At 69.0% G+C, this 57,671-nt stretch carries 42 protein-coding genes (2 of these 42 running past the window's edge); 20 read left to right on the top strand and 22 right to left on the bottom strand.

Annotation, left to right across the window (positions count from 1 at the left end; translation table 11 throughout):
* Positions 1-466: the 3' portion of a methyltransferase domain-containing protein gene (locus tag ABSH63_RS01835; RefSeq protein WP_352886883.1), read on the top strand. Its footprint begins 359 nt before the window's first position; the window shows 466 of its 825 coding nt (coding positions 360-825); its start codon lies off the left edge, out of view; it ends in the stop codon at positions 464-466.
* A 3-nt stretch (positions 467-469) separates the two neighbouring features.
* On the opposite strand, the gene ABSH63_RS01830 is transcribed toward ABSH63_RS01835, so the two are convergent.
* Both ABSH63_RS01830 and ABSH63_RS01825 read right to left on the bottom strand, forming a co-directional pair.
* Positions 470-1,609, bottom strand: coding sequence for a HupE/UreJ family protein (locus ABSH63_RS01830; protein WP_352886882.1), 1,140 nt, complete (start codon positions 1,607-1,609; stop codon positions 470-472).
* Complete coding sequence (locus ABSH63_RS01825) at positions 1,599-2,429, bottom strand: SurA N-terminal domain-containing protein (RefSeq protein WP_352886880.1); 831 nt, start codon at positions 2,427-2,429, stop codon at positions 1,599-1,601. Before ABSH63_RS01825 ends, ABSH63_RS01830 begins: the two co-directional genes overlap by 11 nt.
* A 65-nt stretch (positions 2,430-2,494) precedes the next feature.
* On the opposite strand from ABSH63_RS01825, the gene ABSH63_RS01820 reads away from it, so the two are divergent.
* On the top strand, positions 2,495-4,732 hold the full coding sequence (locus ABSH63_RS01820) for a DUF3604 domain-containing protein (RefSeq protein ID WP_352886879.1): 2,238 nt from the start codon (positions 2,495-2,497) through the stop codon (positions 4,730-4,732).
* Positions 4,733-4,750: 18 nt separating this feature from the next.
* On the opposite strand, the gene ABSH63_RS01815 is transcribed toward ABSH63_RS01820, so the two are convergent.
* From ABSH63_RS01815 to ABSH63_RS01800, 4 genes are all read right to left on the bottom strand, one after another.
* Positions 4,751-6,196, bottom strand: coding sequence for an alanine/glycine:cation symporter family protein (locus ABSH63_RS01815; RefSeq protein WP_352886877.1), 1,446 nt, complete (start codon positions 6,194-6,196; stop codon positions 4,751-4,753).
* A 200-nt stretch (positions 6,197-6,396) separates the two neighbouring features.
* Positions 6,397-8,556, bottom strand: a complete 2,160-nt coding sequence (locus tag ABSH63_RS01810) for a TonB-dependent receptor (protein ID WP_352886876.1) — start codon at positions 8,554-8,556, stop codon at positions 6,397-6,399.
* Between the two features lie 75 nt (positions 8,557-8,631).
* Positions 8,632-8,910 (bottom strand): hypothetical protein, encoded by a 279-nt coding sequence (locus ABSH63_RS01805; RefSeq protein WP_352886874.1) that lies wholly within the window; start codon positions 8,908-8,910, stop codon positions 8,632-8,634.
* Between the two features lie 22 nt (positions 8,911-8,932).
* A complete protein-coding gene (locus ABSH63_RS01800) occupies positions 8,933-9,472 on the bottom strand; it encodes a hypothetical protein (protein WP_434223235.1) in 540 nt (179 codons plus the stop codon).
* A gap of 24 nt (positions 9,473-9,496) precedes the next feature.
* Here ABSH63_RS01800 and ABSH63_RS01795 point away from each other — a divergent pair, with 24 nt between their 5' ends.
* On the top strand, positions 9,497-12,787 hold the full coding sequence (locus ABSH63_RS01795) for a penicillin acylase family protein (protein ID WP_352886873.1): 3,291 nt from the start codon (positions 9,497-9,499) through the stop codon (positions 12,785-12,787).
* Between the two features lie 6 nt (positions 12,788-12,793).
* Here ABSH63_RS01795 and ABSH63_RS01790 read toward each other — a convergent pair whose 3' ends face one another.
* A complete protein-coding gene (locus tag ABSH63_RS01790) occupies positions 12,794-13,816 on the bottom strand; it encodes a helix-turn-helix transcriptional regulator (RefSeq protein ID WP_352886872.1) in 1,023 nt (340 codons plus the stop codon).
* Positions 13,813-14,712, bottom strand: a complete 900-nt coding sequence (locus tag ABSH63_RS01785) for a GGDEF domain-containing protein (protein WP_352886871.1) — start codon at positions 14,710-14,712, stop codon at positions 13,813-13,815. Before ABSH63_RS01785 ends, ABSH63_RS01790 begins: the two co-directional genes overlap by 4 nt.
* Before the next feature lie 212 nt (positions 14,713-14,924).
* On the opposite strand from ABSH63_RS01785, the gene ABSH63_RS01780 reads away from it, so the two are divergent.
* The 3 genes from ABSH63_RS01780 to ABSH63_RS01770 are packed head-to-tail and all read left to right on the top strand — an operon-like array spanning position 14,925 to position 19,565.
* Positions 14,925-17,114, top strand: a complete 2,190-nt coding sequence (locus ABSH63_RS01780; protein WP_352886870.1) for a TonB-dependent receptor plug domain-containing protein — start codon at positions 14,925-14,927, stop codon at positions 17,112-17,114.
* A gap of 17 nt (positions 17,115-17,131) precedes the next feature.
* Positions 17,132-18,208 (top strand): phytase, encoded by a 1,077-nt coding sequence (locus ABSH63_RS01775; protein ID WP_352886869.1) that lies wholly within the window; start codon positions 17,132-17,134, stop codon positions 18,206-18,208.
* Between the two features lie 16 nt (positions 18,209-18,224).
* Positions 18,225-19,565 carry an alkaline phosphatase PhoX gene (locus ABSH63_RS01770; protein WP_352886867.1) on the top strand — a complete coding sequence of 447 codons (1,341 nt, stop codon included), beginning with the start codon at positions 18,225-18,227 and terminating at the stop codon, positions 19,563-19,565.
* A gap of 43 nt (positions 19,566-19,608) precedes the next feature.
* Here ABSH63_RS01770 and ABSH63_RS01765 read toward each other — a convergent pair whose 3' ends face one another.
* From ABSH63_RS01765 to ABSH63_RS01755, 3 genes are all read right to left on the bottom strand, one after another.
* The gene (locus ABSH63_RS01765; RefSeq protein WP_434223234.1) at positions 19,609-20,748 is read right to left on the bottom strand and encodes an aminotransferase class V-fold PLP-dependent enzyme; all 1,140 of its coding nucleotides are present in this window, start codon (positions 20,746-20,748) and stop codon (positions 19,609-19,611) included.
* Between the two features lie 67 nt (positions 20,749-20,815).
* A complete protein-coding gene (locus ABSH63_RS01760) occupies positions 20,816-22,087 on the bottom strand; it encodes a DsbA family protein (RefSeq protein ID WP_352886864.1) in 1,272 nt (423 codons plus the stop codon).
* A gap of 25 nt (positions 22,088-22,112) precedes the next feature.
* Entirely contained in the window at positions 22,113-23,276 is a 1,164-nt protein-coding gene (locus ABSH63_RS01755; protein WP_352886862.1) for a glutathione S-transferase family protein, read from the bottom strand.
* Positions 23,277-23,364: 88 nt separating this feature from the next.
* On the opposite strand from ABSH63_RS01755, the gene ABSH63_RS01750 reads away from it, so the two are divergent.
* The 5 genes from ABSH63_RS01750 to ABSH63_RS01730 all read left to right on the top strand — a co-directional run bounded on the left by ABSH63_RS01750 (position 23,365) and on the right by ABSH63_RS01730 (position 27,003).
* Positions 23,365-24,363 carry an NADP-dependent oxidoreductase gene (locus tag ABSH63_RS01750; RefSeq protein WP_352886861.1) on the top strand — a complete coding sequence of 333 codons (999 nt, stop codon included), beginning with the start codon at positions 23,365-23,367 and terminating at the stop codon, positions 24,361-24,363.
* A gap of 15 nt (positions 24,364-24,378) precedes the next feature.
* Positions 24,379-25,476, top strand: a complete 1,098-nt coding sequence (locus tag ABSH63_RS01745) for a DUF2855 family protein (RefSeq protein WP_352886860.1) — start codon at positions 24,379-24,381, stop codon at positions 25,474-25,476.
* Positions 25,477-25,481: 5 nt separating this feature from the next.
* Positions 25,482-26,387: a haloalkane dehalogenase gene (locus tag ABSH63_RS01740; protein ID WP_352886859.1), complete on the top strand. Its 906-nt coding sequence runs from the start codon at positions 25,482-25,484 to the stop codon at positions 26,385-26,387.
* Positions 26,388-26,477: 90 nt separating this feature from the next.
* A complete protein-coding gene (locus ABSH63_RS01735; RefSeq protein WP_352886858.1) occupies positions 26,478-26,744 on the top strand; it encodes a DUF4160 domain-containing protein in 267 nt (88 codons plus the stop codon).
* A complete protein-coding gene (locus tag ABSH63_RS01730; protein ID WP_352886857.1) occupies positions 26,737-27,003 on the top strand; it encodes a DUF2442 domain-containing protein in 267 nt (88 codons plus the stop codon). The genes ABSH63_RS01735 and ABSH63_RS01730 overlap by 8 nt, the downstream gene beginning before the upstream one ends.
* A gap of 10 nt (positions 27,004-27,013) precedes the next feature.
* Here the strand turns inward: ABSH63_RS01730 and ABSH63_RS01725 are convergent, their stop codons facing one another.
* Positions 27,014-29,602 carry a TonB-dependent receptor gene (locus tag ABSH63_RS01725; protein WP_352886855.1) on the bottom strand — a complete coding sequence of 863 codons (2,589 nt, stop codon included), beginning with the start codon at positions 29,600-29,602 and terminating at the stop codon, positions 27,014-27,016.
* A gap of 221 nt (positions 29,603-29,823) precedes the next feature.
* On the opposite strand from ABSH63_RS01725, the gene ABSH63_RS01720 reads away from it, so the two are divergent.
* The 9 genes from ABSH63_RS01720 to ABSH63_RS01680 all read left to right on the top strand — a co-directional run bounded on the left by ABSH63_RS01720 (position 29,824) and on the right by ABSH63_RS01680 (position 38,296).
* The gene (locus tag ABSH63_RS01720; protein WP_352886853.1) at positions 29,824-30,465 is read left to right on the top strand and encodes a hypothetical protein; all 642 of its coding nucleotides are present in this window, start codon (positions 29,824-29,826) and stop codon (positions 30,463-30,465) included.
* Positions 30,462-31,535 (top strand): MBL fold metallo-hydrolase, encoded by a 1,074-nt coding sequence (locus ABSH63_RS01715; RefSeq protein WP_352886851.1) that lies wholly within the window; start codon positions 30,462-30,464, stop codon positions 31,533-31,535. The genes ABSH63_RS01720 and ABSH63_RS01715 overlap by 4 nt, the downstream gene beginning before the upstream one ends.
* Positions 31,536-31,577: 42 nt before the next feature.
* Entirely contained in the window at positions 31,578-31,901 is a 324-nt protein-coding gene (locus tag ABSH63_RS01710) for a hypothetical protein (protein WP_352886849.1), read from the top strand.
* Positions 31,902-31,925: 24 nt separating this feature from the next.
* A complete protein-coding gene (locus ABSH63_RS01705) occupies positions 31,926-32,609 on the top strand; it encodes a glutathione S-transferase family protein (RefSeq protein ID WP_352886846.1) in 684 nt (227 codons plus the stop codon).
* Positions 32,610-32,625: 16 nt separating this feature from the next.
* On the top strand, positions 32,626-33,729 hold the full coding sequence (locus ABSH63_RS01700; protein ID WP_352886844.1) for a glutathione S-transferase family protein: 1,104 nt from the start codon (positions 32,626-32,628) through the stop codon (positions 33,727-33,729).
* Between the two features lie 378 nt (positions 33,730-34,107).
* Entirely contained in the window at positions 34,108-35,136 is a 1,029-nt protein-coding gene (locus ABSH63_RS01695; protein ID WP_352886841.1) for a glutathione S-transferase N-terminal domain-containing protein, read from the top strand.
* Positions 35,133-35,954, top strand: a complete 822-nt coding sequence (locus tag ABSH63_RS01690; protein WP_352886839.1) for a formylglycine-generating enzyme family protein — start codon at positions 35,133-35,135, stop codon at positions 35,952-35,954. Before ABSH63_RS01695 ends, ABSH63_RS01690 begins: the two co-directional genes overlap by 4 nt.
* Positions 35,955-35,972: 18 nt before the next feature.
* Positions 35,973-36,647: a hypothetical protein gene (locus ABSH63_RS01685; protein ID WP_352886837.1), complete on the top strand. Its 675-nt coding sequence runs from the start codon at positions 35,973-35,975 to the stop codon at positions 36,645-36,647.
* A complete protein-coding gene (locus ABSH63_RS01680; protein WP_352886834.1) occupies positions 36,644-38,296 on the top strand; it encodes a sulfatase-like hydrolase/transferase in 1,653 nt (550 codons plus the stop codon). The genes ABSH63_RS01685 and ABSH63_RS01680 overlap by 4 nt, the downstream gene beginning before the upstream one ends.
* Before the next feature lie 10 nt (positions 38,297-38,306).
* On the opposite strand, the gene ABSH63_RS01675 is transcribed toward ABSH63_RS01680, so the two are convergent.
* The 10 genes from ABSH63_RS01675 to ABSH63_RS01630 form a co-directional block, all read right to left on the bottom strand.
* Positions 38,307-38,924: a glutathione S-transferase family protein gene (locus ABSH63_RS01675; RefSeq protein WP_352886832.1), complete on the bottom strand. Its 618-nt coding sequence runs from the start codon at positions 38,922-38,924 to the stop codon at positions 38,307-38,309.
* Between the two features lie 30 nt (positions 38,925-38,954).
* Positions 38,955-39,548: a ribosome biogenesis factor YjgA gene (gene yjgA / locus ABSH63_RS01670; protein WP_352886829.1), complete on the bottom strand. Its 594-nt coding sequence runs from the start codon at positions 39,546-39,548 to the stop codon at positions 38,955-38,957.
* 46 nt (positions 39,549-39,594) lie between these two features.
* Positions 39,595-40,215, bottom strand: coding sequence for a TetR/AcrR family transcriptional regulator (locus ABSH63_RS01665; RefSeq protein WP_352886827.1), 621 nt, complete (start codon positions 40,213-40,215; stop codon positions 39,595-39,597).
* Positions 40,216-40,303: 88 nt separating this feature from the next.
* Positions 40,304-40,501 carry a phosphopantetheine-binding protein gene (locus tag ABSH63_RS01660; RefSeq protein WP_352886825.1) on the bottom strand — a complete coding sequence of 66 codons (198 nt, stop codon included), beginning with the start codon at positions 40,499-40,501 and terminating at the stop codon, positions 40,304-40,306.
* Positions 40,501-41,385 (bottom strand): CatB-related O-acetyltransferase, encoded by an 885-nt coding sequence (locus tag ABSH63_RS01655; protein ID WP_352886823.1) that lies wholly within the window; start codon positions 41,383-41,385, stop codon positions 40,501-40,503. The genes ABSH63_RS01660 and ABSH63_RS01655 overlap by 1 nt, the downstream gene beginning before the upstream one ends.
* Before the next feature lie 172 nt (positions 41,386-41,557).
* Complete coding sequence (locus ABSH63_RS01650; protein WP_352886821.1) at positions 41,558-43,189, bottom strand: alkaline phosphatase family protein; 1,632 nt, start codon at positions 43,187-43,189, stop codon at positions 41,558-41,560.
* Positions 43,190-43,233: 44 nt separating this feature from the next.
* Entirely contained in the window at positions 43,234-48,015 is a 4,782-nt protein-coding gene (locus ABSH63_RS01645) for a beta-ketoacyl synthase N-terminal-like domain-containing protein (protein WP_352886819.1), read from the bottom strand.
* A gap of 3 nt (positions 48,016-48,018) precedes the next feature.
* Positions 48,019-56,397, bottom strand: a complete 8,379-nt coding sequence (locus tag ABSH63_RS01640; RefSeq protein WP_352886816.1) for an SDR family NAD(P)-dependent oxidoreductase — start codon at positions 56,395-56,397, stop codon at positions 48,019-48,021.
* A 67-nt stretch (positions 56,398-56,464) separates the two neighbouring features.
* Positions 56,465-57,280: a sulfatase-like hydrolase/transferase gene (locus ABSH63_RS01635; protein WP_352886813.1), complete on the bottom strand. Its 816-nt coding sequence runs from the start codon at positions 57,278-57,280 to the stop codon at positions 56,465-56,467.
* 223 nt (positions 57,281-57,503) lie between these two features.
* On the bottom strand, positions 57,504-57,671 hold the 3' portion of the coding sequence (locus ABSH63_RS01630; RefSeq protein ID WP_352886811.1) for a symmetrical bis(5'-nucleosyl)-tetraphosphatase. Its footprint extends 645 nt past the window's final position; only the last 168 of its 813 coding nucleotides appear in the window; its start codon lies beyond the right edge, outside the window; the stop codon is at positions 57,504-57,506.

Below are 57,671 nucleotides of genomic sequence, written 5' to 3'. Positions count from 1 at the left end.
CGCGACCAGACTCGATTTCCCTGCCGCGCAGTTCGACAAGCTGATCGCCGTCGAATGCGCGTTCCACTTCGACACGCGGCGTGATTTTCTGCGCGAGGCCGGGCGCGTGCTCAGGCCCGGCGGCACCCTGGTGCTGACCGACCTGATTCCGAAGCGCGGCACGGATGTTGCGCGCTACGTCGAGCTCGAGAACAAGCTCGCCGCCGACATCCAGATGTACAACCCGAAGAACGCCTACGACGCCGACACCTATGCCGGCTATCTGCGTGAGGCGGGCTTTGCCGAGGTGCGCATCGACTCGATCCTGCCGTGGACGCTGGCGCGCTTCATCCCGGCGTGCCGCGAGTATGCACAGCGGCCGACGACCGTCGACGGCGACAAGATCCGCGCGCATGCGGACAAGCTGCAGGCCGTGGTCGATGCCGGTGAGGACTACGTGCTCGTCGTGGCGCGCAAGGCCGACTGAGCTTCACGCGATCCGCTCGAAGAACCAGCCGCAGCCGAGCGCGAGCATCAGTGCCGGCAGCCACGGCCGCTGCATCGCCGGCGAGCGTCGCGCCAGCCACCACAGCGGCAACACGAACAGCAACTGACCGATCTCGACGCCGAGGTTGAAGCCGGCCAGCGGCAGCGCCGGCACATCCTGTCCGGCGTTGAGTTCGCCGAGCACGCCGGCGAAGCCGAAGCCGTGGAACAGCCCGAACAACGCCGTGCGCAGGCTGTCGAGGCGCGCGTCGATGCTGCCGCCCAGGCTCAGCAGCACCGCGGCGGCCGCCAGCGGCAGGGGCAGGGCCCCGGCGATCCACCCGACCAGCGCGAGCACGGCGGTCAGGGCGCCCACGTGCCACAGCGCGCGTGCATGCCCCGCCAACACGCGTTCGGCGGCGAAGCAGGCAATCGTCAGCGCGATGAAGCTTTCGACCATCAGCGCCGGCGGGCGTACGGCGCCGAGCGTCGCCAGCGCCAGCGTCAGGCTGTGACCGACGGTGAAGCCGGTGATGCGCCAGGCCAGTTGCCTCAGGCTCGCCGCGCCGAGCAGCAGCACGACGAGAAAGGCGAGGTGATCCCAGCCGATGAGGATGTGCTCGACGCCGAGCCACAGATAACGTCCGAAGTCCGGGGGCGGCACCTCGGCGGTATCGCCGCCGAGCCGGACCTGCGGACGCGCGGCGCTGAGTGCGAAGGGGCCGTGCAGGCCGTGATCGCTGCGCAGCTGCAACAGGTGCAGATGTCCGGGAATCGCGTCGAGCAGGAAGCGGGTGCTCAGCCATTGCGGCGCGCCGCTGCATCGCCAGCGCGCGTCGACGATAAAGTCCACGCCGTTGCGTCGCGCGCTCGCCGCCTCCGCCGCGCAGGCCGCATTCCCGTCGTGCACCGTGAAGCCACTGCGGACCCGCGCGGCCAGATCGTCCAGAATCTGCGGGTCCTGCGGATGCAGGCCGGCACGGTTGAGTTCGACGCCCGGGATGCGCACCTCGGCCTGCAAAGACGTGCCGTCGACGGTCCAGGTCGAGTACGACACCGAGCGGTTGTGCGCCGCGGCCGGCAGCGCCAGCGCGCACAGCAGCACGGCCCCCGCAAGGCGCAGGTGCGGCGCGTCAGCGCGCATCGTCGGCGTAGCGGATCGCGGCGCCGTCGCGCAGGCCGGCGAGCAGGGCCGCGAGCGCTGCCTCGGCATTGCGGCGCTGCCACTCGCTGCGCACGGCCTCGGCCACGTCCTCGTAGCGCACGCTGTCGGCATAGCGGCTGCGCAGCAGCGCGTACATCACGGCATCGCGCTGCGCGATCGGGCCGATCAGCGCGCCGGTTTCGGCGCGGTGCAGCGCCGCCGCCGCGCTGCCGCCGAGCCGTTGCGCGAGCTGCGCCAGCGGCAGCGGTTCATCCGGCAGAACCACACGCGCGCAGGCCGGCGGCAGCGCTGCGTCCCCGAGAAGTGCCTGCCGCAGCGCCCCGGCGTCGACATCGAGGTCATCCGCGGTGCAGCGCAGCGCCGCGACCTGCAGCCGCGGCTGTGCCGCGAAATAGCCAGGATCGCGCGCGAACAGTGCCTGCGCGGCGCGCTCGTCGACCGCGCCGCCGGCCGTGGTCGCGTCGATCAATGCGGCGATCACGGTCTTGCGCAGGCCGGGATCGTCGCGCACCAGACCGCTGCCGAGCGCGTGCTGGAACAGCAATTCCTCGTCGATCAGCCGGTCGAGCACGGCGCGGCGCTCGTCGCGGTCGAGCGCGCGGCCGCGATCGTTCTCCACCGACTGCACCGCGCGCTGCCACTGCGCGCGCAAGATCGCGTGATTGCCCACCGTCGCGACGACGCCGGCGGGCAGGGGCTTGCCGCGACTCTCGTACAGCAGCGACAGCGCCGCCAGAAGGCCACCGCCGACGATGGCGAGCCAGGCGATCTTGATGCGGCCGGAATGGGATTCGTTCAACATATTGACGCAGTGTAAAGTAGATTCCGTGCGAGATACTGCGCCGGTGGCCGGGGGGCGGTTCGATGAATTCGCTGTTCAGAATCGTGGTCGCGTTGGGGGGGCTGCTGGCGGCCATGGTCGTTTTGGTCTGGTGGGACCGGCAGGTGCAGCCGGAACGCGCCGGCACGGTCACGACGCAGCGCGTCGATGCGCAGAGCCTGCGCGCACGCGCGCAGCGCCACGCCGCCACGGACGCACCGGCCGAGCAGATCCTCTACGGCGATCTGCACGTCCACACCACGTTCTCGATGGACGCCTTCGCCTGGGCGCTGCCGCTGATGCATGGCCCCGGTGCTCGTCCGCCGGCCGACGCCTGCGACTACGCGCGCTTTTGCTCGGCACTGGATTACTACGCGCATACCGATCACGCCGAGAGCCTGACGCCGCGGCATTGGTCGATGATCAAGGACACCGTGCGTGCCTGCAACGACGCGGCCGGTCCTGCCGACAGCCCGGACGTCGTCGCCTTCCTCGGCTGGGAATGGACGCAGATGGGCAACACGCCCGAGACCCATTACGGCCACAAGAACGTGATCCTCTACGAGACCGCCGAGGATCGCGTGCCCAAGCGCCCGATCATCGCCGGCGGCATCGCCTACAACGCGATGCGCGTAAACCCTTTGCCGTTCATTGATCGCTTCATCGGTCCTTATCTCACCGACTTTCCCAACCGCGACCTGCAGTTCCTGCAGGACGACAAGCGCGTCGAACTGGCGTCGGTTGCGACCTGTGCCGACGGCGTGCACACGCGTGAGCTGCCGGACGATTGCATCGAAGTCGCCACCGAGCCGGCCGACCTGTTCCGCAAGCTCGACGAGTGGGGCGGTGAGGCCCTGGTGATCCCGCACGGCACCACCTGGGGCTACTACACGCCGCCGGGATCGTCGTGGAAGAAGCAGCTCACGCGTGCGCAGCACGATCCCAAGCGGCAGACCCTGATCGAGATCTTCTCCGGCCACGGCAACGCCGAGGAGTACCGCGACTGGCGCGCGGTGGCCTACGACGCCGATGGGCACATGGTCTGTCCCGAGGCGACGGACGACTATCTGCCCTGCTGCAAGCGCGCCGGTCAGATCATCCGCTCGCGCTGTGACGAGCCGGATTCGGCCGAGTGCGCCGCGCGCGTCGCCGAGGTCGAGCGCAACTACCTCGAAGCCGGTCGCGCCGGGCATCTGGTCGTTGCCGACGTGCGGCCCGAGGACTGGCTCGCCTGCGGCCAGTGCACGGACTGCTTCCTGCCGCCGCTGAATCATCGTCCGGCGAGTTCGGTGCAGGCGATCATGGCGTACAGCAATCCCAACGAGACCGACGATGACGGCGGGCCGCTGCGCTTTCGCTTCGGCTTCATCGGGTCGAGCGACAACCACGCCGCCGAGGCCGGCACCGGCTTCAAGCAGGTCAACCGCCACAGCAGCACCGAGGCGCGCGGCGCCGCCAACGCCTTGGTGCAGCAGCGCTTCGTGGACGCCGCCAAACCCAAGGGCGATCCAGCGCGTCCGCGCCGCTTCGAACTCGACGACACGCGGTACAACTTCCTGCAGATCGCCGAGACCGAGCGCCAGGCCTCGTACTTCTACACCGGCGGCCTGGTCGCCGTGCACGCGCCGGCGCGCACGCGCGAGGCGATCTGGGACGCGCTGCGGCGCAAGGAGGTGTTCGGCACCTCGGGTCCACGCATGCAGTTGTGGTTCGACCTGATCGGCGCCGACGGCCGCCGTCATCCGATGGGCTCGGAACTGCGCAGCAACGACGTGCCACGCTTTCGCGTGCGTGCGCAGGGCGCCTTCGAGCAGCAGCCGGGTTGCCCGACATGGACCGTGGCGGCGATCGGCCGTGAACGCATCGAGCAGCTCTGTGGCGGCGAGTGCTACAACCCCGGCGACGTGCGCACGCCGATCGAACGCATCGAGATCGTGCGCATCCGCCGCCAGCAGACGCTTGACGAGCCGGTCGCGCCGCTGATCGAGGACCCGTGGAAGATCCTGCAGTGCGCCGACGACGGCGATGGTTGTGCGGTCGAGTTCACCGATCCCGAGTATCCAGCGATCGGCCGCGAGGTGTTGTACTACGCGCGTGCGATCCAGCGCGCCGAGCCCACGATCAACGGTGCGCAACTGCGCTGCGAGTACGACGAGCAGGGGCGCTGCATCGCGGTCAAGCCCTGCCACGGCGACGGTGCGCGCACGCCGCTCGATGATCTGTGCCTCGCCGAGGTGCAGCACCGCGCCTGGTCGAGCCCGATCTTCATCCGGCCGCGGTGATCGCTGCGATCCTTGCCCTCAGGGCGGCGATGGCGAGCGCTTCTCCCAGTAGTCCGCGTTGCGAATGCCCAGCGCCTGCGGATCGAACACCGGCTCGGTGCCAGCCTTGTTCTGCCGTTCGTAGTCGCGTAGGGCGGCGAGCGCCGGCTTCTGCAGAATCAGGATGGCGACGATGTTGAGCCAGGCCATCAGGCCGACGCCGATGTCGCCCAACGCCCAGGCGAGGTTGGCGCTGCGCACGGTGCCGTAGGTTACCGCAGCGAGGATGCCGATGCGCAGCGCCAGCACCATCCACGGCCGCTGCGCCCGGCGGTTGATGTAGCTGATGTTGGTCTCCGCCATGTAGTAGTACGCGACGATGGTCGTGAACGCGAAGAACAGCAGCGCCAGCGCAACGAAGGCGGCGCCGGTGCCGGGCAGCACCGATTCCACCGCAGCCTGCGCATAGCCGGGTCCGGCCTCGACGCCGGGCAGGTTGTCGACGATCGTGGCGCCTGCGGCGTTCATCACGTTGTACATGCCGGTCGACAGAATCATGAACGCCGTCGCCGAACACACCAGCAGCGTGTCCACGTACACCGAGAACGCCTGCACATAGCCCTGCTTGGCCGGGTGCGACACCTCGGCCGCCGCCGCCGGATGCGCTCCGGTGCCCTGGCCGGCCTCGTTGGAGTAGATGCCGCGCTTCACGCCCCATTCGACGGCGAGGCCGAGCACCGCGCCGAACGCCGCCTCGGCGCCGAAGGCGCTGCGCAGAATCAGCGAGACCACCTCGGGCACCTGATGGATGTTGAGAAACATGATCGTCAGCGCGACGAGGATGTAGGCCAGTGCCATGAACGGCACGACGAGCTGCGCGAAGTGCGCAATGCGCTTGACGCCGCCGAAGATGATGAAGCCGAGCGCGACGACGATGCCGGCCGCGGTCACGCTCGGCGCCACGCCCCAGGCCGTGTTCAGGCCGAGCGCGATGCTGTTCGCCTGCACGCCCGGCAGCAGCAGGCCGGTCGCCAGCACCGTCGACAGCGCGAACAGCCACGCATACCAGCGCTGGCCCATCGCCTTCTCGATGTAGTACGCCGGACCGCCGCGATACTGGCCCTTCTCGTCCTTCTCCTTGTAGATCTGCGCGAGCGTCGATTCGACATAGGCCGTCGATGCGCCGAAAAAGGCGACGACCCACATCCAGAACACTGCACCCGGTCCGCCGAAGGTGATCGCGGTGGCGACGCCGGCGATGTTGCCGGTGCCGACGCGCCCGGACAGCGACATCGCCAGCGCCTGGAATGCCGATACGCCCGCAGCGGACGCCTTGCCGCTGCCCATCAGCCGCAACATCTCGCCGATGCCGCGCACCTGCATGAAGCGTGTGCGGATCGAGAAATACAGCCCCGCACCCAGACACAGCGCGATCAGCGCCTTACTCCAGATCAGCCCGTTCACCGCATTGACGAAAGATTCCACTGCGCCTGCTCCCGATCGTCGTTGTCGCTGCGTCCCGCCGCGAGGCACAACCCTGAACGATTCGCCGTCACGGTGCCAGCCGCGATCCCGGCCGAGGTGACCGCGCCGGCATGACATGGACCGCGCCGCAGGCGGCGTGCGGCGTCTGGGCGCGGCCCTTACCTGCATCCGGGCCGCGCCCGCAGACCGCGCAAGGCCGGTCAGAACCGGTAACACAAACCGGCGTAGAGCGAGCGCCCCGGCGCCGGCACCAGGTCTTTGACGAAGGAGGTCGCGCGCCGCACGTCCTCGTCCAGCAGGTTGTCGGCACGCAGATAGGCGTCGACACGGGGCCCGCGATCGGCGGCGCCGAAAACGCGTGCGCTTACGTAGGCATTGAGCAGGTCATGGCCCGCGGTCGGGGTTTCCAGGGCCGCCACGCGATCCTGACGCGCGACGTGCGTATAGCGCAGGCTGGCGCCCACGCGCTCGCCGGTGGCCGCGATCATGAGCCCGTAGCGCCGCGGCGTGATGCGCGGCAGATCGCCGCCGTCGTCGAGGCGGGCGCGTACCGAATCGGTGAACGCGCCGATGTCCACCTGCAGCGGCCCCTGGACCAGGGCGTAAGCGAGCTCGATCTCATAGCCGTGCAGACGCGCGTCGGCCTGGCGGTAGTCGACCAGCAGCAGCTCGCCGTCGGCGGCGAAGACGCCTTCTTCATCGACGCGGTCCGCCACGCCGTCAGGGACGCCGGTCCCCGAGCCGTCGGCGTTGAGGTTGCGGTCGACCTCGGCGAGGAAGATGTAGTCGGAAACACGGTTGAAGTAGACGCTGGCATCGAGCCGCAAGCGCGCCGCGTGCCAGTCGAAGCCCAGCTCGGCGTTGTGGAAACGCTCGATGTCGAGGTCCGCGCTGCCGCGCTCGAAGGTCGCGGTCGCAAGGTGCGGGCCAAAAGCGTAGAGCTCCTCCTGCACCGGCGAACGCTCGGCCTGGGTCAGGTACAGCTTGACGTGGCCGTGTTCGCCGACGTCGACGATCGCGCCGGCAGCCAGCGACAGCGGCGTGAAGCTGCGCACACGGCCCTGATCCGGCTCGGTGCGGTTGCGATCGACGCGTGCGCCGAACTCCAAGCGCCCGAAGCCGAGCGCGCGTTCCTCGAGCACGAACAGGCCGATCGAGCGGCTGCGCACCGGCGGCACGTAGGCCTCCTCGCCGATCGCTTCGAAGTCGCGGTCGTTGAGCTGCACACCGACGGTGCCGCGCAGGCCGGCGACGGCCACGTGCGTGGCCTCGATACGAGCCTGCACCTGCTCGTTCTCGAACACCGTGCCGGGCTCGCCGGGCGCCTCGAACTCGGTGTGCGTGTAGTCGGAGTAGCCGGCGCGGATGCGCAGCGACTCGAGCCCGCGCAGCGGCCGGTCGAGCAGGATGCGCGTGTCGAAGCGATTCTGCTCGAGATCGATGAAGCCCACCGGCGCCTCATCGGTGTGCGCTTCGTCGGTGTGCGCCTCGCCGTCCTCCTCATGATGCTCGTGATGCCCGTGCGCGAACGGCAGGCCATAGCGACTGTCAAAGCGGCTGTACGAGAGGCCGAAGACATCGCCGCGACGGCCGAACCAGTTGTAGGACAGCGCGCCGTTGCGGGACTCGACGGCGCTGTTCGGCAGCACGCCGCGCACGCCCTCGCCGTCGACGTCGCCAGTGCCGGGAATCTCGTAGTCCTCGATGTCGCGCCAGGCGTAATCGGCGTGCAGCAAGTGCGGGCCGCTGCCGTAGTCGAACTCGGTATGCGTGCGCCGGGCATTGCCGTTGTCGCCGTACTCGAGGTCGATTCCGCCACCAAAGCCCGGTTCGGCGGCGTCTGGCAGGCGGTCGTCGACGACGTTGACGACGCCGGACGCGGCGTTGCCGTAGAGCAGGGTCGACGGGCCCTTGAGGATCTCGATGCGCCGCGCATGCGCGGGGTCGATGGACACCGCGTGGTCCGGGGACAGGTCGGACACGTCCATGGTCGACAGCCCGTTGTCGAGGATCTCGACGCGCGGGCCGGCGAGACCGCGGATCACCGGCCGTCCGGCGCCGCGGCCGAAGTCGGTGGCGGCCACACCGGGCTCGTGCTCCAGGGTCTCCCCGAGATTGTTGGCGCGCCGGCGGTCGAGCTCGGCACTGCCGATGACCGTCACCGGCTGGATCAGCTCGTCGGCGGTGCGGCCGAGCGGGCTTGCTGTGACGATGACGTCGTCCAGACGCGTCGCATCCTGGTCCTGGGCCAGCGTCGGCGCGGTGGCCATGGCCAAGGTGGATGCGAGCAGGCTCCGCTGCAATGCGGGAATGGCCAATGCTGGACGCGCGCGCAACGCGCGAAAAATCGAAACGTTCATGGCAGTCCTCAAAAAAGGGAAAAGGGGGCGCGCAGGCGCCGCCCCGGGGTCGTGAAGCGGAATGCGGGTTAGGCTTCAGCGGACCGGAGGACCGCGGATACGGGGCGTGTGGGCGTGAACGCTCGGGGGCGCGCACGGCGCCGCGTCCCTGGGAACCTCGTTGCGTGGCGCGAGCGGCAACGCCGCCGGCTTGCCGCCGAGTGCGCCGGTGGCGATGCCCGGTGCGTGCAGACAGATCTGGCAGATCTGCTCGATGGCCTGCGGCGCGTGATCGTGGGCGTGCGCCAGCACCAGCCACTGGCCGAAGACCACGGCCAGCAGCAACAGCAGGTGCTTGGGGGCAAGGCGAGGCATGCGGCCGATTGTAGCGGGGCCGTCAAGCCCTGCGTCGCCCGATCGGGCGCTGCTGGTCGTCGATCAGGCCATGCCGCTGCAGCCAGGCTCGCGCATCCTCGGCGTCGCGCTCGAACCAGGCCTGCGCGCCGCCGAGGCGGAAGTGATAGCCCCAGGCGTCTATGTCCGCGAACAGTTGCGCACGTGAATAGCCGGGCAGGTGGTCGGCGAAAAGGCTTTGCAGATAGCAGACGCCGGCTTCCTCGATGTCTTCGCCGCCGGCGTCGGTGTGCAACGCGGCGCGGCGGGCCTGGTCCATGCACAGCCAGTGACACAGCTCGTGCAGGGCCGAGTGCACCGGCGTGTCGGCGCGCACGAACAGCGCATCGCCGACGAGGCCCGCCTCGGATTCGCCCCAGTAACTGCCCGGGATCGGATCGCCGTCGGCGACCCAGCGCAGCTGCATGCCGCACGCGCCGACGAAGCCTTCGAGCACGCCGTCGGCGAGTGCGGCGCAGCGCACGACCTCGTCGGCCGGGCCAGCGGCGGTGTCGCAGACGCGTTGCGCTAAAGTGATGGACATCCGAACGACATCGAGGAGAGCACCATGTGGCAGTCTAAGGCCTGGGTCGGGGCAGTTGCGTTGGCGGCGGCGGCGATCGCCGGCTGCGGCAGCAGCGATCCGGTGGGTGGCGGCACGAACGCGCCGGACACCGGATCCGGTGGCGGCGATGCCGGTGGTCCGCCGCGCGCGGGCCGCACGCCCAATGACGGCGACAGCCTCTACCTCAACGTGCTGCCGCCGGGGGCCAACGGCAACTCGGCCGGCGGCGTCGGCGTGCCGGTCGAAGGAGCGCAGCTCGTCTATCCAAACAACTTCCGCGACCAGCTCGATCTGTACGGCAACCTGGCGTACTCGCCGCCCAACCTCAAAGCCACGCCGTGCACGCCGCCGACGTCCATCGACGCCCATCAGCCGGTGTCCGACCTCGCTTGCAACTACTTCAAACGCGAGGGCTTGGAGCCGGACACCGTCGTCTCGGAGATCACGCTGCAAGCGCACAACGGCAAGTCGGTGATCATCCGCCGCGACGCTTGGGGCGTGCCCTTCGTCGAGGGTGAGGACCGCGAAGCCGCGGGCTTTGGTTTCGGCTATGCCGCGGCGCAGGACCGGTTGTGGCTCTACGACGTGCTGCGTCAGGTCGGCCGCGGGCGTTTCTCCGAGTATCTGGGGCCGGCGCCCGACACCTATGGTTTCGATGCCGACATCGCCAACGTCGCCGGCTACAGCGAGGCCGAGTACACGGCGATGATCGAGGCGACGGCAGCCAAATTCGGCGACCTCGGCGGCGTTATCCTCAAGGATCTCGATGCCGTCGTCGCCGGCATGAACGCTTATCTCGCCCACGTGAGTTCGCCGCAGGGTCTCGGCGAGGCGCCGCCGGAGTACGCCTCGCTCGCGGTCCAGCCCGGCGGCGAGCCGCTTCGCTTCCCGCCGGCGCCGTTCACGCGCGGCGACATCGTCGCCTCGGCGGTGCTGATCCAGGCGATTTTCGCCGCCGGCGGCGGCGGCGAAGCCAGCGCGGTGCAGTTGCTGCAGAAGCTCGATCCCAGCTTTGGCCCGAACAGCACCTCGGTGCCGCGCGCGGCCTGCGAGTTCTGGCGTGACGTGCGCCACGCCGAGGACGCGGACACGCCGCTGACCATCGACTTGGAGTTTGCGACCCAGGTGCCCGGCCGCGTCAGTGAAGTCTGTCCACAGCCGCTGCCGCCTGGCGTTGCGATCTGGGATCCTGGCAGCCTCGAAGGGCGCGTGACCCTCTACCGCGAACCGGCGGGCGGTGTGCCGCTGCCGCTGCCGACGGCGGACACGGTGCGCGAACTGCTCGACCTCGAAGATCTTTTGCCCAGTCTGCTGCCGCTCGCCGGGCTCGTGCCGCAGCCGCTGCAGTTTCCGTTCGACCTATTGGGCAAGGCCGACGAGGTCCAGATCCCGCTGCGGCCGAGGCTCGATCCCGAGCGCAGTGTCGTCGCCTCGCTCGATCCGGCGCAGGGCGCGCACCGGCACCTCGCCGCGACCGGTCTGCATATTCCGTTGCGCATGTCCAACTTCCTCGCGGTCAACGCCGACCAGACTGCGAGCGGGCATCCGATCGCGGTGATGGGGCCGCAGTCGGCTTACTTCGTGCCGCAACTGCTGTGGGAGGTCGCGATCAAGTCCAATGGCGGCACTGATCTGGACTTCAACGGCCGCGGCGTGGTCTTCGGCAACCTGCCGTACATCAACATCGGCCGCGGACTCGACTTCGCCTTTAGCGCCACCTCGGGCGGTTCCGACCTGGTCGACATCCGCGTCTCGCGCATGTGTAATCTCGACGGCTCGCCGGCGTCGCGCGATGACGCCAACGGCGACGGTTTTCCCGATGCCGACGGCTATCTCGTCGACGTCGGCGACGGCGAGGGCCTGCGCTGCCGCGCCTTCTACAAGCGCACCGACGAATGGGTCGCGCAGCCGACGGTCGCGAGCGTCGCCCTCGGCGGGCCCACCGGCGCCGAGACCGTGCGCCGCTTCGTGCTGCGCACGCACTACGGCCCAGTGTTCGCGACCGCCACCGTCAACGGCGAGCCGGTGGCCATTTCGCGTCAACGCACGACCTTCTTCGGCGAACTCGACACCGCGTTGCCGTTTGCGCTGGTGACCACGCCGACGATCAAGAACGCCGCCGATTTCCAGCGCGTGTTCAACAGCATGACCGGCACCTTCAACTGGATCTACGTCGATCACCGCGACGTCGGCTACATCCACAGCGGTCTTTATCCGCGGCGCGCGGCGACGGCGCATCCGGAGCTGCCGGTCTGGGGCGATGGTCGCCACGAATGGGCGTCCGATGCTGCCGTGCTCGATCGACTGTTCTTCGCCAATTTCGGCGGCTCGCGACCCTTCCCCGGGCGCGCGGTGCCGGTCGCGCAGGGCGATCCGCGGCGCGGTTACTTCGAGTGGCCAGGTTATCTGTCGCTCACCGAGCATCCGCGCGCGATCAACCCGGACAAGGGCTGGATCACGAGCTGGAACAACCGCCCGGCGAAAGGCTGGTGGGCGGCCGACTTCAACGGCACCTATGGTCCCACCCATCGCGCCGATATGCTCGAAGACCGGCTCGAAGCCTTCGCGGCCACGGGGCGCAAGCACGACATCGCCAGCATGATCGAGATCATGTCCGATGCCGCGCACACCGATTTGCGCGGGCAGACGGTGTTGCCGCTGCTGCTCGAACTGATGGAGGCCGGGCCGCTCAACGACGAACAGCGGCAGGTGGTGGCGCTGATGCGCGCGTGGATGAATGCCGGCTCGCGGCAGTGGATCGACGGCGGCGAGGGCCTGGGGGCCTACCGTCGCGACCGCGACCAGGACGGCGACTACGATCAGCGCGCCCAGGTGCTGCTGATGGACGCCTGGTATCCGCGCCTGATCGACAGCGTGCTGCCGCAACTCGTCGCCAACGACGGCCTCGTCGGCAGCGGCCGCTACGACAATCCGCGCGCGCAGGGTTCGGCGTATCAGGAAGGCTGGTTCCAGCACATGAAGCGCGTGCTGGAGATGGCGCTGGGCAAGAGTGCGACGCCGTATCGGCAACTGCGCTGCGCCGACGGCACCCGTGACGGCTGCCGCGCCGCGGTGCTGCTCGCACTCGATCAAGCGCTCGCGGATCTCGGCGGCTTTGCGAACCGCGACCAGTGGACCGGCTCGCCGCGGGCGCCGGCCGGCGGCGAGCGCGTCGAGGACGCCGACGCCGTGCGCCACACACCGTTCTCGTTCCTGCCGGTGCCGGCGATCCACTGGACCAACCGCCCGACCTTCCAGCAGGTGATCGAGATCCGCACGACGCGCGTGCCGTGACCGCCGTCAGCGCGCTGGCGTCAGCGCCGCGCTCGGCGGGCGTCCGGTCCAGCGCTTGAAGGCGCGGCGGAAGTTGTGCGCGTTGGCGTAGCCGAGGCGTTGGGCGACACGCGGGTTGGGCCAGCGCCGCTCGCGCAGCAGCGTCCACGCGAGCTCCGCGCGCACCTCGTCGACGAGTTCGCCGTAGCTCGTGCCGTGCTGGCGCAGCATGCGCTTGAGCGAGCTGCGGCTCATCGACAGTGACGCTGCGGCCTGTTCGAGCGCGAGCGTCTGCGGCAAGGCGCGGCGCAGGCGCCGGCGTAGGAATTCGAGCAGGCCGACACGCCGGCCGCCGTCGTCGAGCCGAGCGCGCAGCCGCGTCTGCAGCGCTGCGAAGCGCGCGGCATCGGCATCGGCGAAGGGCTGGAACAGCAGCGGGTAGGGAATGCGCACGCGGCTGACTGGCGCGTCGAACGCCGGCTCGATGCGCCAGTGCAGACGGTAGGACTCGACATCGGCCGGGCACGGCCACGCCAGCTCGACCGCCGGCGTCGGGTCGCGCTCGCGAAGCTGATGGCGCAGCAGGCCGAGCAGCAGCGAGATCGTCAGCTCGGTGACGAAGCGATCCTGACCCTGCAGGCCGATGGCCGGTCGCAGATAGAGGCTCAGTTCGCGATCCCCACCGCCGAGACCGATCTGCAGCAGCGGCAGGAAGCTGCCGCGCAGGCGGTGCCAAACGCGCAGGGCGCGCGCGAGATCCGGCGCGCACTGTAGCATCTGCAAAAAGGCGTGGTCGCGGTTGGCGAGCATCGCCTCCGCGGCGACGAAGGCCAGATCGTCGACCGGCACCTGCCGACGGCAGTTGCGCACCAGGTTGAGCCAGTCGCGGCCGGCGATGCGGTGATCGTCGGCGGCCAGATGCGCGGGGAAGATGCGCGTGTTCGACAGCAGGCGATGCAGTTCGGCATCGCGGCGCAGGCAAAGATCGATCAGATCGCGGCCGCACGACGCGAGCCACAGGCACTTGTCGTCGCCGTCGAAGGGCGTCATCGGGCGGCGGCCCACTGTGCGCGTCGGCTCGCGCGCGAATGCGCCGCCAGCGCGTCGCCGATCTCGGTCGGCGCGGTCCTGCCATTGCGCCCGTCGACGGCGTGCGCGCTGCAGCGCAGGGTGCAGGCGGCGGCCTCGTCGCCGAGCTTCGCGAACCGGTCCTGCAGCAGCCGGCCCAGGCGCACCGCGCGCGGCAGCGGCGTGTCCGGCAGCAGCATCACGAAGCGGTCGCCGCCATAGCGGCACAGCAGGCTCGACGGCCGCATGCGCATCAGCAGCCACTCGCTGATGCGGACCAGCAGGCGATCGCCGGCGACGGCGCCATACGTGTGGTTGTAGCGCGCAAAGCCCTCGACATCGATCACCAGCAGCGACAGCGGCTCGTCCGGTGCGCGCAGTTCGAGCTCGCGTTCGAGCGCGTGCTGCAGGTAGGCGCGGTTGTAGAGCTTGGTCAGCGGGTCGAGCAGGCGGTGATCGCGCAGAAAGTGTTCGCGACCGCTGAGCTGACGATGGACGATGCGCTGCTCGCGCATCCAGCCCGCCACACCCACCGTCAGCAGCAGCATGCCGAGCGGCGCCGGCGCCGATTCGAGCAGGCTCTGCGGATGATCGACGCCGACGTATTCGAAGAACTCGTCGAACAGGTCGAGCGCGTAGGACCAGATGAGCAGACCGGTTCCGGCGATCAGGCAGTGGCTGACCCAGCCGCGCGGACGGTAGGCGACGACCAGGCCGAGCCAGCCGCAGGCGACGAGCAGGGTCACCGCCTCGCCGAGCACGTCATACCAGGCGATCGCCGACAGCGGTTTGGGCTGTCCCAGCGACAGCGCCAAGGTGCAGCCGACGCACAGGGCCGCGCACAGCAGCAGCAGGGACGGGAGGTGTTGTCGCCACATGGTAGCGCGGGAAGGATCGGATCAAGGGCAAACCCTCGTGCACCTTCATGACAACGGCATGAAGGCGGCGCAGCGACGCGAGCCGAAATGACCCGGGTCGCGCCGGCTCGGGTGGCTGCGTTCCGCCGTGCCTCGCTGTCACATTGGGTCCATAGAGTCCCGCCTCGACCGTTGGCCGGCGCCCGTGCCGGCGTTCTTCGAGGGGGACATCGATGCGCATCCGTACGATCGTGCCGCGGCGGCAGGGCGGCAGGACACTCATCGCAGTCATGGCCGGCGTGTGGCCGGCGCTGGTCGCGGCGCAAGCCGACACCGCGCCGACGCCGCTCGACCCCATCACCGTGACCGACAGCGCGGACTTTTTCCGCTATCGCAGCGACTCGGTGTCGCCGCGCCTGATCTACGACGCCGCGTACTTCTCGCGCTTCGAACCGCTGTCGGTCGGCGACATGCTCAAGCAGGTGCCGGGCGTAGCCTTCACCAGCGATGTCGGCGAATACGACGCGCCGCAGTTGCGCGGCATCGGCACCCAGTACACGCAGATTCTGATCAACGGCGAGCGCGTGGCGGGCGCCGGCGACGATCGCAGCGTCTTCGTCGACCGCATTCCGGCGGAACTGGTCGAGCGCATCGAGATCATTCGCGCGCCGACCGGCGATCTCGACGCGCAGGGCATCGGCGGCACGATCAACATCGTGCTCAAGAACGCCGGCGAGTTCTCCGGCGGCCAGTACCGCAGCGGGCTCTACCGCAGCGGCGACGGCACGCTGCGCGGCAGCGGCTACCTCGGCTATGGCGGTCAGAGCGGGCGCTTCAGCTACATGGCAGCGCTCAACTATCAGGGCCGCTACAACGCCAAGGACAAGCGCGAGACTCTGTACGACGCCGACGGCAATCTGATCGGCCTCGCGCAGGAGGACGACGTGCGCGACAGTCGCGATATCGCCGGCAACCTGCGGCTGTCGTGGCTGCTCGCCACCGGCGGCACGTTCTCGGTGGACGGCTACTCGGTTGGCACCGATCGCGACGAGGATCAGCTCTCGCCGAACTTCGAGGTCGAGGACGGCGTCGCCGAGCTCGACGCGATCGAGTTCGAGCACGAGGACATCGAGGAGAACAGCCACGGTGTCGCACTGAGCTTCATGCAGCCCTTCGGCGAGGCGCGCTTGAACATCGTGCTCGACTACAACCGCTTCGATGTCGACATCGACAACGTCGCCGGCGCGGTCGAGGACGGCGCCGAGCTTGCGCTGGAAACCGAGACCATCGACACCGACGATACCGAGATGCGGCTGTCGCCGAGCTTCGAACTGCCGCTCGGTCGGAACGATCGTCTGCACGTCGGCCTCGACCTGGCGCGCAAGGCCCGTGACGCCGCCACGCGCACTGCGGAGTTCGACGAGGACTCGGGCGAGTTCGAGGACGAGACGGAGATCAACGGCGTCTACGAGATTCGCGAGAAGCGCCTTGACGCCTTCGCGCAGTACACATGGACGCTGAACGCCCGCCACGCACTCGACGGCGGCCTGCGCCTCGAAACCACCGAGCTGGAGCAGCAGGGGTTCGATTCCGATGGCAATCTGCGTAAGGCCGATGACCGCCAGACCGAGCTCAATCCGAATCTTCACTATCGCTGGCTGTTCACCGCGAACGACCAGATCCGCGCCAGCGTCGCGCGCACGCTGCGCCGTCCGGACTTCAGCGCTCTGGTGCCGTTTCTCGAAGAGGATGACGGCGAGTTCTTCGTCGGCAACCCGGAGCTCAAGCCGGAGACGGCGATCGGCTACGACCTCGGTTACGAACATCGCTTCGCCGACCAGGCCGGCATCATCGGCGTCAACCTGTTCTATCGCGATGTCCGCGACCTGATCGAGGTGATCGAGATCGAGGACGATGTCGAATCACCCGCGAACAGCGGCGATGGCGAGGTCTACGGCATCGAGTTCGATGCGAGCCTGCCCCTCGTGATGCTCGGTCTGCCGGGTGTCAACGTCTACGGCAACTACAGCTACCAGAAGTCGCAGGTCGCCGATCCGTTCACCGGCGAGCAGCGGCGCTTCCAGTTGCAGCCGATCTACGTGTTCAACCTCGGCTTCACCCACAAGCTGCCGCCGCGCATCACCTGGGGTGTGAGTTTCCTGAAGCAGGGACGCGCGCTGGCGTTCGCATCGGACGAGATCGCCACCGTGCGCTACGACGGTAATCTCGAAGCCTTCGTCGAGTATCAGATCCGGGAGAATCTGTGGATCAAGCTCAACGGCAACAACCTGCTCGATGCGCACAAGGACGAAACCTTCCGTGTCTTCGACGATGATCTGCCGGACGGCCAGCTCGAAGCGTTCGAGGTGGAGACCGAAAGCGTCGGGCGCATCGCGATCCTGACGCTGCGCGGCCGCTTCTAACGATCGGGAGGATGACGATGAGACGAATCACCTCACTCGCGGCCGCGCTCGGCCTGGCCGCCTGCGCGACGCTCGACACCGACCCGCCGCTGCCGACGGTGGCGGGCGCCGTCCAGGTCGCCGAGCGCTGGCACACGGTGCGCGACGAAGGCGACAACATCGACTCGGTGGCGACCTGGCACACCGCTGAAGGTCGCCACTGGCTGCTCGCCACGGCCAAGCAAACGGACCGCCTTCTGGTCTTCGATGCAGCAACCGGCGCGCCGGTCCGCAAGGTCGGCGAGCCCGGCAGCGGCGCGGGGCAGTTCGACCGGCCCAATGGCGTGTTCGTCATCGACGATCTGGCCTTCGTCGTCGAGCGCAACAACCGCCGCGTGCAGCTCTTGCAGTTGCCCGACTTGACCTCGCTGCTGCGCTTCGGCAGCGACGGCGAGGACGCGCTGCGCAAGCCCTACGGCCTGTGGGTCCACAAGCTCGCCAGCGGCGACTATCGCGTCTACGTGACCGACAACTACGAGACCGCCGACGAGCGGGTGCCGCCGCCGGCCGAGCTCGACCGGCGCGTGCAGCAGTTCCTCGTGCGCCGCACCGACGAGGGCTGGACCGCCGTGCGCGAGCGCAGCTTCGGTGCCACCGAGGGTGCCGGCGTGCTGCACATCGTCGAGTCGATCTGGGGCGATCCGGCACACGGCCGCCTGCTGATCGCCGACGAGGAGCAGTATCGCCAGCGCAACATCAAGGTCTACGGCTTCGACGGCAGGTTCACCGGCCGCCGCGTCGGTGCCGGCGTGTTCCGCTTCCAGCCCGAGGGCATCGCGCTGTACGCCTGCGCCGACGGCAGCGGCGCGTGGTTCGCGACCGACCAGGGCAAGCAGGAGAACTTCTTCCACGTCTTCGACCGGCGCAGCCTCGACTACCTCGGCAGCTTTGGCAGCGCCACGGTGCTCAACACCGACGGCATCTGGATGACGCAGACCGCGATGCCCGGCTTCGATCACGGTGCGTTCTACGCAGTGCACGACGACGGCAACGTCGCTGCCTTCGATCTGGGCCGCGTGCTCGATGCGGTAGGCGTGGCGCGCTGCGCGCCGTAGTCGCATCATCGTCGCCATGATCGATCGCAGACGTTTTCTGCAGCAGGCCGGTGGCGCCGTCGCCGCGGCCTTCGGCGGCTGGCGCCAGGCCCTGGCGGCGGAGCTGGGCGCACCGCGCGATGCGGCGCTGCAGCCCGACCCGCTCGGCATCCTCGACCTGCCGCCCGGCTTTGCCTATCAGGTGCTGTCGCGCGCCGGTGACGAGATGGACGATGGCCTGTTGGTGCCCGGCGGCTGCGACGGCATGGCGGCCTTCGCCGGTACGGACGGGCGCATCGTGCTGGTGCGCAACCACGAGCTCGATGCGCGCAGCGGGCGGCGTTTCGGCACCGCCTTCGGCGCGGGCGACGCGCGACTGGCAAAGCTCGTGCGCGAGCGGCTGTTCGATGCCGGTGGCGACGCGCCGGCCTATGGCGGCACCACGACCTTGGTGCTCGATGCGCGCGCAACGCGCGTCGAGCAGCAGTTCCTGAGCCTCGGCGGCACGCTGCGCAACTGCGCCGGCGGGCCGACGCCGTGGGGCTCGTGGCTGAGCTGCGAGGAGAGCGTGCAGCTGCGCGATGCGCGCCATGCGCGCCATCACGGCTGGGTCTTCGAGGTGCCGGCGGCGCAGCGCGATCTGGTCGAGGCGCAACCGCTCACGGCGCTCGGGCGTTTCAATCACGAGGCGGCAGCGGTCGATCCGGCGAGCGGCATTGTCTATCTGACCGAGGATCGCCCGGACGGCCTGTTCTACCGCTGCATCCCGCGCGAGCCGGGCCGGCTCGCCGCCGGCGGCCGTCTGCAGGCGCTGGCGCTCGCTGACTGGCGCGCGGCCGACACGCGCGGCTGGCACGCCGGTGTCGCGCGCTGCGAGCGCGGCCGCGAGTACCGTGTGCGCTGGATCGATCTCGACGACACCGATGCGCCGGACGACGATCTGCGCCTGCGCGGCCACGCCGCCGGCGCCGCCGTGTTCGCGCGCGGCGAGGGGCTGTGGTGGGGGCGCGGCGAGTGCTGGTTCGCCTGCACCAGCGGCGGTGCGGCGCAGGCCGGGCAGATCTTCCGCTACCGGCCGGATGCGCGCGGCGGCACGTTGACGCTGTTCGTCGAGTCCGACGATCCGGCGCGCTTTGCCCAGGCCGACAACCTCACCGTCGCACCCTGGGGCGATCTGATCGTCTGCGAGGATGCCGATCGCGCCTGCCAGCTCGTCGGCGTGCGTGCCGACGGCAGCCTCTACGTGCTCGCGCGCAATCCGTACAACGAGTCCGAGTTCGCCGGTGCCTGCTTCGCGCCGGACGGACGCACGCTGTTCGTCAATCTGCAGTGGAGCGGGCTGACGCTCGCGATCCGCGGGCCGTTCGAACGGCTGTGAAGGCCGTTGGAAGCGGACCGTCAGCGTGACGCCGCTGCGCCGCTCACCGCGCGCCGCTGCCTGCCAGCGCGCGCAGCGCCTGCGCTAGGCGCTCGACCGTGGCGTCGACGTCGGCGAACTTGTCGAGGCCGAACAGGCCGATGCGAAAGCTCCGGAAGTCCGCGGGCTCGTCGCACATCAGCGGCACGCCGGCGGCGGCCTGGATGCCGAGTTCGACGAAGCGCTTGGCCGAGGCGAGGTCGGGATCGCGGGTGTAACTGACGACCACGCCCGGCGCTTCGAAGCCGCTTGCGGCCACGCTCGGATAGCCATGCTCGACCAGCAGTGTGCGCACCTTGCGTCCCAGCATCTCTTGGCGCTCACGCAGATGATCCAGACCCAGGCTCACGGTCTGTTGCGCGGCATCGCGGAAGTGGCGCAGCGCATCGGTCGGCATGGTCGCGTGATAGGCGTGACTGCCGTTCTCGTAGGCCTGCATGATCTGGCGCCACTTGCGCAGATCGGCGGCAAAGCTGGTGCTCTGCGTCTGTTCGAGGCGATGGGCGGCGCGCGCACCGAGCATCACCAGGGCGCTGCTCGACGGCGCGCTCCAGGTCTTCTGCGGCGCCGATAGCAGCACGTCGATGCCGCGTGCGCGCATGTCGACCCAGATCGCGCCGGAGGCGACGCAGTCGAGCACGAACAAGCCGCCATGCGCGTGCACCGCCGCACCGACACGGTCGAGGTAGTCGTCGGGGAGGATGATGCCGGACGCGGTTTCGACGTGGGCGGCGAACACCAGCTCGGGCTTGTCGCGCGCGATCGCGGCCTCGACTTCCTCGATCGGCGGCGGTGCGAACGGCGATTGCGGTGCATCGCTGACGCGGCGCGCCTTGAGCACGGTTTCGTGCGCCACGATGCGGCCCATCGCGAAGATCTGGCTCCAGCGGTAGCTGAACCAGCCGTTGCGGATCACGAGCACGCGAGCGTCCTGCGCGAACTGGCGCGCGATCGCCTCCATGCCGTAGCTGCCGCCGCCGGGAACGACGGCCACCGCGTCGGCCTGGTAGACCGAGCGCATCAGCGCGGAGATGTCGCGCATCACCTGCTGGAAGTTGCGCGACATGTGATTGAGCGCGCGGCCGGTAAACACGACCGAGAACTCGGCGAGGCCGCCGGGATCGACGGGAGATTCAGCTACCACGGGCGTCATCCGGATTGCGAACGGGCCGTCATTGTCGCCGATACACGCGCCAGCACGCGCGCCGTGCTCAGGCAGCGTGCGCGGCCTCGGGCGTATCGAGCATCCAGATGCGATCCTGCCCCCAGGTCGTGAAGCGGCCCTGGCGGAAGCTGGGAACGCCCCACAGGCCGGCGTCGAACAGGGCGTCGCGATGGGCCTGTGCATGCGTCGTATCGATGCCGCGTGCGAGCGCCGCCTGCGCGTGCGTCCAGTCGAGCCCGCAACGCGCGAACACCGAGGCGAGGTTGGCGTCGCGCCGCAGATCCAGGCCCTCGGCCCAGATGCTCTGCATGGCGATGGCGGCGAAACGCAGTTGTGTATCGGTGTCGGCGTCGTAGGGAAACACGCTGAGCACGCGCAGCACGCCGTCGCCGACCGGATCGTGGATCTTGCCGAAGGCAATGCCCTGCGCATCGGCACAGCGCTGCACGTCGCGCACGATGTACAACCGCTTGATCGCCGGTACCGGCAAACCGCGCATGACCATGGGCAGCACCGGACGCAGCGTTAAGTGCGGATGGCGGCCACGCTCGCGTTGCCGCAGTAGCTGGACGGCGGCGAGATACGAGTACGGGCTGCGGAAGCTGAACCAAAACTCAAGCGGTGCCGTCGGATCGCGCCCGTCGGCGACGAGGCGGCGCGAATCGCGCACCGATAGCGGTGCGTCGCCGCTGAGCACGCCGTCGGCCGTAAGGCGCGCGTGCAGGAAGTCGAGCCGGTCGATCGCCCAGAACCATTCGCCGCGGTACTGCCACATGCCCGGCAGGTAGTGGCCGAGCTTGCGGCGCCGCTGCGCGTTGGCCGCGAGCACCGCGGTCGTCTGGCCGGCGTCGCCCGGGGCCGTCAAGCTGCGGCCCTCGGCCAGCGCCGCCAGGCATTCGCGCTCGACGGCGAGAAACTCGTCGGCGTCGCGTGTCTGCGCAAGCAGCGCCTGCATCGCTGCATGCTGCGCCGGCGGCACCGCCACCGGCGCCGGCAGGTCATGGCAGGGGGCAAGGCGCGCAGCGTCGCGCGCGGCGAAATCGCGCTGTTTCGCCGCCTCTGGATAGGTCTGCGCGTCGGGCGCCGGCACCACGCGGATGTCCAGGCGCGTGCCGAGGCGCGCGCGCATGCGCCGCGCGAGCGCGGCGGCGAGTTGCGAATGCGGATCGCCGACCTCGTAGTACAGCTCCAGCGCGCGTCCGGCATGAAGGCGCGCGATCGGATCGCGCGAGCGCGCGATGCGCTCGGCGATGCGCGACGCAAAGGAGGGCGGCAGGCCGGACTGCGGCAGCCAACGCGGTGCTTGGTGTGTGTGCATGATCGATTCCTCCGCGCACCGCCCATCATGCGGTGGCCGCACCCCAGACTTCCAGAAACTCTCGGCGCTCGATGCGGCGCAGCGGTTTGAGCGTGAGCAGCGGCTCAAGGCCGGTGCCGTCGACAAAGGCCGCGACCGACGCGCGGCCGGCGTCGTCGAGCGCATCCCAGGCGTCGGTGACGCGCTGCAGCTTGTAGATCAGATAGGGCGCGACGACGGTGGTGACCGGCGTTCCGCGCAGCGTGAAGCAGTCGCGCACCAGGCCGCGCTCGGCCGGTTGGCCGACCAGACCTTCATGACCGTGCGCGCGCCACCAGCGATCGAGTGCGCGGACGGTCATCTCGACCTCCGGCACAAAATCGGTGGCGATCTGGCGCAGCAGCGGCCGCAGGGTGTCGGGCACGGCATCGTCGTCCGGCAGCGCGTAGGGCGTGTGCGGGAACTCGGGCGCGTCGTGGTCGGGGGCGTTCATGCGCTCGGTCCAGCGGTACAGGCTGGGTGCCTTCGACTTCATCAGCGTCGCCGGCACCGGATCGCGCGCCAGGTGCGCATACAGCGGCGCCATCAGGCCGTAGTCGGCGATCGTCGGCAGGCCGCCGAGCGCGTAGGGCTGCGCGCGCAAGTGCGCGTCGAGCGTCGTCAGCAGTTCCTCGTAGCACGCCTCGATCACCAATGCCGTGGTCGCGTCGATGCCGAGGTTCGGCAGGTGGCTGTGCAGGTAGTTCATGAAGTTGCCGAGCTGCTGCTCGACGACCTCTGGTGCCGCGCGGCCCGGGCGGTAGCTGAGGCCAAACTCGTGACGCAGGAAGGCCTCGTTCTGGTCGCGGTAGCCCCAGCGGTAGTGCATCGCCGGACGCACCAGGCCGTCGCTGCCGTACAGATCGAGGATCAGCGCGACGATGCGCTGGCGTGGCGTTGCCGGTGTCGACGGATGGCGTGCGAGACCGCGGGCTTCGAGGAAGTCGATGATGTCGGCCGTGTCCTGCACGACCGTGCCGTCCGGCATGCGGATCACCGGATTGATGAAGCGCTTGAGACGCGGCAGCAACTGCTTCTGGAAGATCGGATCGGACGGCAGCCGCTCGGAATAGGGAATCCCGTTCTTGCGCAGATAGCTGCGCACCTTGCCGGTGTACATGCCCACGGGTGCGCCGAACAGCAGCAGAGGCTCGGTCCGTTGAAGGTTCATCGCCGGTAGAAAGGACAAGATATGGACAGATTGTAAACTTATTGACGATGTGTCAATAATCGCAGTAGATGCGCAAAGGAGAGCCGATTTGGACCTGCCGATCCGCTACCGCCTGGCCCGCGTTCCGGCTGGTCTACCGGACGCCGAGACGTGGACGCGCACGCAGGAGCCGGGGCGCGCACCCGGAGACGGCGAGCTGCGCCTTGCCGTGCGCTATATCTCGATCGACCCGGCGATGGCCGGCTGGATCCAGCCGGTCCGCAGTTATGCCGAGCCAGTGCGCGTCGGCGAGGTGATGAAGGCCTTCGGCATCGGCGAGGTCGTCGACAGCCGCAGCGAGCGCTACAGCACCGGCGATGTCGTCTTCGGTCTGCTCGGCGTGCAGACCGAGGTCACCTTGCCGGCCAAGGGCCTGCGCAAGCTCGATCCCAAGATCGTGCCGCTGCCCAAGTACCTCGGCGGGCTGGGCATGCCGGGGTTCACCGGCTACTTCGGGCTGACCGAGATCGGCCAGCCGAAAGCGGGCGAGACGGTCGTCGTCTCCGCCGCAGCCGGTGCGGTCGGCTCGGTGGTCGGTCAGGTGGCGAAGATCAGCGGTGCGCGGGTGATCGGCATCGCCGGCGGTGCCGACAAGTGCCGCTATCTGCTCGACGAGCTCGGCTGTGACGGTGCGATCGACTACAAGGCCGAAGACGTGGGTGCTGCTCTCGATCGCGTGGTACCCGAGGGCATCGACGTCTACTTCGACAACGTCGGCGGCGCGACGCTGGACGCGGTGCTCGCGCGCATCCGCCGGCATGCGCGCATCGTCGTCTGCGGTGGGGTATCGCAGTACGCCACGCTGGCCGGCGCACGCGGGCCGGCGAACTACCTACAGCTGGTCGCGCAGAGCGCGCGCATGCAGGGTTTCACGATGCTCGACTACCTGCCGCGCATCCAGGAAGCGGCGATGCAGCTCGGTGCCTTAATGATGAAAGGCAAGCTGAAGACACGCGAGCACATCATGGACGGGATCGACCAGTTCCCGGCGGCACTGGAACTGCTGTTTGCCGGCGGCAATCACGGCAAGCTGATGATCAAGGTCTAAAAGGGGGCGAGCAAGATGAACGTGCATGAACTCTGGGTGCGGCGCGATGACCTGCGCCAGACCAGGCTGGTCGAGCGCGCGGCGCAGGCGCTCGACGAAGGCGAGATCCGCGTCGCCATCGACAAGTTTGGATTGACCGCGAACAACGTGTCGTATGCCCTGACCGGCGATTTGATCGGTTACTGGAAGTTCTATCCGGCGCAAGGCCACGAGAGCGATGGCTGGGGCAAGGTGCCGGTCTGGGGCTTCGCCGACGTGATCGAGTCGCGCTGTGCGGACATCGCCGTGGGCGAGCGCCTGTGGGGATTCTTTCCGATGGCGACGCAGGTGGTGCTGCGGCCCGGCAAGATCGAGCCGGCGCGCTTCAAGGACTTCGCGCCACACCGCAAGGCGTTGCCGGGCCTGTACAACGAGTACCACCGCACCGCCAACGATCCGCCATTCCTCAAGCAGATGGAGGACGAGCGCTGCCTGCTGTTCCCGCTGTTCGCGACCTCGTTCATCCTCTACGACTATCTCATCGCCAATGACTTCTTCGGTGCGCAGCAGGTGCTCATCGGCTCCGCATCGTCGAAGACCGGCTTCGGGCTCGCGCACCTGCTGCATCACGACATCGCCGTGAAACAGCGCGTGGTCGGCCTGACATCGCCGTCCAATGTCGCATTCGTCAAAGGCTTGGACGTCTGCGACGAGGTCGTCACCTATGGCGATATCGCGACGCTCGACGCCTCCAAGACCACGGCCTTCATCGACATGGCCGGATCCGGCGAGGTGATCCGCGCCGTGCACGAACATTTCTGCGACAACATCCGCCACAGCGCGATCGTCGGCGCCACGCATTGGGACGCGGCGCGGCACGAGGGCACGGTGCCCGGGGCACGGCCGACGATGTTCTTCGCGCCCTCGCACATCGCGCGCCGCGAGAAGGAGTGGGGGCCGGGCGCGGTGCTGATGAAGGCCTTCGCCGCGGGCGCGAAGATCGCGCAGTCGGTCGCCGACAAGCTCGAGGTCGTGCACGCGCGCGGACCCGCGGCGGTCGAACAGCGCTACCTGGAGATGATCAACAACCAGGTGCCGCCGAGCCGCGGGCTGATGCTGTCGATGCAGGGCTAAAGGGCGTGGAAATCCTGCGCACACCGGACGAATGCTTCGCCGCACTCGATGGCTGGCCGTACGCGCCGCGCTACTGTGAGATCCGCGATGCCGACGGCACGCCGATCCGGATCCACCACGTCGACGAGGGGCCGCGCGACGCCGATCCGATCCTGCTGATGCACGGCAACCCCACCTGGAGCTATCTGTACCGGCACATGATTCCGCTGCTGCTGGCGGCAGGGCATCGCGTGATCGCCGTCGATTTGGTCGGCAACGGCCGCTCGGACAAGCCGGCGCACAAGGCCGACTACACGCTCGCCCGCCACTACGCATGGATGAACGACTGGCTGCGTGCGATGGACCTGCGCCGCATCACGCTGTTCTGCCAGGACTGGGGCGGGACCATAGGACTGGCCATGGTCGCCGAACAGCCGCAGCGCTTCGAGCGCGTCATCGCCTCGAATACCGGCGTGCCCGAAGGGCAGGGCGAGTCCGAGTTCATGAAGATGTGGGTGGGCATGATGCGCAATGCGAGCACGTTCCCGCTGCGGCAGATGCTGCCGCCGGGCATGACGCGCAAGCTGACGCCTGCTGAACTCGACGCCTATTGCGCGCCATTCCCGGATGCGCGCTACATGGCCGGCATCATCGCCTTCCCGATGCTGATCGCGGTGCAGCCGGACAACCCGGGCGTGCCGCTGAACAAACAGGTGTGGGCCAAGCTGGAGCGCTTCGACAAACCGTTTCTGACGCTCTGGGGCAAGCTCGATCCGGTGTCGCGCGGCGTCGACCGCGAGTTCCAGCGCCGCGTGCCGGGCGCCAAGGATCAGCCGCACCAGCGCTTCGACAACGCCAACCACTTCATTCAGGAAGACGTGCCCGAACTGCTGGCCGAGCACACGATCCGGTTCATCGGTAGCACTGAGTAGATCGGTAGAGTGCGTTCCGCGAGCGCCTGGAGCCGGCTGCGCGGCACTGGTCCCCGTTCCCCGCGTATCCAGTCGGCGTATACTGCAGGCATGCCTGTGATCTCGTATTTCTTCGGCATTTACGTGCGCATGTACCACGATGATCATGCGCCGCCGCAAGTGCACGTCGAGTATCAGGGGCACGAGGCTCTGGTCGCCATTGCATCGGGCGATATCATCGAGGGCGCGTTACCGCGGCGGGCTGCGCAGCTGGTCAAGGAATGGTGTCTGGAGCAGCAGGCGGCACTGCTCGAAGATTGGCGACTCGCGCAGGCATTGCTGCCACTGAAGAGAATTCCCGGAGCGGACAATGATTAAGATCGTTCAGGCTACACCGCCACCCGACAACCGAATCAGTCTGGTGTTCTCGGATGGTTCGTTTGGCGAACTCGATCTCCAGCCCTTGATCGATCGCAATACCGAGCTCACCGAGCCGCTGGCGGATGCTGCGTTCCGCAATCGCTTCTTTCTGGAGCTGGGCGCGCTGTGCTGGCCCAACGGACTCGAATTGAGCGCGGCTTCCCTGCATCAGCGCCTGCGCTCGACTGGGCATCTGCGGACCGTAGAGGCGGCGTAAGGCGCGCGGCTCACTGGCCGAAGTTGTAGCGCAGATCCAGCGCATACAGCGGCTCGTCGGGCAGAACCACGGTGGCATAGTTGCCGGCGAACTGCGGCTGGTCGAAGACGACGACACGTTCCTGCACGCCGGTGAGGTTCTTGGCGTTGAACACCAGCGCCCAGCGGCGCGAAGCCGGTGCGATGGCCAGGCGCGCGTTGAGCTTGGTCGTCGCCTTCTGCAGGCTGGCTGGATCGAGATCCGCATCGAGGTACTGCTCGCCCTGATAGAGCACGTCGATGCCGAGCATCGCGCCGAGCCGATGGCGCGGCCACAGCAAAAAGCGCAACGAGGGCGTGAAGCTGGCGCTGATCCTCGGCGTGAACGGCGTCTGGCGACCCGTGAGGTCCTGCGTCGGCGGCGGGCGTGGATTGCCGTTTGGGTTGCATTCGGGCGCGGTGTCGGTGTCGGTCGCAATCGCCGGGCCGCAGACGAAGGCGCCATAGGCCACATCGGTGAATCCGAGGCTGCCGGCCAGCGTCAGCGCCTCGATCGGCGGCAACCACTGGAAGTCGATCTCCAGACCCTGCGAGACCGCGCTGGCCGCGTTGATCGTGCTGATGTTGGTGCCGTCGAACAGGTTGACCTGCAGGTCGTCGAACTCGACGCGGTAGACCGCGGCATTGAGCACGAGACTGCGGTCGAGCAAACGGGACTTGATGCCGGCCTCGTAGGACATGGCCTGTTCCGGGCCGTACTGCAGATTGTTGGGCGCGAGCAGCGGTCCGGAGAAGCCGCCGCTCTTGAAGCCGCGCGTGACATTGGCAAAGCCGGTGATGGCATCGTTGAATGCGTAGCTGACGGCGAGCTTGGGCGAGCGTTCCGTCTCGCGCCGCGCGCCGCTCTCACTGAAGTTACGCTGGCCCGCGAATGCGAAGGCAGCGGTACACACAGGACGGTTCTGGCATTGCGACGACTGGCTGCCTTGCTTGCGTTCGCGCCCGTAGCGGTAGCCGAAGATCAGGTCGAGCCGCTCGGTGAGCGACCAGGTGCCTTGCACGAACACGGCGAGTGAAGTCGCGTCGACATCGGTGCGATTGAGCAGCTTCTCCTCGGCGAGCGCTGCCGGAATCAGCTGCAGCGGTGCTGGCAGATCGCTGATGTCGGTCGGCAGCCCCAGCGCTTCGAGCAGATCCTGCAAGGCCAGCGGTATCTGCGGAATCGGACGGCCGGCAGCGGTGCCGCCGGCGAGGATCGAGTCGATCACGCCATTGGTGTTGACGGTCACGTCCTGGCTCACCTTGGACGCGCTGTCCAGTCCGAAGATGCCGGCGATCCAGTGCATGTCCTCGCCCCAGCCGAATAGCCCATCGCTGCGAGCCGAGGTGCGGAGCTCGAAGGAGCGTTGCCGGTAGCGCTCAGGTCCCGCGGAGCCGGCGGACTGCGAGTCGATCGGCGAGAAGTCGGTGTCGACCAGGTAAGGGGTTTCGATCAGCGCGTCGGCCAGTATCAGCGTGGCGTCGACGTCGCGCAGCGCGGCGATCTGGCCGAGGTCATGATTGAGCTTCAGCGACAGGCTGCGGGCATCACGGTCGGAGAACACCGGCTCGTTGATCGACTGGCGGCCGTTGAAGGCTTCCGCTTCGGCGTCCGGGTCGATCTGGCGGTAGCGCGTCAGCGAGCGCTCGGAGGCCTGTTGCAGCTCGAAACCGGTGCCGTTGGCACGCGAGCTTGCAACCAGCAGGCCGAGGTCGGCGGTGGTCGCATCGCCAACGTACCAGCGCAGCTTGATGCGTCCGGCGTAATCCTGGGCGTCGTTGGTCTGGTCCAGCATGGTGTTGACCATGCCGGTCTTGCGGTCGCGGGCGCGGAACGACACCCGCGCAGCGAGCACGTCGTCGATCAGGCCGAAGCTGGCACCGCCTTCGAGGCGGCGTTCGGACAGGCTGCCGACCGCAGCCGTGAGGAACCCGGAGGGCTCGAAGTGGGGCTGCGCGGTGGTGAAACTGAGCACGCCGGCGATGGTGTTCTTGCCGAACAGAGTGCCCTGCGGCCCGCGCAGGACCTCGACGCGGTCGACGTCGAAGATGGCATCGGCGATGAAGGTCGAGCGGCCGTAGAACACCTCGTCGATCGCAAGGCCCACCGAAGGTTCGAGGTTGCGCCCCAGCGGCGGCGAGCCGAAGCCGCGGATGTTGAGCGTGGGCAGGAAGTTCGCCGCCTGTGCGAACTTGACGTTCGGCGTGTACTGCATGAGTTCCTGCGCATCCGAGATCGCCGCATCGCGGATCTGCGCGCCGCCGATCGCCGAGACCGAGATCGGCACATCCTGCAGGCTCTGTTCGGTTTTCTGCGCGGTGACGACGATTTCCTCGACCACGCGCCCGCTGCGCGACGGCGTCGTTCTCGTCTCCTGCTCGACGCGCAGCGGCGCAACCGGCAGCGTGGCAACGGTGTCGTCGGCGTCCGCCGCGGCTTCACCGGACTGCGGTTCGGACATGGCCGGTTCTTCATGCACGGGCGCCAGCAGCAGGTCGAGCTCGTCGGCGGCGCCGGCACCGGCACCCATCATCAGCAACAGTGCCGCTGCGGCCTGCAGCGGTGCTGGTCCCGATCGCATCGCCTGCTCCTCCAGTGCCGCCATGCCGGGTGGGGCCAGCGGTCTCGCTTGCATCGCCGTGGCCGGCCATGCCGGCTCACGTTAATTGACATGCTGTCTACTTTGAATCAGTGGCGGGCCAGCGTCAACGGCCGGAGTGTCGGTGATCTGCGATGATATTGACAACATGTAAATAAACGGCAAGCATTGCGCCGCAGTCCCTGTCTCCAGGAGAGCGAGTCATGTCCGACGCCGCCTGCGGTCCCGCAATACCGGATGACGTGCCGTCTGCGAATGTGACGGTCGCGCCGCGCGAGTTGCACATGGAGATCTTCGATCCACGCAGCGGCGATGTCTGGCTGCATCAGCAGCCGATCAGCGAGGCGGAATACAGGGCTTTCCGGCCGGAGCCGCCTTACGTGAAGTCGGGTCTGGGCCGCTCGGCGATGGATTTCGCCTGGTTCAAACGCTCGCCCGGCGCGGATGCGGACAGCGCGCTGGAGCAGCGTCGCATCGGCGGTCTCGATTGGGTGCGGGTTGCGCGGCCACGCCAGTTCCGCGGGCTCGCACCCGGCGATGCGCCGACCCGTCTGGTGATCGAGAAACACCATGTCATCGGCTTCGAAGCCGGAACGCGGGTGAACTTCGTGCGCCTGCCCGACGGCGGCTGGTACGTGCAGCAGACGGCTGCCGCCGATGGTAGCGTCATTGCCGAGCCCGATGACTGGGCCTTGTTCCATGTCGAACTGCCCCGGCGCTGGGTCTGTGATCTGGGCTGTCCGGTGACGGTGTATTTGTTCCGCAATCTGCGCAGCTTCCAGGGGCCGGTGCCACAGAAGGCCCTGCCGGATGCGCAAATGAAGCCCGGCCGGGGTCCGGTATGAGCCGCCGCTGGTTGATTGCCCCAGCGGCGGTGATCACGCTGCTGATCGTGGCGGCCGTATTCGGCGACCGCCTGCTGCTGCGCGCGATGCAGCGCCAGGTGGTGTCGACGCTGTCCGGCGAGGCCTTTGCGCAATACGCCGAAGGCTTGAACATCGTGCTCTGCGGCAGCGGCTCGCCGATGCCGGACCCCAAGCGTGCCGGGCCCTGCGTCGCCGTGGTCGCCGGCGGACGCATCGTCGTGATCGATGTCGGCAGCGCAGCGGTGCGCAACTTCCCGCAGCTCGGCCTGCCGCCCGGTCGCGTCGAGGCGCTGCTACTGACGCATTTTCACTCGGATCATATCGACGGCCTCGGTGAACTGATGCTGCAGCGCTGGGCCGGCGGTGCTCGCGATACGCCGCTGCCGGTTCAAGGCCCGGCGGGCGTCGAGCCCATCGTCGACGGATTCAATCTCGCTTACGGTCATGACTTCGGCTATCGCGTCGCGCATCACGGGCCAGCGGTCATCCCGCCGTCCGGCGCCGGTGCCAGGGCGCTTGCCTTCACGATGCCCGGCGACGGCGAGAGTCGCGTCGTGCTCGACGATGACGGCCTTAGGATCACCGCGTTTTCGGTGACCCATGCGCCGGTCGAGCCGGCCGTCGGCTATCGCATCGACTATCGCGGTCGCAGTGCGGTGATCTCCGGCGACACGATCAAGTCCGACAACCTCGCGCGCTTTGCCCAGGACGTGGACCTGCTCGTGCACGAGGCGCTCGCCGTGCATCTGGTCGACGTGATCACGGCCGGTGCGCGTGCGGCGGATGCCGGGCATATGGCGCAGATCACGCTGGACATCCACGACTACCACACCACGCCGGTGCAAGCGGCCGAGCTGGCGCAGGCGGTGCGCGCAAAGCACTTGCTCTACTACCACATCGTGCCGGCACTGCCGCTGCGACGACTCGAAAAGTTGTTCATACAGGGCGTCGCCGAGGTCTACGACGGCCCGGTCACGGTCGGCCGTGACGGTACCTGGATCCAGTTGCCGGAGGCCAGCACCGACGTGCGGCTGCGCCGCCGTGGCTGAACGCAGCATTGCCGCTGTGCTGCTGACTTCATCTGCGCGACGGTGCACGCTGATGCCTCGCTGGCGGGCCGTTGGAGCGCCGTCGATGCACCCGAGGCGGTTGTCGAACTACGCGAGATCGACGGCCTCTGGCAGGGACATATCGTTGCGCATGCCACGCATCCCGAGCGTGTCGGCACGCATGTGTTCCGTGACTTCGCACCATTGAAAGACAAGTCGCGTTGGCGCGGCCGGCTTTATGTACCGCGACGCAACCGCGAAGTCGACGCGGAGCTTGGACTGGAGGGCGACCGCCGCTTCATCACGCGTGTGGGCACGCTGCTGGGTGAGCGCCGCATCGAGTGGCAGCGCCTTGCTGCAGAATGAGCTTCTTTTCGCGGAGACCACAGCATGATCGAGCTTTACACCGCAGCGACGCCCAACGGCCACAAGGTATCCATCGCGCTGGAGGAGCTCGGGCTGCCCTATCGCGTCCATGCGATCGACCTGATGAAGGGTGAGCAGAAGCGGCCGGACTATCTCAAGCTGAACCCAAACGGCCGCATCCCGACGATCGTCGATACCGACAACGACGACTTCGCCGTCTTCGAGTCGGGTGCGATTCTGATCTACCTCGCCGAGAAGACCGGTCGGCTGCTGCCCAAGGACGCCAAGGGCCGCTCGCGCGTGCTGCAGTGGCTGATGTTCCAGATGAGTGGCATCGGCCCGATGATGGGGCAGGCGAATGTGTTCTTCCGCTACTTCCCGGAGAAGATCCAGCCGGCGATCGACCGCTACCAGAACGAGTGCCGACGCCTGTTCGAGGTGCTCGACCGGCGTCTCGGCGAAAGCGAATGGCTTGCCGACGACTACTCCATCGCCGACATCGCCACCTGGCCCTGGGTGCGGACCTACAAATGGTCCGGCGTGAAGGTCGACGGACTGGAAAACCTCAAGCGCTGGCGCGATGCCATGGCCGCGCGCCCGGCCTGCCAGAAGGGTATCGAGGTGCCGGTCAAGCTCCCGCCGCTCGACGAGGCGTCCGATGCCGCACGCGCGTTCGTCAAGGGCGCGCAGAGCATGCTGCAGAAGTGAGCGGCAGGGGACGGCGGTGAGTCGGACGCGCGATCACGTCCTCTACGGCTGGGAGCTGTCGCTGTACAGCGGCAAGATCCGCGCCTATCTGCGCCACAAGGAGATCCCTTTTCGCGAAAAGCGCGTGACACTGTGGGACATGCGCGCGATCAAGCGCCGTACCGGTGCCAAGGTGATGCCGGTCGTGCTCACGCCGCAGAACGAATGGCTGCGGGACACCTCGACCATCATCGACGTGCTGGAGACGCGCTACACCGATGCTCCGGTGGTGCCGTCCACCCCGCGTCAGCGCATCGCCGCCTACCTGCTCGAAGCCTGGGGCGATGAGTTCTGGCTGCCGAGCGCGATGCACTACCGCTGGAACTTCGAAGAGAACTACCGCGAAGTCTTCGAGCCTGAAGGTGGGCGCAATCTGCTGCCGTTCGCGCCGCGCTTGCTGAGAAACCGCGTCGTCGCCAAGGCCGCAGGCACGATGCGCAGCTTCCTGCCGGGCCTGGGTGTGGTTCCGGCACAGCTCGATGCCATCGAGCGCTGGACCGAGACGATGTGCGACGCGCTCGATGCGCATTTCGCCCGGCAGCCCTATCTGCTCGGCACGCGCGCGAGCCTCGGCGACTACGGCTTGATCGGCCCGCTGTACGCACATCTTGCGCGTGATCCTTACCCGGCACGCACGCTGATCGAGCCGCGCCGGCATCTGGCCGCCTGGGTGCAGCGCATGCTGCAGCCGCGGGCGAACGACCGCGGCGACTTCCTCCCCGCCGATGCGGTCCCGGACACCTTGCAGCCGCTGTTCGCCTCGATCTTCGGCGAGTTCTGGCCGTATCTGCAGGCGACGCTGGCCGAAGTCATGAAGGCAACGCCGGGGCTGGCGCCCGGTCGCGGCTATTCGCGGGCGCTGGGCCGCATCCAGATCCCGCTCGCCGGTCGCCCGTTCACGCTCAGTGCACGCCCGTATAGCCTGTGGATGGCACAGCGCGTGTTCGATGCCTACGCCGCCCTCGATGCGCAATCGCGCAGCGGCGTCGACACCTGGCTCGCCGGCCTTGGCGGTGTCGAGGCCATGCGCCTGCCGATTCCGCGGCTCCAGCGCATGGCGCTGCGCGTCGCGCCGCAGTAGCGCGCCGCATGTACACCGCCTACGTTTCCGACGTCTCCTACTACGGCGGCAAGCTCGAATGGCAGTAGGCCGCGGTGCTCGGCGGCTTCATGCGCCGCCGACATTCCCGCCGGCCTCGAGGCCGAGTTCGAGCTGCCGCTGCGACAGCGTTACCCCGTGTCCCTTGGTATGGCCTGCGCGCGCTGCGCGGTACACCCTGGAATCTGCCCGCGCCGCCGGTCCGACGGCGTACGGACAGAGCCTGATCGCCGCGAATCGGCGCGCCATCTGGATCGGCGCATCCGACGCGCACCGGACCGATCGCTCGCTGGATGCTCAGTCCCTGCGTAGTTGACATCATGTAAAGTTCGTTCCAACATCGCGCGGCAAGGAGCACGCATGACGCAGACGCTGACGATCATCGGCAACGAAGGCTCGCCGTATTCGCGCAAGCTGCGCGCCGTCCTGCGTTACCGGCGGATCGCGCATGTCTGGGTGGTCAGCAACGGTCCGGAGTACGTCGCGCCGCCGCCGGTGCCGGTGCCCGTCATCCCGGTGCTGGTCTGGCACGACGAGACGGGCGCGATGCGCGAGGCCGCGGTCGACTCCACGCCGCTGATCGCGCGCCTGGAACGCGAGCACACCGGCCGTTCCTTGCTGCCGAGCGATCCGGCGCTGGCCTTCTTGAGCGCACTGGTCGAGGACTACGGCGACGAGTGGTGCACCAAGTTCATGTTCCACTATCGCTGGACCGATCCCGACGGCATCGAATGGGCGCGCCGGCAGCTCATGCGGCAGATCGATCCGAGCGTGCCGACGGCGCAGCTCGAACAGTTCGCGCAGTGGTTCGGCGAACGCCAGATCGCCCGGCGCGCGGTGGTCGGCTGCAGTGAGGCGACGGCGCCGCTCCTCGAAGCCGGCTACCGGCGCCTGCTGGGCGTGCTCGAAACGCTGTTCGCGCAGCGCCGCTTCCTGTTCGGCGATCGCCCGGCGGCCGGCGACTTCGGGCTGTACGGCCAGCTCACCCAGCTCTGCGGCTTCGATCCGACTTCCGCGCGACTCGCCGAGCGCACGGCACCGCGCGTGGTCGCCTGGACCGTGCGCATGGAAGATCTCGGCGGCTGGCGCGTCGACGATGGACAGTGGCTCGATCGCGACACGGCAGTGGACGCGCTCAAGCCGCTCTTGGCCGAGATCGGCGGTACCTACGTGCCGTTCCTGCTCGCCAACGCGGCGGCGCGTGCACGGGGCGCCGAATGGGTCGAATGCGCGGTCGAGGGCGGGCAGTGGCGGCAGCAGCCCTTCGCCTATCAGGTGAAGTGTCTGAATGCGCTGCGCGCACAGCTCGCGGCGCTGGCGCCGGCGGATCGCGACTGGCTGGCATCGGTGCTGGCCGGCAGCGGCTGCGAGGCACTGCTCGCGCCATGAGGCGGATCGCGCTGGCGCTGCTGGCGCTGCCCCTGGTCGCCGGCGCCGACATGATCCGCGTGCCCGGCGGGCAGACCCGCATCGGCGACGACGCCGGCCGCGCCGACGAGAAGCCGTCGTTCCTCGCCACGGTGGCGGCGTTCGAACTGGACCGCGCACCGGTGACGGTGAGCGCGTTCGCGCGTTACGTCGCGGCGCACGGCATCGTCACCGAGGCCGAGCGCGTCGGCAGCGCCGCGGTGATGAGTTTCGGCAGCGGACACTGGCGCTTGGTCGACGGTGCGTACTGGCTGCGGCCGTTGGGGCCCGACGGGCCAAAGGCCGTCGCCGATCATCCGGTCACGCAGGTGAGCTGGAACGATGCGCAGGCCTATTGCGCGGCCCACGGCAAACGCCTGCCGACCGAAATCGAGTTCGAACACGCCGCGCGCCTCGCCGGCCATGGCGGCCGTCATGCCTTCGGCGCGCAGCTGGTCGCGGCCCGACGCTATCGCGCCAACGTCTGGACCGGCGCGTTTCCGGCGATCAACACCGCCGCCGACGGCTACCGCACGACCTCGCCGGTCGGCGCCTTTGGCCGCGACGGTCTGGGCTTCGAGGACCTGGCCGGCAATGTCTGGGAATGGAGCGCGGACTGGTACGCGCCCTACGGCACCGGCACCACCGCGACTGGCAGCGAGAAGGCGATGCGTGGCGGTTCGTTCCTGTGCGATCCCAACGTCTGCTATGGCTTTCGCGTCAGCGCCCGCGCGCACGCGACGCCGGACTCGGCGCTGATGCACGTGGGCTTTCGTTGCGCGCGCGATCTCACCGATTGACCCCAAGCGAGGCAGCTCATGTCCCTGATCACCGGCCGTCGCGTCCTCGTCGCCGCGCTGCTGCTGCTCTACGCCGGCTTCATCGCCTGGTACGACGCCGATCGAGCGGTGCTCAGCGAGGCCGATCTCGCCGCCTACTTCGCGCAGATCCGCGCGCGTGCCGGCAGCAGCGAAGGCGAGGGTCACGGACAGGAACGCCTGTTCGAGGAGCTGCGCCGGCTCGCGGCGAGCGACGACGGCGACGAGTTCTACATGCTCAACCTGATCGACTTTCGCGACGAGGCGCAGTATCCCCCCGGCTCGGCCTACGGCGGCAGCGCGCTTGATGCCGACGCCCGCTACAACCGCGCGATCGTGCCGGTGCTGCTGCGCCATGGCGGACATCCACTGTTCCTCGGCACGCCGATGGGGCGTTTCCTCGACGAGCCCGGCGATCACACGGCCTGGGAGCGCGTCGCGCTGGTGCGCTATCGCAGCCGGCGCGATCTGGTCGAGATGGTCGTTGCGCTCGCTGGCGCCGGCATCGGCGTGCACAAGTGGGCGTCGATCGAAAAGACCCAGGTGTTTCCGGTCAAGCCGGTTTTCGGCCTGTTCTTCGTGCGCGTGCCGGTCGCCCTTTTGCTCGCTGCGCTCGGCGGCTTGCTGCACCTGCTGCTGCGGCGCAGCGCCTGGTATTCCGCAGCGCGCCGATGAAGCGCACGCTGCTGATCGCGCTGCTGGTCAGCGCCGCGCTCGCGGCGGCGCTGTATGTCGCGCGCGTGCACATTCTGCTGCACGTCACCGGCTGGGTCTCGGCGATCAAGCATCCGGTCGGTTCCAACCGCGAGGTGCCGTGGCAGCGCGGGCCCGATGCGCCATCGCGGCCGCCCGGCGCGCGGCCGCCGAACATCATCGTGATCCTGTTCGACGATCTGGGTTACAACGACGTCAGCACCTACGGCGGCGGCATGCCCGAGGTGCCGACGCCGAACATCGACGCGGTGGCCGCCGCCGGCGTGCGCTTTCGCAACGGCTATGCGGCGAACGCCGTGTGTGCGCCGTCACGGGCCTCGCTGCTGACCGGACGCTACCACTCGCGCTTCGGCTTCGAGTACACCCCGACACCCGGCAACATGGCGCGCGTCGCGCCGATGCTCGACACCCAGCGCCGGCGTCGGCTGCCGACCATCGTGCATCCCGAGCGCGCCGCGGACATCGCCGGTTTCGATGAGCTGGGTCTACCGCCCGCCGAGATCACCCTGGCGGAGATGCTCAAGCCGGCCGGCTACCACAACGTGCACATCGGCAAGTGGCATCTGGGCGGCACCGATGCGCTGCGGCCGCTGAATCAGGGCTTCGACGAGAGCTTGTACATGGAGAACGGGCTGTACCTGCCGGTGGACCATCCCGAGGTCGTCAACTCGCGCCAGGACTTCGATCCGATCGACCGCTTCCTGTGGGCGAACATGCGCTATGCGACCAGCTACAACGCCGGCGACTGGTTCGAGCCGCGCGGCTATCTGACCGACTACTACACCGACGAGGCGATCCGCGTCATCGAGGCCAACCGTCACCGGCCGTTCTTCTTGTACCTCGCGCACTGGGCGCCGCACACGCCGCTGCAGGCGGCGAAGGCCGACTACGACGCGCTGGCGCACATTCCCGATCACCGGCGCCGCGTCTACGGCGCGATGCTGCGCGCCGTGGATCGCAGCGTCGGCCGCGTGCGCGCGGCACTCCAGGCGCAGGGCTTGGCCGAGCACACCCTGCTGATCGTCACCAGCGACAACGGCGCGCCGAACTACCTCGGTCTGCCCGATCTGAACCGGCCGTTCCGCGGCTGGAAGCTGACCCTGTTCGAAGGTGGTGTGCGCGTGCCTTTCGTCGCGCAATGGCCGGCGCGGATTCCCGCCGGCATCGACTTCCCGCACCCGGTATCGAGCATCGACATCGTACCGACCGCGGTCGCCGCCGCCGGTGCGCGCCTGCCGGAGGATCGCGTGATCGACGGCCGCGATCTTTTGCCATATCTGCGTGGCGAGATCGAGGCGCCGCCCCACGAGGCGCTGTTCTGGCGCGACGGCAGCTACCAGATGGTGATCGCGCGCGGCTGGAAGCTGCAGGTCGCCAAGCGTCCCGACAAGCACTGGCTGTTTCATCTCGACGTCGATCCGACCGAGCAACACGATCTCGCGGACCGGCGTCCGGACAAGGTCGCCGAGCTGCGTGCGCTGCTCGATGCGCACAATGCGCAGATGGCCGAGCCGATGTGGCCGAGCTTCGTCGAGCTGCCGGTGCTGATCGACAAGACCCTGGCCGAGCCGGAGAGCCCGGACGACGAATACGTCTACTGGCAGAACTGAAGCGCGCCGATCAGGCGAACGCCTGCGCCGCCGCCGGCCGCGCCTTGATGCGCGCGAACCAGGCCGCAAGGTGTGGTGTCTCGTCGGTGATGTCGAAGCCGGCGATGCGGAAGAAGCGGAACGAGCACCACGCGGTGATGTCGGCGATGCAAAACTCGCTGCCGGCGATGTAGTCCTGCGTCGCCAGTTGCCGGTCGAGCCGCGCGGCGCGCTTGCGCGCGACCTCGCGCTGCTTCTCGCCGAATTCCGGCACCTGGTCTTCCAGCGCCTTCATCGCGGGAAAGGTGTGTCGGAAGGCCATCGCCATCGGCAGCATCAGTTCGAACTCCATCATGCGATCCCACATTTCGATGCGTGCGCGTTCGACCGGCGTCGTGCCGCACAGCGGCGGCGTCGGCTGCAGCGCCTCGAAGTAGTGGCAGATCGCGGTGCTCTCGCAGATCACGCGACCGTCGTCGAGCTGCAGCGCCGGCGTGCGGCCGTTGGGTGAGAGCGCGCGGTACTCGGGGGTCTTGTGCTCGCCCTTCATCAGGTTGACCTGCACGCGCTCGATCTCGATGCCCTTTTCGGCGAGGAAGAAGTGGACGCGGGCCGGGCTGATGGCGCCCTGGCTGGTGTAGAGCTTCATGGCGGAGTCCGGTAGAAAAGTGACAGTATGTCAATCATAGGATGAGTCGCGCGGCCCATTCGCGCTCGGATCCGCACCACTCGCCATCACCGCGCGCAGCTTCTGGAACAGTTCGCGGTAGAGCTTGCCCTTGCGCGGCGTCTCGCCGCGCTGGCGGGCGACATGCTCGGCCTGCTCCTTCTCGCGACGGGCGTTGGTGACGAGGCCGCGCAGGGCGCGGGTGTTGCCGGCGGGGAAGGCGGCGATCCACGCCTGCCAGCCGTCGTCGCCGGCGAGGATGCGCTCGCGCCACTGCTCGGCGTCGTGCAGTGACCGGGTTTCGTGGTCGCGCAGGCGCCGGTGCGCCGCCAGCGCCTGCATGAGCGGTGCGGGGTCGTCGCGGCGCAGCAGCTTGCCGATGTACTGCATCTGCCGGCGGCGCGCCTCCCTCGTCGGGAAACGCCGGTAGTCGGCAAAGGCCTCGCGCAGGCGCTCCGACATCGGGAGCGCGTCGAGCTGCGCTTGCGGCAGCGCCAGCAGCGCGGCGCCGAGCGCGATCAGCGCCTCGTCCTCGCGCTTGCGCTGGCTCTTGCTCGGCGCCGATTCGCCGGCGGCGGATTCTTCTGGCGAGGGACGGCGGCGCATGGGCGGATCGGCGGCAACGGGTGGCCATGATACGGCGCGTCCGCGTTCACCGGGCGGCGATCCGATCGAGAAACTCGTTGAACAACCGGATGCCGCGCGTGCGCGTGATCTCGCCGTCGCGGATGAGCTGGCGCATGCCCCAGAACGCCATCACCGCCATCCATGCGTAGGCACGCGCATCCGCGGGGTTGAGGCCGAGCTGCTTGCGCACCAGCGGCGCCCACAGGCCGACGATCACCTGTCGCAGACTGCGGCGGATCTTCTCCAGTTCCGGCGTCGCCGATGCGGTGCCGGCGACGAGCTGCCACAGCGCATCGCCGCGGCCCGGCGGCAGGTCGAGCGTGAACGACTCGGACGCCTTGGCGGCCTCGGTGAGCGCGCTCGGGTGCGCGGCGATCGAGGCCTGGGTCTGCTGCATGGTCCCGTGGAAGATGTGCCAGGCGGTGTCGGCGAGCAGCTTCTCCAGGCTCGGGAAATGCTGGTAGACGAGCTGGCGGCTGGTGCCGCCGCGCTCGGCGAGTGCACTCATCGTCAGCGCGGCCCAGCCTTCGCTCTCGACGATGCCGGAGGCGACGTCGAGCAGCGCCTGCCGGCGTCTGTCGCGGCTCAGGTAGGTACGCTTGGGCGCGCCGCTGCGCTTGCGCGTCGTGGTTTTGCGGGTCGGCATCGTCGGCCAATGTGGACAGTCCGACAAAATCTGCCGGCAGTATGCGGCAAATGCGCGCTGCCGCCCAGAGCCGGCGGATGCCGGAGGATCAGGCGGGGGCGTGGGCGGCGAGGAAGTCGGCGATCTGGCCGATCGACAGGTCGTCGACGTAGCGGCCGTCCTTCATCAGCAGCCTGTCGAAGGACAGCTTGCGCTTGAGGATGTCTTCCTGGATCGCGACGACGAGCTGGATGATGTCGATCGACTCGAAGCCCAGATCGGCGAACAGCCGCGTGTCGCGGTTCATCACGCCGGCAAACTCGTGGTCCCAGTCCTGCGTGAAGTCCGCAAGGAGGGTGACGAGTCGTTCGAGATAGGTGTCGCTGACGGACATTCGGATTCTGCGAAATAGAGCGGTTGCGGCAGGCGGTCGAGATTGAAGCCCTCGCGGGTGCGCTCGACCCGGTAGGTCCGCGGCACGAGCGGCAGGAGTTTACCCGCTTCGCGTGCGTCTTCGAGGTAGGACAGCGTGCCGACGACGTCGGCGAAGTCGACGCGGTGCTTGTGCGGAGCCAGATCGTAGCGCCACCACTGCAGCGCGAGCATGCGTTCGATCAGGCGTTCGGGGATGCGGTAGCGTAGGATGCGCGCCGGCGTGCCGGCGACGATCGCGTAGGGCGGCACGTCGCGGGTCACCACCGCGCGCGCGGCGACGACCGCGCCGACGCCGATGGTGACACCGCGTTTGACGAAGGCACCGGCACCGACATAGGCATCGTGGCCGATCACGGTCTTGGGTGCGATCGCAAACGGCGTCGGCGTGGGACCATCGGGTGCGAGCCGCGCGGCGTCGGCGAGCTCGTAGAAGCGCGGCAGGTATTCGCGCTGGGTGAACGCGAACATGTGCGTGCTGAACCAGTCCATCGGGTGTTCCGGCGGCCCGATGATGCAGGACTCACCGATCTGTCCGTAACGGCCGACTTCGGTCGCGTACATGCTCGACGTCGTGTGACCGTTGAAATAGGTGAAGGCGCCGACCTTGCAGTTCTTGATCCGGCGCGGATCGAGGATGAAGGCCGGGCTCTCGTAGACGAGGCTGCCGGCGATCGACTTGCCTTCGTAGACCTTGAGTCCAAAGCGGACCAGATCCTTGGCCATCAGGCCGACGTGACGAATGTTCTCGGGGTGCATGGGGCGGGTCCTTGCGCTCGCCGCCATGATCGCGGCGCACAGCCGCGCCGTCGTCGGCGGGATCGCCGAGCGGCCCGTCAGCCGATGTCGATGCGCATGCCGGCGAAATACCGCATCGGGCGGCAACGGCGGTCGCGGGCCGACGAACGGTCGCCGCGGCTGCCCAGCGGACTCACTCCATGTAGCCGAGCATCTGGAGTTGCTCGATGATCTGCTTCTGCTCGCCGGCGTCCATTTCCTCATCGAGCTCGCGCCGCTGGGGTGCACGCGTGCGCGCACCCTTTTTCACCGGGTGCGCGGCGAGCCAGTCGGGGTCGAAGAACGATGCCGGTACCTCGCCCTCGAAATCGGCCGGCACCGGCAAACCCAGACTGTGCAGCAGGGTCGGCGCCACGTCGACGATGCGCCGCGTCTCGACCATGCCGTTGGCCGCGATGCCGGGGCCGGCGGCGATGAAGATGCCGTCCGGATGATGCGTGCCGATCGCCTGCGGCCGCTCGACGACGCAGGGCTTGAGGTTCTTGATCGAGACGAAGCCGTGGTCCGACAGCACCAGCGTCAGGTCGCAGGCGCGCGTCATGTGCCGTCCCGGAAAATGCACCTCGCGCTTGAGCACGTCGGTGACGATGGGCGCGCCGGTGCGCGGATGCCTCAGCGATTTCAGATCATGGATCAGCTTGTCGCGGAAGCTCTCGTAGTCCTCGGGCCGGATGCCCGGATCGCCTGGCTTTTCGGCGACGCGGATGTGGATGCCGTTGCTCGACGGCGTGCGGCAGTAGGCCGTGGTCCTGGTCCAGTCGAGATTGGCGAAGTCCGCGGCCTCGCGGCGGATCGCCATGTCACTGCCGTCGCTATGCGCCCAGGCGAGATACCCTTTTTCTTCGAGAAAGGCGTTGATGCGCAGCACGTAGGTCGACGCGGTGAAGCCGTGGTCGGAGGCGAAGAACACCTGCGTATCGGCCCCGGCGAGCGTTACCAGTCTTTCGATGTAGCCATCGAGATTGCGGAAGTACTCGAGGCAGACCTCGCGCATCTGCTTGTCGTGGCCCTGCGGGTTGTCGGGCAGCAGCGCCGGGTCGAGCCACGGCCAGGCCTGGTGCTGGATCTTGTCGGTGCCGTCGAACATCACCGCCATGAACTCGGGGCGGTCCTTGTCGAGGATGAACTCGGCGACCTTGAACCACTGCGCCTCGCGCGGCAGGTGATAGCGCACCCACTTGGCCGTCTCGTCGGCGGACAGCGACTCCATCGCCTGCTTTTCCTTGTCGAAGTCCCAGGCGAGTTCCTTGGGATCGAAGCCCGGAATCTCGGTCTTGATGCGCTCGAACAGCTCGCGTGGATGGGTGTTGCGACGCAGGTGCTTGGCTGGGATGAAGCCGGGCACGATCGAGCCCTTGAAGTTCTCGGCGGCCGGTGCGGTCAGCGGGAAGTTCAGCGCGGCGACCGAGACGTTCTTGCGCGAGCAGATCGACCAGATCGTCTCGCAGTCGATGTCGCGCGCGTCGTACAGCGTCCAGTAGACCTCGCCACCGCGATCCTCGGCACGGATGAAGTCGAACACGCCATGTTCGCCGGGACTGCGCCCGGTCATGATCGAGCACCACGCCGGCGGCGTCAGGGGATTGGGCGTCGAACGCAGCTTGGCGCGCGTGCCGCGCTCGATCAGCGACTTCATGAACGGCATCGTGATGCCGGTGCCCGGCAGCTCGCGCGTCATCTGGTCGAGCACGGTGTAGGTGCAGCCATCGAGGCCGATGAACAGGGTCTTGGTGGCGGTCTTGGTCTTGCTGGGGGTATCGGACATGACGGGATGCAAAGGCAAGTCGACGCGAATGCAGGCGCGCTGGCTCAGGAAACGTGCTGGCGGGCAGGAGCCGCAACGAGGCACAGCGCGCTGATCGCGTCGCGGCCTTCGAACTGCAGGGCCACATCATAAACCCGACCGGCGTGCACGACCTGTGCAGAACCGAAGGCAACGCTGCGCGGATCGAGCTGGCAGGCGCTCACGACCCAGTCCAGCGGCCGGCCTTGAAGGCCCGTGCCGGCGGCCTTGGACGCGGCCTCCTTGGCGCACCACAGTGCGGTGGCGACCAGACCGCGCTCGCCCTCGTCGAGCTTTGCGAACCAATGTTGCTCGGCGTCGCCGAAGGCGCCCTGGATCAACTCGTTGGCGCGGATCGAGCGCAGGCGCTGGTAGTCCAAGCCGACCGCAAGGCCCGGGTCGGCCACGACCGCTGCCGCAAAGCCGTGGCTGTGCGCGATCGACAGCGCCGGCATGGCCGCATGGGGCAGCGCATCGATGCGGATCTCGGGGCGGCCGCGATCGTCGCCGACGATCTCGATGTCGGCGCTGGCGAGTTCGAGCCGATGACGCGTGCGCAGCCAGTCGCGCGCGGCCTCCTTCGCCGCGATGCGTCCGAGCAGCCATTCCTCGCGACGCGGGCCTGCGGCCGGCAGCGCGTACCAGCGCGCGCGTTCGGCACGATTCAGCACCATGTGGGCGAGGCCGCGGCCCCAGATGCCGCCACCCGAGGCGAGCAGATCGTCGTCGAACGGCGCGACACGCCGCGCGTGCAGCCCCGGCGGCAGCAGGCCGTCCATCCACACCTCGCCGAGAAAGTTCCGTGCCGGCTGCAGACGGAAACGGTAGAAGCGCTCCGGCACCTCGAAGGTTCGGTCTTCCCACTGCGTGGCGCGCATGACCACGCGATTCTGCGCATCGCGGGCCTCGACATCGGCGCTCAGGCGATCCGGCGCCGGTACCTGCAGCCGCGCGCGGCTGTAGAGCGGCGTGCCGGCCGGCAGCGGCGGCGCGTGCAGCGTCAGCCGGCCGATGGCGTAGGGGAAGCAGTTGACGAGGCCGCCGTGCTGCTCCTGCAGCCAGTAGTAAAAGGTCTGGCCGAGCACGTCGGCGAGCGCCGCGTCCAGTTGCAGCCGCGGCGCCTGGGTGAAGCCGAACCAGTCTTGCGTCGGCAGCGTCGTCAGTTCCATGTCGATCGCCTGCGCGTTCCAGCGCAGCAGCTTCTTCGCGCCCTGCAGGCGCGGGCCGTGGAACATGCCGCGCGTGTACAGCGCGTCGTCGGCGTTGAAGCGCGGCGGCTTGGCGTCGGCGCCCGGCCAGTCCAGCGGCGGCGGCGCCGGCAGGTAGTCGGCGGCGAGCAGCACCTGCGCCTCGAACACGATCACGCCGCCGCTCGGTGCGGCGTCGCCGAGCAGGAACAGGCGCACGTGCACGCGCGCGGCTTCGTCGTTCTGCGTGGGGATGCGCTCGGCGGCGATGCGCAGGTGGAGCGCACCGTCGTCGAGCGACAGCCAGCGGCTGCCGCGGGCGTGTTCGAGGGCGACCACCTTGAGGTCGGCGCATCCGACCAGCTTGGCCGCCGCCTCGGCGCAGATTTCGAGGCTGAAGGTGAACGGCATCACCGGAATCGCCAGCAGCGAAGGATCGCGCGCGCTCGGCGCGCCGCCGATGCAGTGATCGCGCAGGAAGGCGTCGGTGTCGAGATCGAAGCGGCGTTCCATCACCAGATGCGCGTCGCTTTGCTCGCGCACGGTGCCGAGCAGCGGGTAGGCGGGATCGAGCCCCGGCGCTGGGGCCGTCGGTGTCACCGTCGTTGCCACGCCCGCGACCAGACCGAGCACGCGCGCCTGGCTGTCGAGAAAGTCCTGCATCAGCGCGAAGTGGCTGCGCAGCAGGGCGAGGCGCGCATCCTCGTTCGCCGTTCCCGCTTGCGGGAGAGGGGAGGTCGCCGGCAACGGCCGCTTCCACTGCGCCGGCAACACCACCTGCGGCATGCGCAGGGCTTGCTTGGGCGCACCCGTCTTCGGCACACGCGGCGGCGCGAGCAGATCGAACTCGGCGACATCGCGATGCGCGTACAGCTTGCGCGGATCGAAGACGATGCCGGCGGCGAACAGCGTCGCCAGTGCGGTGTGGAACTGCGTCAGGCTGCCGCGGCGGCGGTTGTCGCTGGCGATGGCGATCACGTCGGACTTGTCGCGCAGCGTGTCGGCGACGAACGAGGTGAGAGTGCCGCCGGGACCGACTTCGAGAAACACGCGGTAGCCGTCGTCGTAGAGTCGCCGCAGCGTCTCGGTGAAGCGCACCGGGTTTTCCCACTGCTGCGCGGCCAGTTCGCGGATGGCCGCGGCGTCGTCCGGAAACGGCGCGCAACTGCGCGCGCTGTACAGCGGCACGCGGCCGGGACCGAAGTCGAGCGCGCGGAAGTAGTCGCGGAAGGCGTCGGCCATCGGTTTGAACAGCGGCGTGTGGTAAGCGCGACCGAAGGCCAGCGCCTGGCAGATCGCGCCCTGTGCCGAGAGCTGCTCACGCAGCCGCTCGGCCGCCTCGGGCGTACCGAACAGCACGAGCTGGTTCGGGCAGTTGTCCATCGCCAGTTGCAGGCCGTGATCGCCGGCGAGCAGCTCGGCGCGCATCGCCTCGTCGAGTCCGCCCACGGACAGCAGCGTGCCGTGGACGATGCGTCCTTCGGCGTCGAGGCGCCGGTACAGACCATGGACCGCCTGCACCGCCTCGGCGAGCTCGTCGGTCGAGGCGTAGCGGCGCACGCCCGAGGCGGTCAGCGCGGTGTTCTCGCCGGTGGAGTGACCGAGCATCGCGTCGAAGTGCAGGGCGAGGTCGTCGTAGAGCCGCTGCAGTGCGAGGCTCGCCGCGAACACGCTTTCGGCGCCGACATCCATCGTCTGCAGCGCGGCTTCGAGTTCGGCGCGCTGCGCGGCGTCGTAGCCGGTCGGCGCGGGATACACCAGCGCCGCGCGCGAGCGGCTGCCGCGGCGGCGCGCGGCGTCCTCGATGAAGTCGAAGCCCGCGCGCACCTGCGGAAAGCGCAGCGCGAGCTCGCGCAGCATGTCGGGGTATTGCGAACCCTCGCCCGGGAACAGCAGGCACAGCTTGCCGGGTGCCTGCCCATGACCGTAGTACACGCCGTTGCGGGTCTTGAACGGCGCCGCGTCCGCGCTGGCGAGCTTGTCGAGCGCGCTGCCGAGCTTCTTGCGCAGATCGGCGGCACCGTCGCAGACGATGGCGAGCCGGTGCGCGCCGCGCGTGTGCGCGCTCGCGGCGCGCGCGACTTCGGCCGGCGTCAACGGCAAGGCAGCATCGAGCTGCGCCAGCGCAGCCTGCGCGAGTTCGACGAGGCGGTCGCGGCTGTCCGCGGCGAGCAGGAACACTTCGCCGGATTCCGGCGTGTTGAGTACGCCGACCTGCGTCTTCGCCAGTGCCGGCACGTACTCTTCGAGCACGACGTGCGCGTTGATGCCGCCGAAGCCGAAGGCATTGACGCCGGCGCGCCGCGGGGTCTCGCCACCGTGTACCCACGGCCGCGTCTGGTTGTTGATGTACAGCGGCGTGCGTTCCAGATTTAGCGCCGGGTCAGGCTCGTCGCAGAGCATCGGCGGCAGCACCTTGTGGTGCAGCGCCAGCGCGGTCTTGATCAGCGACGCGGTGCCGGTTGCCGGCAGGCAGTGGCCGATCATCGACTTGACCGCCGAGATCGCGATCTTAGGACCTCTGCCGCGCGCGCCGAACACCTCGGTCAGCGCTTCGATCTCGGTCTTGTCGCCGACGACGGTGCCGGTGCCGTGCGCCTCGATCAGATCGACGGTCAGCGGGTCGATGCCGGAGCTTTCGTAAGCGCGGCGCAGCGCCAGCACCTCGCCTTCCAGACGCGGCGCGAGCAGGCCCTTGGCCTTGCCGTCGGAGGCCGTGCCGATGCCCTTGATCACCGCGTAGATGCGATCGCCGGCGGCCTCGGCATCGGCGAGGCGCTTGAGCACCAGCATGCCGCTGCCCTCGCCGAGCAGGGTGCCGTCCGCGCCTTTCTGGAACGGGCGCAGGCGATCGCGCGACAAGGCCTGGATCTGGCAGAACTGGATGAAGAGCTGCGGCGGCGTCTGCGCCTGGGTGCCGCCGCACAGCATCAGGTCGCAGCGGCCGCTGGTGAGTTCCTGCACCGCCTGATCGAGCGCGATCAGCGCCGAGGCACAGGCGGCATCGACGATGTAGCTCGGCCCCATGAAATCGAGGCGGTTGGCGATCAGGCCGGCGATGACGTTGGGCGTGAGCACACCGACGAAGTCACCGCCGTAGGGCGGCAACTGCTTCTTCAGATCGGTCTGCAGCGCGCGGATCTCGGCCTCGGTGAAGTCCGGCCGCAACTGCCGGATCACGTCCATCATTTGATCCATGAAGAAGCCGCGCGCGAGCATGCTGGCCAGCCCGCGGTTGCCGTAGGTGCCGCGCGCGATGACGACGCCGGCGCGCGAACCGTCGATGCCCTTGCCCTGGGCGTAACCGGCGTCGGCGAGCGCATCGCGCGCGAGCTTGAGCGCGAGCAGGTGATCCGGATCGGCGCCGGCGGCGACGCTCGGCATCAGCCCAACTTCGAGCGGATCGACGTGGGCGAGTTCGTGCAGGAAGCCGCCGCGCGTGGTGTAGATGCGGTCGTCGGCATTCGTGCCCGGCTCGAAGTACGGGCCGACCCAGTCGGCCGGTGCCTCGCTGATCGCGTCGACCTTGGCGCAGATGTTCTGCCAGAACGCACGCGCGTCCTTGGCGCCGGGGTAGACCCCGGCGAGACCGATGATGGCGATGTCGAGCGGCCGCGCCACGGGTCAGCCGCGCTGGCCGAGACCCGGCCGCACGTAGTCGGGCGAGCTGGGTGCGAGCCGGCTGAGCGCGGCGTTCATCGTGTGCACGAAGTCGTCGACCGCGTAGCGCAGTACGCCCTGGGCGTCGGTGAACTCGGCGTCGACGCGCAGCCGCTCGTCCGACAGCGCGACCAAGTGCTGCACCAGCGCGACGCGGCCCGTGGGCGCATCGCCATAGCGACGCACGCGACCCACGCGCAGCGGCAGCACGCCGTGGCCGCGCTGGCGGTGGGCCCAGACGAAGGCGAGCTGGGTCAGTGCGTCGAGCAGCGCCGGATCGAACAGCCACGGCGCATCGCAGGCGGTGACGAAGCGCGCGGCGTTGCTGGCGCGCACACGACCGGCAGCGCCGTTGGCGGCGAGCGCGTCGATACGTTCGATCACGCGCAGACGCTCGCCGCGGCACAGCACGCGCGCATAGGCGTCGGCGGCGTCCATCGGATCGCGTTCGGCGAGCGCCGCGAGCTGCGGCGCTGCGGCGGCGGGCGGCGTCTGCCGCAGCACCACGTTGGCGCGAAAGTAAGGATCCTCGCCACGGCGCGCGCCGCCGAGCTGCACGGTGATGACCTGGCCGTCGGCCTGCGCGTGCGTGGCCGCCTTCGCGCGCAGCACGATGTCGCTGCCATGCTCGGGGTCGATGTGCAGCGGCGCGCGCATCTGCAGGTCCTGCACCTCGGCCACGCACCAGCCGGGCCAGTTCTGCGCGACGAACTGCGCCATCGTTTCCAGCGCGACGCCGAGCGGCACCACCGGCTGGCCGTCGATCAGGTGATCGCGTAGCCAGGGGTCCTCGGCGAGGGTCAGGTGCAGGTCGAGCGCAACCGCGCCGCCGACGCCGATGCGCGCCGGCTTGCGCACGAAGGCGTGGCGCGGCGCCGCCGTCTGCGCGGTGGCGGCGGGTGGCTGCATCTGCCCCCACGGTCCGCGGCCGGCGACGAGCTCGACCTCGTGGCGCGGCCCGCTCGCCAGCTCGTCGAGGAAGAAGCGGCAGCCGGCGGCGATGCCGATCGGCTCCATGCCGCGTTCGCGCAACTGTGCCTGGATCGCGGCGTTGGCCATGCCGGCCTCCCAGGGGCCCCAGTTCACCGCGATCACGCGGGTCTGGGTCCAGCGGCGTTGCAGCTCCCAGGCGAGGCGGTTCAATGCCTCGTTGGCGGCGGCATAGTCGGCCTGGCCGCGATTGCCGTAGCGGCCGGCGACCGAGGTGAAGAAGGCAATCAGCTTGAGCGATTCGGGCCGCAGCCTGCGCGCGAGCACGAAGGCCGGATCGAGCTTGGTGGCGAGCACGCGCTCGAAGGAATCGGCGCGCTTGTCCTTGATCAGCTTGTCCTCGATCACGCCGGCGGCGTGCAGCACGGCGTCGATGCGGCCGTGCCGCGCGTACAGCTCGTCGATCAGCGCGCCGAAGGCATCGGCGTCGCGTGCGTCGACGGCGCGATAGTCGACCGTGGCGCCGGTCGCGCGCAGGCGCGCGAGGTTCGCGCGCAGCTCGCGCTCGACGAGGATGCGGCTGACATCGGCCTCGATCTCGACCGGGCGCGGACGCTCGCCGCGCGCGAGGCGCTCGGCCAGCAGTGCCTTGCGCAAGGCGTCGGCATCGGCATGACGGGCCGTGGACTCGGCTTCCGCCGCGGGCTCGGGCGTACGGCCGAGCAGCACCAGGTGCATGCCCGGCCGCGCCATCGTCGCGATGATCTGCGCGGTGATGCCGCGCGCGCCGCCGCTGGCCAACACCACCCAATCGGATCGGGGGCTGAGACCGGCCGCGAACGGCGTGGCCGTCAGAGGCTGCGCCAACGTCGCCGCGCCGTAGCGTTCGCGGCCGATGTAGCCGGCCTCGGTCTCGGCGTCGTCGGCGAACAGCTCGGCGGCGAGCAGCTCGACGACCTCGTCGTCGGTATGACCGTCGAAGTCGACCGCGCGCGCGCGGCAGTCCGGCTGTTCGATGCGCAGGCAGTTGAGCAGACCGCAGGCACCGCCGGCGAGCGGGCCGCCGTCGCCGATCGCATCGCGACCGAAGGTGCCGCCGAGGCGGCTGGCGGCGAGCACGCGCGCGCCCGCCAGCTCGTCATGGCAGTGCTGCAGCGCGTGGAACAGGCTCAACAGGTCGCGGCGATAGAGCGCGCGCCAGGCGTCGATGTCGTCGGCCGCTGCGGCGCCGAGGCCGTGCAGGTGTAGCAGCGCACGCACCGGGCCGTGCCGCGCGCGCGCGGCGTCGATCGCGTTGCGCAGGGCATCCGCATCCGTGGCATCGATGCCGACCGGCGTTAGGCCGCGTGCGCGCAGCGTGCGGGCGAGGCCGTCGCGGATCGCATCGTCGGCGCCGAGCAGCAGGGCGAGGCCGCTGAGGTCCACGGGGTTTCCCGCCAGCGGGGCGGCGCGCGACTTGACCACGTAGCGGGGCAGGGGGACAGCGTCGCCGCGGTCGCCAGAGACGGAGAGTGAGTCGTGAGACGTGAGGCGTGAGTCGTGAGACGTGGTCTGTGCCGGAGCCGGCGCTGCGGCAGCTTCGAGCGTCGCCAGTTCGGCCAGCACGGCCTTGAGCGTGCGCGCCTTAGTGTAGCGCGCCATGTGCGACTTGATGCCGGCGGCGATGGCTTCCGGCAGCGCCTTCTGCAAGGCGCCGATGATTTCGACGCGCTTGATCGAGTCGATGCCGAGGTCCGCTTCCAGATCGGCGTCGAGATCGAGCATCTCGGTGGGATAGCCGGTGCGCTCGGCGACCAGGGTCAGCAGCGTGGATTTGAAGTCGACGCTGCCGTGAGAGGTGAGTTGTGAGACGTGAGACGTGGCGTCCGCTTGCGCAGGCGCTGCGGCAGCTTCGAGCGTCGCCAGTTCGGCCAGCACGGCCTTGAGCGTGCGCGCCTTGGTGTAGCGCGCCATGTGCGACTTGATGCCGGCGGCGATGGCTTCCGGCAGCGCCTTCTGCAAGGCGCCGATGATTTCGACGCGCTTGATCGAGTCGATGCCGAGGTCCGCTTCCAGATCGGCGTCGAGATCGAGCATCTCGGTCGGATAGCCGGTGCGCTCGGCCACCAGGGTCAGCAGCGTGGACTTGAAGTCCACGGCATCGGAAGAGCTGAGACGTGAGTCGTGAGACGTGAGCGGTGAGACGTGAGACGTGGCCTGCGCCGGTCGTGTCGGTCCACCGTGCTGCTGCGGCTCGACGCGCTGGTGTTCGGATGGCGCCGGCACAGCGGCGCCTGGCGGCTGCGCCGGCGCGGCGGGCAGCGTCGGCATGACCGGGTTTGCGGCGGGCACTGGCGCGGCACCACCGAGGAACTGCTGCAGCACGCGCTCCTGCAGTGCGAGGAACTGGCGCATGGTCTGCTGGTAGGCGAGCAGGGCTTCGTTCGACAGCCCGTTCGACGTGCCGGCGGTGGGGCTCGGCGCCGCCGCCGGTGCCGCTGGCGGCGGGATTTGAGTTTCGAGTTTCGCCCGCGCCGCGTCGCGCGCAGCCTTGGTCAGCGCCGGCAGCTTGCCGGTGCGGCGCTCGCTTTCGTCCGGGCCGCGCGCGCAGCCGCCGGACAGCCACCAGATGTGTCTGGCGTAGGTCGGTTGCGCGGCGTGCTGCGCCAGCGCCGCCGGTTCGATCAGCGGCAGGCCGCGGCCGGCGTGCAGCGCGGCGGCGTCGAAGCGCACGCCGGCGACGAACAGCTCGGCAAGGCCCAATTGCAGACTCTTCATGCCCTGCATGCCGCTATCGAGCGATACTGCGCGCGCGTCGTCGCGGCCGGCGAGAATCTGGCGCACCAGCGCGGCGCAGATGCCGCGCGGTCCGAGTTCGAGGAACACGCGCACGCCGGCCGCGTACATCGCCTCGATCTGGGCGACGAACTCCACCGGCTGCAGCAGATGCGCATCGAGCTGCTGTTGCACCGCCTGCGGCTCGCGCGGGTACGGCTGGCCGTCGCGGTTGGCGAACACCGCGAGCGCGGGCGCGCAAAAGCGCGTCGCGTGAATCGCCCGCGACAGCGGCGGCTGCGCCGGTGCCATCAGCGCCGTGTGGAAGGCGCCCGACACCGGCAACGGCACCGTGCGCACACCGGCCTCGCCGAGTCGCGTCACGGCCCGCTCGATCTGGGCCTTGGGCCCGGAGATCACGCTCTGTTCGGGGGCGTTGTGATTGGCGATGACCACGCCGTCGAGATTCGCAATCAGCGCCTCGATCTTTGCGCGCGGCGCCTGCACCGCGGCCATGCCGCCGGCTTCGGTCTGCCGCGCGGCCTCGGCCATGGCCGCACCGCGGATCGCCGACAGGCGCAGGAAGTCGATCGGGTCGATCGCGCCCGAGGCCATCAGCGCGCTGTACTCGCCGTAGCTGTGGCCGCCGGTGGCGACCGCCGACAGCCCCAGGCGCTGCGCGAGGCCGAGATAGCCCAGCGACAGCGCACCGATCGCCGGTTGCGCGTAGCGGGTATCGGTGATCGCGGCGTTCTGCTGATTCTCGGTCTCGGCATCGAAGGCGGCCGGCGGCCAGATGCGCGCGCTCAGGCGCTCGGGCAGCACCTCGCGCAGACTCGCCTCGGCGAGTTCGACGGCGCTGCGCAGTTCGTCGACGTGCAGCGCGGTCTCGCGGCACATGTCGACGTACTGCGCGCCCTGGCCCGGGAACAGAAAACCGACGGCGGGGCTGTCGGCCGGTGTTTCGCGGTTCAGGCGGATGTGCGGCGGCAGCGCTTTGGCGTCGCCCTGCAGATGCGCGAGCACGCGCGCGATGTCTTGCTTGAGCGCATCGAGATCGGCGGCGACGATGGCGAGTGCGACCGGCCGGCCGCGCTTGAGATCGGCCTGGCGCGCGAGCGCCAGCGCGAGCACGCCGGGCTGCAGCGGGCTGCCGGCGGGAATGGCGTCGCGGACGCGTTCCAGTTCGTGCTGGAGCTGGGCCGTGTCGGTGGCGCGCCACAGGAACAGTTCGCAGGGCCAGCGCGCGCCGCCGGCGCTGCCGCCGGCGCCGGCGTATTCTTCCAGCACCGCGTGGAAGTTGGTGCCGCCGAATCCGAAGGCCGAGACTGCGGCGCGCCGTGGGTGCGCCCCCGGCGTCAGCCACGCGCGCGCGTGCTTGAGCAGGTAGATCGGCGCCTGCGGGTCGGCGAGCACGTCGATCGGTTTTTCGACCCCGTAGTGGCCGGGCAGCGTGCGGTGGTATAGCGCCAGCGCGACCTTGATCAGGCCGGCGGCGCCGGCCGCGGCCTTGGTGTGGCCGAGAATGGTCTTGACCGAGCCGATCGCCGCGGTCTTCGGCGCCGCGCCGCCGTCGGTGAGCGCGCGCGCCACCGTCTGCGCCTCGGTGCGATCGCCGACCGGCGTGCCGGTACCGTGCGCTTCGATCAGGTCCAGCGTCGCCGGCGAGAAGCCGGCCTTGGCATAGGCGCGTTCGAGTGCGCGCACCTGGCCTTCGGTGCGCGGCGCGGTCAGGCCCAGGGCCCTGCCGTCGCTGGAGCCGGCGGCGGCCTTGATCACCGCATAGATGCGGTCGCCGTCGCGCTCGGCATCGGCCAGGCGTTTGAGCGCGACCATGGCCACGCCCTCGGAGATGGCGATGCCGTCCGCGGCCTGGTCGAAGGTGCGCGGCCTGCCGCTCGGCGAGAGCGCCTGGGTCTTGGCGAAGGCCATGAACGCAAACGCCGACTGCGTGGTGTCGAAGCCGCCGGCCAGCACCAGGTCGCTGCGCCCGGTTTCGAGTTCGTACACGGCGAGGCTGATCGCCGCCAGCGATGACCCGCAGGCGGCATCCACGGTGTAGTTCACGCCGCCGAAGTCGAGGCGATTGGCGATGCGACCGGCGGCGACGTTGAGCAGGGTGCCGGCGAAGGACTCCTCGGTCCATTCCGGCAGACGCTCCCAGACTTCGGGCGAAAGGTTTTCGACGAAGCGCGGCAGCTCGGCGCGCATCGCGTACTGCTGGCCCAGATCGCCGGCGCCGCCGCCGGCGCCGAGAATCACCGAGGCGCGTTCGCGATCGAAGCCGCCATCGGCGTAGCCGGCGTCGGCGAGGGTGCGTACCGCGGTTTCGAGCGTCAGCAACTGCAGCGGGTCGATCGCCTTCATCGACTTGGGCGGAATGCCGAACTTGAGCGGATCGAACGGCACCTCGTCGAGAAAGCCGCCCCACTTCGAGTAGACCTTGTCGCGCGCCTTGGGGTCCGGGTCGTAGAACAGCGCCGGATCCCAGCGCTCGCGCGGCGCCTCGCGCAGGACCGAGCGCTGCTTGAGGATCAGCTCCCAGTAGTCGTCTGGCGAGTTCGCGCCGGGCAGGGTCACGCCGATGCCGACGATGGCGACGTCGGACGGCCGGGCCTCGGCCGCGCGCGCCTGCGCCGCGCCGGCCTGGGCCTCGAGGCGCTGCGCGGCACCGTCGCAGACCTCCGCGTGCAGCTCGGCCAGCGTCTGCACGCGATCGCGCAGCGTCGCCACCTGACCGATCATGTACATGCCGTCGCTGCGCTGACGGTCCTCGGGCACGACGACGATCTTGCCGTCGGCGCCGCGGTCCAGTCCCTTGGCGGCGATGCGCAGGCGGCCCAGGTTGAGGTCTTCGAGGGCGTCGCGGATGTCCTCGACGCTGCGCTGCTCGCGCAGCAGGCGGCGGCGCTCATCGAAGAACGTGCGCGCGAACGGCGTGTCGACGCAGCGCGAGGCGTGGCCGGGTCCGGATTCGAGATTGACCGTGCGCGTGCAGCGCAGCGCCTCGTCCTGGAAGGTCTGCACGATGGCGCCGCTCGCCACGATCTCACGCGTGAACAGATACGCCGTTCCCATCAGCGCGCCGAGCTTCATGCCGCGCTCGGCCAGCGGTGCGACCATCGCCGCGAGCATCGCGCCGGACAGGGCGTCGTGCACGCCGCCGGCGAACAGCACGTGGATGTTCTTCTCCTCGCCGGCCGGTACCGCGGTCAGCAAGAGCTCGATCATCTGCTCCCACAGCGGGAAGCTCGCGATCGGGCCGACGTGACCGCCGCACTCGCGGCCCTCGAACACGAAGCGCCGCACGCCTTGCTCCAGATACAGCTTGAGCAAGGCCGGCGTCGGCGCGTGGATGTAGGTGGGGATGCCGCGCGACTCGAATGCCGCGGCCTGGTCCGGGCGGCCGCCGGCGATCAGCGCGTAACGCGGCCGCTCGGGCGGTGCAAAGGCCCAGATCGCGGCGCACTGCTCCTCGAACAGTGCTTGGGGCACGAAGCCGAGCATGCCCACGCCCCAGGGCGCATCGCCGAGGCGCGCGCGCGTCTGTTCGAGCAGCTCGCGCACCTGCGCGCCGCGCATCAGCGCGAGCGCAAGAAACGGCAGCGCGCCGGCCTTGGCCACTTCGGCGGCGAAGGCCGGCGAGTCGGACACGCGCGTCATCGGCCCCTGCACCAGCGGATAACGGGTGCCGTGCGAGACTGCCAGCGCCGAACCGGCGCCGAGCGGGTTTTGCGCGGCGGCGCGCATCGGCTGCTGCTGCGCGCAGCGGCGCACCGCCTGCACGAGACGGCCGGCCGAGCCCAAGTGCGTGCGATAGATCGCCGACAGGCCGATCGCCTGACCCAGCGGCAGCAGCGCGTCCTCGCTCCAGCCCAGGCGCGCCTGAAGCTTCTGCGTCCACAGGTTCACGTCGAGCTCGCCGGCTTCGGCGCGGCGCGTTTCGGCCTCGCTCTGCTTGAGCAGCGCGTTCGCCGGTTTGGCGTAGACGCGGCAGGCGCGATCGAACAGCTCGCCGAGCGGCCGGCATGCGCCACCGTCGAGGCGCGCCAGTTCGTTCTGCAGCGCCGCCGGCAGCGGCGATTCGTCGAGCAGCAGCAGCGCGTCGTCGAGCACGACGCCGGCGGCGCCGGCGGCGCGACAGGCGGCGGCGGCGCGCAGTCCGATGCCGCCGGCCGCGTATAGCGGCTTGGCAACGCGACCGGCGAGCTTCTGCAGCAGCACGAAGCTGCTGTCCCCGCCGACCCAGCCGCCGGCCTCCATGCCGCGCGCGACCAGCGCATCGACATGCGCCTCGAGTAGCGCGGCGTCGTCGGCCTTGCCCACTTCGGCGAGCCACACATGCTGCGGGCCGGGGCCCAGGCGCGTGCGCAGCGCGCGCTGCGCGGCGGCATCGCCGGCGATCATCAGATGCAGGCGGCGCGCGCCGGCGAGGGTCAACAGATCGGCGGCGAGCGCCGCGTGTTCCGCGTCGATGCGCAGACCGATCGCGCCGGTCGAGGCGTGCAGCAGCCGATCGAAGTTGCGGCGCGCAGCGCCGGCATCGCGGACCGCGGTCAGGTCGAGCAGGCCGCAGCCGCCGCTGCGGCTGACCGCGACGGCCAGACCCGGGTGGGCGAGGTCTGCCGGACACAGCCCGAACACGTCGAATGTCTTCACGTCAGCACTCCCTGCCTCGCGCCGGTTCTTCCCGGATCCGGCGGCGATCCGATTCGCATCCTTGGACTCAACGTTTCTTGCCTTCGATGAACGGGACTTCCAGGACCTTGTCATGCACGATCGGGCCGTGGCCGAAGTAGCCGCCCTCGCCGAAGCACTCGCCGTGATCGGCGGTGATGATGAAGTGCGTGTGCGCCGGCGCCTTGCTGATCAGGGCGTCGAGCACGCCGTCGACGTATTCGACACACTGGATTTGTTGTGCGTGCAGCGCCTTCATCTGCTCGTCGTCGAAGAAGCGGCCTTCGGTCTCGCGGCCGAGTTCGTCGTCCATGCGCTTGAACACGCCGTGCACGCCGGAGATGTGCGGCAGGCTGCCGGGTTCGAGCATGTACGGGTAGTGGGTCTCGCCCAGGTTCAGGAAGAAGAACTGCGACTCGTCGTCGTAGAACTCGATCTCGTCGACCATGCCGGCGAAATCGTTGTGATTGGTCATCAGCTTGTAGTCGTCGAAATGCCGGTTCAGGTGCGAGCTTGGGTTCAGCACCGGCATCGACACGCGCGCCACGGTGCGATAGCCGTGGTCCTGCAGTACCTTGGGTAGCGACAGTTGCGGCACGAAGCTCTTGAACGCGAGGCCCTCGATGCCGAGGCGGTCGACCCATTTGACGAAGTCCTTCTTGTAGACCTCGGAGGCGAACACGCCCTTGGGACTGTCGTGGGGGATCATCCCCATCAAATAGGTGTAGTGCGAGGGCGAGGTCCAGGAGGCGTAGGCATAACGGCGCTCGCCGGCGCCGATGCGGTCCATGTTGGGACGTTTTGCGCGCAGATAGCTGTCGAAACGGCAGCTATCCAGGACGATGTAGACGAGGTCGTGGCTCATGTCATGCGCTGGCGGGATGGGTCGGGGCGCGGACACTGCGCGCGCGGCGCGCCTCGGCCACCGGCGGCACAGACCGGTTCTCGGCGGCACTGGGCGCGGCGATTCACGCTGAAGATTTCCCCCGCGAAAAAGCGACGAGCCGCTATTGTGGCGGCCGCTCGCCGGCGCCGCTGTCGGAAAATGGCGCATGTTGACCCCGATACCCGCGGCCGGGCGTGGGATTTCAGCCCGCGCAGGGGACCTCGAGCAGATGCAGATCTTCGAGCCGTAGCGCGCTCAGCGCGCCGCCCCAGACGCAGCCGGTGTCCAGTCCCCAGACGTTTGCCTGCGGCCAGTGGATCCGTCCGAGCGTCGACCAGTGGCCGAAAACGATGCGCGTGCCCGCGCTGCG

The organism is Sinimarinibacterium thermocellulolyticum (genome assembly GCF_040327995.1).
GTDB lineage: Bacteria > Pseudomonadota > Gammaproteobacteria > Nevskiales > Nevskiaceae > Solimonas > Solimonas thermocellulolyticum.
The sequence above is the reverse complement of the archived record's forward strand: the minus strand, read 5'-3'. Positions and strand labels throughout refer to the sequence as shown.

Bases quoted from the DNA above. Each gene is read 5' to 3' on its own strand.
- ABSH63_RS01720 (WP_352886853.1), top strand. From the start codon at position 29,824: ATGTCCGACGCCGCCTGCGGTCCCGCAATACCGGATGACGTGCCGTCT.
- ABSH63_RS01705 (WP_352886846.1), top strand. From the start codon at position 31,926: ATGATCGAGCTTTACACCGCAGCGACGCCCAACGGCCACAAGGTATCC.
- ABSH63_RS01725 (WP_352886855.1), bottom strand. From the start codon at position 29,602: ATGCGATCGGGACCAGCACCGCTGCAGGCCGCAGCGGCACTGTTGCTG.
- ABSH63_RS01655 (WP_352886823.1), bottom strand. From the start codon at position 41,385: ATGCACCCCGAGAACATTCGTCACGTCGGCCTGATGGCCAAGGATCTG.
- ABSH63_RS01800 (WP_434223235.1), bottom strand. From the start codon at position 9,472: ATGTCCATCACTTTAGCGCAACGCGTCTGCGACACCGCCGCTGGCCCG.
- ABSH63_RS01775 (WP_352886869.1), top strand. From the start codon at position 17,132: ATGAGACGAATCACCTCACTCGCGGCCGCGCTCGGCCTGGCCGCCTGC.
- ABSH63_RS01745 (WP_352886860.1), top strand. From the start codon at position 24,379: ATGAACGTGCATGAACTCTGGGTGCGGCGCGATGACCTGCGCCAGACC.
- ABSH63_RS01735 (WP_352886858.1), top strand. From the start codon at position 26,478: ATGCCTGTGATCTCGTATTTCTTCGGCATTTACGTGCGCATGTACCAC.
- ABSH63_RS01790 (WP_352886872.1), bottom strand. From the start codon at position 13,816: ATGACGCCCTTCGACGGCGACGACAAGTGCCTGTGGCTCGCGTCGTGC.
- ABSH63_RS01715 (WP_352886851.1), top strand. From the start codon at position 30,462: ATGAGCCGCCGCTGGTTGATTGCCCCAGCGGCGGTGATCACGCTGCTG.
- ABSH63_RS01730 (WP_352886857.1), top strand. From the start codon at position 26,737: ATGATTAAGATCGTTCAGGCTACACCGCCACCCGACAACCGAATCAGT.
- ABSH63_RS01830 (WP_352886882.1), bottom strand. From the start codon at position 1,609: ATGCGCGCTGACGCGCCGCACCTGCGCCTTGCGGGGGCCGTGCTGCTG.
- ABSH63_RS01660 (WP_352886825.1), bottom strand. From the start codon at position 40,501: ATGAACCGCGACACGCGGCTGTTCGCCGATCTGGGCTTCGAGTCGATC.
- ABSH63_RS01795 (WP_352886873.1), top strand. From the start codon at position 9,497: ATGTGGCAGTCTAAGGCCTGGGTCGGGGCAGTTGCGTTGGCGGCGGCG.
- ABSH63_RS01680 (WP_352886834.1), top strand. From the start codon at position 36,644: ATGAAGCGCACGCTGCTGATCGCGCTGCTGGTCAGCGCCGCGCTCGCG.
- ABSH63_RS01650 (WP_352886821.1), bottom strand. From the start codon at position 43,189: ATGTCCGATACCCCCAGCAAGACCAAGACCGCCACCAAGACCCTGTTC.
- ABSH63_RS01770 (WP_352886867.1), top strand. From the start codon at position 18,225: ATGATCGATCGCAGACGTTTTCTGCAGCAGGCCGGTGGCGCCGTCGCC.
- ABSH63_RS01685 (WP_352886837.1), top strand. From the start codon at position 35,973: ATGTCCCTGATCACCGGCCGTCGCGTCCTCGTCGCCGCGCTGCTGCTG.
- ABSH63_RS01820 (WP_352886879.1), top strand. From the start codon at position 2,495: ATGAATTCGCTGTTCAGAATCGTGGTCGCGTTGGGGGGGCTGCTGGCG.
- ABSH63_RS01805 (WP_352886874.1), bottom strand. From the start codon at position 8,910: ATGCCTCGCCTTGCCCCCAAGCACCTGCTGTTGCTGCTGGCCGTGGTC.
- ABSH63_RS01760 (WP_352886864.1), bottom strand. From the start codon at position 22,087: ATGCACACACACCAAGCACCGCGTTGGCTGCCGCAGTCCGGCCTGCCG.
- ABSH63_RS01695 (WP_352886841.1), top strand. From the start codon at position 34,108: ATGACGCAGACGCTGACGATCATCGGCAACGAAGGCTCGCCGTATTCG.
- ABSH63_RS01635 (WP_352886813.1), bottom strand. From the start codon at position 57,280: ATGAGCCACGACCTCGTCTACATCGTCCTGGATAGCTGCCGTTTCGAC.
- ABSH63_RS01755 (WP_352886862.1), bottom strand. From the start codon at position 23,276: ATGAACCTTCAACGGACCGAGCCTCTGCTGCTGTTCGGCGCACCCGTG.
- ABSH63_RS01780 (WP_352886870.1), top strand. From the start codon at position 14,925: ATGCGCATCCGTACGATCGTGCCGCGGCGGCAGGGCGGCAGGACACTC.
- ABSH63_RS01675 (WP_352886832.1), bottom strand. From the start codon at position 38,924: ATGAAGCTCTACACCAGCCAGGGCGCCATCAGCCCGGCCCGCGTCCAC.
- ABSH63_RS01690 (WP_352886839.1), top strand. From the start codon at position 35,133: ATGAGGCGGATCGCGCTGGCGCTGCTGGCGCTGCCCCTGGTCGCCGGC.
- ABSH63_RS01785 (WP_352886871.1), bottom strand. From the start codon at position 14,712: ATGTGGCGACAACACCTCCCGTCCCTGCTGCTGCTGTGCGCGGCCCTG.
- yjgA (WP_352886829.1), bottom strand. From the start codon at position 39,548: ATGCGCCGCCGTCCCTCGCCAGAAGAATCCGCCGCCGGCGAATCGGCG.
- ABSH63_RS01810 (WP_352886876.1), bottom strand. From the start codon at position 8,556: ATGAACGTTTCGATTTTTCGCGCGTTGCGCGCGCGTCCAGCATTGGCC.
- ABSH63_RS01665 (WP_352886827.1), bottom strand. From the start codon at position 40,215: ATGCCGACCCGCAAAACCACGACGCGCAAGCGCAGCGGCGCGCCCAAG.